The organism is Prevotella rectalis (genome assembly GCF_900607215.1).
Lineage (GTDB): Bacteria > Bacteroidota > Bacteroidia > Bacteroidales > Bacteroidaceae > Prevotella > Prevotella brunnea.
In genome coordinates, this window is record NZ_LR027820.1 from 1,013,998 (window position 1) to 1,071,668 (window position 57,671).

At 46.2% G+C, this 57,671-nt stretch carries 51 protein-coding genes and 1 tRNA gene (1 of these 52 running past the window's edge); 18 read left to right on the forward strand and 34 right to left on the reverse strand.

Annotated elements, in window-relative coordinates:
* On the forward strand, positions 1 to 387 hold a 387-nt coding region (locus E0E16_RS14275), incomplete at its 5' end, for a transposase (protein WP_255418118.1).
* A 149-nt stretch (positions 388 to 536) separates the two neighbouring features.
* Here E0E16_RS14275 and brxL read toward each other — a convergent pair.
* The 9 genes from brxL to E0E16_RS05395 all read right to left on the reverse strand — a co-directional run bounded on the left by brxL (position 537) and on the right by E0E16_RS05395 (position 15,861).
* The gene (gene brxL / locus E0E16_RS05355; RefSeq protein WP_130829415.1) at positions 537 to 2,564 is read right to left on the reverse strand and encodes a protease Lon-related BREX system protein BrxL; all 2,028 of its coding nucleotides are present in this window, start codon (positions 2,562 to 2,564) and stop codon (positions 537 to 539) included.
* Positions 2,565 to 2,567: 3 nt separating this feature from the next.
* Positions 2,568 to 5,063, reverse strand: a complete 2,496-nt coding sequence (gene pglZ / locus E0E16_RS05360) for a BREX-1 system phosphatase PglZ type A (protein ID WP_130829418.1) — start codon at positions 5,061 to 5,063, stop codon at positions 2,568 to 2,570.
* A gap of 88 nt (positions 5,064 to 5,151) precedes the next feature.
* Entirely contained in the window at positions 5,152 to 6,591 is a 1,440-nt protein-coding gene (locus E0E16_RS05365; protein ID WP_130829420.1) for an ATP-binding protein, read from the reverse strand.
* A gap of 1 nt (position 6,592) precedes the next feature.
* The gene (gene pglX / locus E0E16_RS05370) at positions 6,593 to 10,120 is read right to left on the reverse strand and encodes a BREX-1 system adenine-specific DNA-methyltransferase PglX (protein ID WP_130829422.1); all 3,528 of its coding nucleotides are present in this window, start codon (positions 10,118 to 10,120) and stop codon (positions 6,593 to 6,595) included.
* Between the two features lie 13 nt (positions 10,121 to 10,133).
* A complete protein-coding gene (gene brxC / locus E0E16_RS05375) occupies positions 10,134 to 13,595 on the reverse strand; it encodes a BREX system P-loop protein BrxC (RefSeq protein ID WP_130829424.1) in 3,462 nt (1,153 codons plus the stop codon).
* A gap of 11 nt (positions 13,596 to 13,606) precedes the next feature.
* The gene (locus E0E16_RS05380) at positions 13,607 to 14,191 is read right to left on the reverse strand and encodes a DUF1788 domain-containing protein (RefSeq protein WP_130829426.1); all 585 of its coding nucleotides are present in this window, start codon (positions 14,189 to 14,191) and stop codon (positions 13,607 to 13,609) included.
* 1 nt (position 14,192) lies between these two features.
* Entirely contained in the window at positions 14,193 to 14,828 is a 636-nt protein-coding gene (locus tag E0E16_RS05385; RefSeq protein WP_130829428.1) for a DUF1819 family protein, read from the reverse strand.
* A 3-nt stretch (positions 14,829 to 14,831) separates the two neighbouring features.
* Positions 14,832 to 15,038: a helix-turn-helix domain-containing protein gene (locus E0E16_RS05390; RefSeq protein ID WP_130829752.1), complete on the reverse strand. Its 207-nt coding sequence runs from the start codon at positions 15,036 to 15,038 to the stop codon at positions 14,832 to 14,834.
* A 502-nt stretch (positions 15,039 to 15,540) separates the two neighbouring features.
* The gene (locus E0E16_RS05395) at positions 15,541 to 15,861 is read right to left on the reverse strand and encodes a hypothetical protein (protein WP_130829430.1); all 321 of its coding nucleotides are present in this window, start codon (positions 15,859 to 15,861) and stop codon (positions 15,541 to 15,543) included.
* A 126-nt stretch (positions 15,862 to 15,987) separates the two neighbouring features.
* Between E0E16_RS05395 and E0E16_RS05400 the strand changes: the two genes are divergently transcribed.
* Positions 15,988 to 16,206 (forward strand): hypothetical protein, encoded by a 219-nt coding sequence (locus E0E16_RS05400; RefSeq protein ID WP_130829433.1) that lies wholly within the window; start codon positions 15,988 to 15,990, stop codon positions 16,204 to 16,206.
* A 14-nt stretch (positions 16,207 to 16,220) separates the two neighbouring features.
* Here E0E16_RS05400 and E0E16_RS05405 read toward each other — a convergent pair whose 3' ends face one another.
* On the reverse strand, positions 16,221 to 17,273 hold the full coding sequence (locus tag E0E16_RS05405; RefSeq protein WP_130829435.1) for a peptidoglycan DD-metalloendopeptidase family protein: 1,053 nt from the start codon (positions 17,271 to 17,273) through the stop codon (positions 16,221 to 16,223).
* 84 nt (positions 17,274 to 17,357) lie between these two features.
* Here E0E16_RS05405 and E0E16_RS05410 point away from each other — a divergent pair, with 84 nt between their 5' ends.
* From E0E16_RS05410 to E0E16_RS05445, 8 genes are all read left to right on the forward strand, one after another.
* Positions 17,358 to 18,125, forward strand: coding sequence for a DUF4099 domain-containing protein (locus E0E16_RS05410; protein ID WP_130829437.1), 768 nt, complete (start codon positions 17,358 to 17,360; stop codon positions 18,123 to 18,125).
* 160 nt (positions 18,126 to 18,285) lie between these two features.
* Positions 18,286 to 20,073 (forward strand): MutS N-terminal domain-containing protein, encoded by a 1,788-nt coding sequence (locus E0E16_RS05415; RefSeq protein WP_130829439.1) that lies wholly within the window; start codon positions 18,286 to 18,288, stop codon positions 20,071 to 20,073.
* Positions 20,074 to 20,123: 50 nt separating this feature from the next.
* A complete protein-coding gene (locus E0E16_RS05420) occupies positions 20,124 to 20,351 on the forward strand; it encodes a hypothetical protein (RefSeq protein ID WP_130829441.1) in 228 nt (75 codons plus the stop codon).
* Positions 20,332 to 21,651: an ArdC family protein gene (locus E0E16_RS05425; RefSeq protein WP_130829444.1), complete on the forward strand. Its 1,320-nt coding sequence runs from the start codon at positions 20,332 to 20,334 to the stop codon at positions 21,649 to 21,651. Before E0E16_RS05420 ends, E0E16_RS05425 begins: the two co-directional genes overlap by 20 nt.
* Before the next feature lie 22 nt (positions 21,652 to 21,673).
* A complete protein-coding gene (locus E0E16_RS05430) occupies positions 21,674 to 22,873 on the forward strand; it encodes a toprim domain-containing protein (RefSeq protein ID WP_130829446.1) in 1,200 nt (399 codons plus the stop codon).
* Positions 22,870 to 23,592 (forward strand): hypothetical protein, encoded by a 723-nt coding sequence (locus tag E0E16_RS05435; protein WP_130829448.1) that lies wholly within the window; start codon positions 22,870 to 22,872, stop codon positions 23,590 to 23,592. The genes E0E16_RS05430 and E0E16_RS05435 overlap by 4 nt, the downstream gene beginning before the upstream one ends.
* A gap of 121 nt (positions 23,593 to 23,713) precedes the next feature.
* The gene (locus tag E0E16_RS05440; RefSeq protein WP_130829450.1) at positions 23,714 to 24,511 is read left to right on the forward strand and encodes a topoisomerase C-terminal repeat-containing protein; all 798 of its coding nucleotides are present in this window, start codon (positions 23,714 to 23,716) and stop codon (positions 24,509 to 24,511) included.
* Positions 24,512 to 24,524: 13 nt separating this feature from the next.
* Entirely contained in the window at positions 24,525 to 25,028 is a 504-nt protein-coding gene (locus E0E16_RS05445) for a hypothetical protein (RefSeq protein WP_130829452.1), read from the forward strand.
* 98 nt (positions 25,029 to 25,126) lie between these two features.
* Here E0E16_RS05445 and E0E16_RS05450 read toward each other — a convergent pair whose 3' ends face one another.
* The gene (locus tag E0E16_RS05450) at positions 25,127 to 26,380 is read right to left on the reverse strand and encodes an ATP-binding protein (RefSeq protein ID WP_130829454.1); all 1,254 of its coding nucleotides are present in this window, start codon (positions 26,378 to 26,380) and stop codon (positions 25,127 to 25,129) included.
* A gap of 434 nt (positions 26,381 to 26,814) precedes the next feature.
* On the opposite strand from E0E16_RS05450, the gene E0E16_RS05455 reads away from it, so the two are divergent.
* The 3 genes from E0E16_RS05455 (at position 26,815) to E0E16_RS05475 (ending at position 29,010) form a co-directional block, all read left to right on the forward strand.
* Positions 26,815 to 27,294, forward strand: a complete 480-nt coding sequence (locus tag E0E16_RS05455; protein WP_130829455.1) for a hypothetical protein — start codon at positions 26,815 to 26,817, stop codon at positions 27,292 to 27,294.
* 4 nt (positions 27,295 to 27,298) lie between these two features.
* Positions 27,299 to 27,520 (forward strand): NrfD family oxidoreductase membrane subunit, encoded by a 222-nt coding sequence (locus E0E16_RS05460; RefSeq protein WP_130829457.1) that lies wholly within the window; start codon positions 27,299 to 27,301, stop codon positions 27,518 to 27,520.
* A gap of 1,133 nt (positions 27,521 to 28,653) precedes the next feature.
* A complete protein-coding gene (locus E0E16_RS05475; RefSeq protein WP_130829461.1) occupies positions 28,654 to 29,010 on the forward strand; it encodes a hypothetical protein in 357 nt (118 codons plus the stop codon).
* 490 nt (positions 29,011 to 29,500) lie between these two features.
* Here the strand turns inward: E0E16_RS05475 and E0E16_RS13925 are convergent, their stop codons facing one another.
* From E0E16_RS13925 to E0E16_RS05535, 12 genes are all read right to left on the reverse strand, one after another.
* On the reverse strand, positions 29,501 to 29,623 hold the full coding sequence (locus tag E0E16_RS13925; RefSeq protein ID WP_130829464.1) for an XRE family transcriptional regulator: 123 nt from the start codon (positions 29,621 to 29,623) through the stop codon (positions 29,501 to 29,503).
* Positions 29,623 to 29,931 carry a helix-turn-helix domain-containing protein gene (locus E0E16_RS05485; protein ID WP_130829466.1) on the reverse strand — a complete coding sequence of 103 codons (309 nt, stop codon included), beginning with the start codon at positions 29,929 to 29,931 and terminating at the stop codon, positions 29,623 to 29,625. The genes E0E16_RS13925 and E0E16_RS05485 overlap by 1 nt, the downstream gene beginning before the upstream one ends.
* Positions 29,932 to 29,945: 14 nt before the next feature.
* The gene (locus E0E16_RS05490; protein ID WP_130829468.1) at positions 29,946 to 30,494 is read right to left on the reverse strand and encodes a hypothetical protein; all 549 of its coding nucleotides are present in this window, start codon (positions 30,492 to 30,494) and stop codon (positions 29,946 to 29,948) included.
* Positions 30,495 to 30,557: 63 nt separating this feature from the next.
* On the reverse strand, positions 30,558 to 33,671 hold the full coding sequence (gene dnaG / locus E0E16_RS05495; RefSeq protein WP_130829470.1) for a DNA primase: 3,114 nt from the start codon (positions 33,669 to 33,671) through the stop codon (positions 30,558 to 30,560).
* Positions 33,672 to 33,779: 108 nt separating this feature from the next.
* Complete coding sequence (locus tag E0E16_RS05500) at positions 33,780 to 33,983, reverse strand: helix-turn-helix domain-containing protein (RefSeq protein ID WP_007175168.1); 204 nt, start codon at positions 33,981 to 33,983, stop codon at positions 33,780 to 33,782.
* Positions 33,976 to 34,305 (reverse strand): hypothetical protein, encoded by a 330-nt coding sequence (locus tag E0E16_RS05505; RefSeq protein ID WP_116616139.1) that lies wholly within the window; start codon positions 34,303 to 34,305, stop codon positions 33,976 to 33,978. The genes E0E16_RS05500 and E0E16_RS05505 overlap by 8 nt, the downstream gene beginning before the upstream one ends.
* A 538-nt stretch (positions 34,306 to 34,843) precedes the next feature.
* Positions 34,844 to 36,052 (reverse strand): phosphate ABC transporter substrate-binding protein PstS, encoded by a 1,209-nt coding sequence (gene pstS / locus E0E16_RS05510; RefSeq protein ID WP_240048112.1) that lies wholly within the window; start codon positions 36,050 to 36,052, stop codon positions 34,844 to 34,846.
* A gap of 27 nt (positions 36,053 to 36,079) precedes the next feature.
* Positions 36,080 to 36,796 carry a hypothetical protein gene (locus E0E16_RS05515; protein WP_147785436.1) on the reverse strand — a complete coding sequence of 239 codons (717 nt, stop codon included), beginning with the start codon at positions 36,794 to 36,796 and terminating at the stop codon, positions 36,080 to 36,082.
* Between the two features lie 159 nt (positions 36,797 to 36,955).
* Positions 36,956 to 37,864 (reverse strand): DUF6383 domain-containing protein, encoded by a 909-nt coding sequence (locus E0E16_RS05520; protein WP_116616140.1) that lies wholly within the window; start codon positions 37,862 to 37,864, stop codon positions 36,956 to 36,958.
* 80 nt (positions 37,865 to 37,944) lie between these two features.
* Positions 37,945 to 39,285 (reverse strand): beta-helix domain-containing protein, encoded by a 1,341-nt coding sequence (locus E0E16_RS05525; protein ID WP_130829474.1) that lies wholly within the window; start codon positions 39,283 to 39,285, stop codon positions 37,945 to 37,947.
* A gap of 156 nt (positions 39,286 to 39,441) precedes the next feature.
* Positions 39,442 to 42,690 (reverse strand): TonB-dependent receptor, encoded by a 3,249-nt coding sequence (locus E0E16_RS05530; RefSeq protein ID WP_130829476.1) that lies wholly within the window; start codon positions 42,688 to 42,690, stop codon positions 39,442 to 39,444.
* A gap of 154 nt (positions 42,691 to 42,844) precedes the next feature.
* Complete coding sequence (locus tag E0E16_RS05535; protein ID WP_130829478.1) at positions 42,845 to 43,843, reverse strand: FecR family protein; 999 nt, start codon at positions 43,841 to 43,843, stop codon at positions 42,845 to 42,847.
* A gap of 288 nt (positions 43,844 to 44,131) precedes the next feature.
* On the opposite strand from E0E16_RS05535, the gene E0E16_RS05540 reads away from it, so the two are divergent.
* From E0E16_RS05540 to E0E16_RS05550, 3 genes are all read left to right on the forward strand, one after another.
* Positions 44,132 to 44,743, forward strand: a complete 612-nt coding sequence (locus E0E16_RS05540; protein ID WP_158635971.1) for an RNA polymerase sigma factor — start codon at positions 44,132 to 44,134, stop codon at positions 44,741 to 44,743.
* 104 nt (positions 44,744 to 44,847) lie between these two features.
* The gene (locus E0E16_RS05545; RefSeq protein WP_130829482.1) at positions 44,848 to 46,002 is read left to right on the forward strand and encodes an AAA family ATPase; all 1,155 of its coding nucleotides are present in this window, start codon (positions 44,848 to 44,850) and stop codon (positions 46,000 to 46,002) included.
* A 6-nt stretch (positions 46,003 to 46,008) separates the two neighbouring features.
* Entirely contained in the window at positions 46,009 to 46,680 is a 672-nt protein-coding gene (locus tag E0E16_RS05550; protein WP_130829483.1) for a hypothetical protein, read from the forward strand.
* A gap of 49 nt (positions 46,681 to 46,729) precedes the next feature.
* Here the strand turns inward: E0E16_RS05550 and E0E16_RS05555 are convergent, their stop codons facing one another.
* Positions 46,730 to 47,857, reverse strand: a complete 1,128-nt coding sequence (locus tag E0E16_RS05555; protein WP_240048111.1) for a clostripain-related cysteine peptidase — start codon at positions 47,855 to 47,857, stop codon at positions 46,730 to 46,732.
* Positions 47,858 to 48,161: 304 nt separating this feature from the next.
* Here E0E16_RS05555 and E0E16_RS05560 point away from each other — a divergent pair, with 304 nt between their 5' ends.
* Positions 48,162 to 48,428 carry a HipA N-terminal domain-containing protein gene (locus E0E16_RS05560; protein ID WP_305000469.1) on the forward strand — a complete coding sequence of 89 codons (267 nt, stop codon included), beginning with the start codon at positions 48,162 to 48,164 and terminating at the stop codon, positions 48,426 to 48,428.
* Here the strand turns inward: E0E16_RS05560 and E0E16_RS05565 are convergent.
* The 3 genes from E0E16_RS05565 to E0E16_RS05575 all read right to left on the reverse strand — a co-directional run bounded on the left by E0E16_RS05565 (position 48,393) and on the right by E0E16_RS05575 (position 50,446).
* Positions 48,393 to 48,596, reverse strand: a complete 204-nt coding sequence (locus tag E0E16_RS05565) for a hypothetical protein (protein WP_240048110.1) — start codon at positions 48,594 to 48,596, stop codon at positions 48,393 to 48,395. The genes E0E16_RS05560 and E0E16_RS05565 overlap by 36 nt on opposite strands.
* Before the next feature lie 543 nt (positions 48,597 to 49,139).
* Complete coding sequence (locus E0E16_RS05570; protein WP_130829485.1) at positions 49,140 to 49,718, reverse strand: anthranilate synthase component II; 579 nt, start codon at positions 49,716 to 49,718, stop codon at positions 49,140 to 49,142.
* 35 nt (positions 49,719 to 49,753) lie between these two features.
* The gene (locus E0E16_RS05575) at positions 49,754 to 50,446 is read right to left on the reverse strand and encodes a phosphoribosylanthranilate isomerase (RefSeq protein ID WP_130829486.1); all 693 of its coding nucleotides are present in this window, start codon (positions 50,444 to 50,446) and stop codon (positions 49,754 to 49,756) included.
* A gap of 340 nt (positions 50,447 to 50,786) precedes the next feature.
* Here E0E16_RS05575 and rpe point away from each other — a divergent pair, with 340 nt between their 5' ends.
* A complete protein-coding gene (rpe, locus tag E0E16_RS05580; protein WP_130829487.1) occupies positions 50,787 to 51,437 on the forward strand; it encodes a ribulose-phosphate 3-epimerase in 651 nt (216 codons plus the stop codon).
* A gap of 77 nt (positions 51,438 to 51,514) precedes the next feature.
* On the opposite strand, the gene E0E16_RS05585 is transcribed toward rpe, so the two are convergent.
* From E0E16_RS05585 to sppA, 7 genes are all read right to left on the reverse strand, one after another.
* Entirely contained in the window at positions 51,515 to 52,111 is a 597-nt protein-coding gene (locus E0E16_RS05585; protein WP_130829488.1) for a sigma-70 family RNA polymerase sigma factor, read from the reverse strand.
* A 130-nt stretch (positions 52,112 to 52,241) separates the two neighbouring features.
* Complete coding sequence (locus tag E0E16_RS05590) at positions 52,242 to 52,763, reverse strand: DUF6359 domain-containing protein (protein ID WP_130829489.1); 522 nt, start codon at positions 52,761 to 52,763, stop codon at positions 52,242 to 52,244.
* Positions 52,764 to 53,473: 710 nt separating this feature from the next.
* A tRNA-Phe gene (locus E0E16_RS05595) sits at positions 53,474 to 53,546 on the reverse strand.
* 179 nt (positions 53,547 to 53,725) lie between these two features.
* Entirely contained in the window at positions 53,726 to 54,829 is a 1,104-nt protein-coding gene (locus E0E16_RS05600; RefSeq protein WP_130829490.1) for a thiamine-phosphate kinase, read from the reverse strand.
* 143 nt (positions 54,830 to 54,972) lie between these two features.
* A complete protein-coding gene (locus E0E16_RS05605) occupies positions 54,973 to 55,782 on the reverse strand; it encodes a purine-nucleoside phosphorylase (RefSeq protein ID WP_130829491.1) in 810 nt (269 codons plus the stop codon).
* Entirely contained in the window at positions 55,667 to 56,854 is a 1,188-nt protein-coding gene (gene lpxK / locus E0E16_RS05610; protein ID WP_130829492.1) for a tetraacyldisaccharide 4'-kinase, read from the reverse strand. Before lpxK ends, E0E16_RS05605 begins: the two co-directional genes overlap by 116 nt.
* A gap of 63 nt (positions 56,855 to 56,917) precedes the next feature.
* A protein-coding gene (gene sppA, locus E0E16_RS05615; protein WP_130829493.1) for a signal peptide peptidase SppA crosses the window boundary here: on the reverse strand, positions 56,918 to 57,671 show its final stretch. 1,016 nt of this gene lie beyond the right edge of the window; the window shows 754 of its 1,770 coding nt (coding positions 1,017-1,770); its start codon lies beyond the right edge, outside the window; the stop codon is at positions 56,918 to 56,920.

Sequence of the window (57,671 nt, forward strand, 5' to 3'; positions counted from 1 at the left end):
GGAAAGATGCCAAAGTTGGTGTCCTTGCTTACCAACGACTTTGACATGTCCATGGAGACTATCGTAGCCATCTACCGCAGGAGGTGGCAGATAGAGTCTCTTTTCAAGCAGATAAAACAGAACTTCCCGCTTAGATACTTCTATGGGGAGAGTGTCAACGCCATCAAGATACAGATTTGGGTTACACTCATTGCCAATCTATTACTGTCACTGCTGCAAAGCTCATTGCAGAGGCGGTGGAGTTTCTCAGGGCTGGCTACTATGGTGCGCATTGTACTTATGGAATACCTCAACATGAATAATTTCTTCAACATGCCGGATGCCGACATGAAACTCATGCTTGAAGCAGCGGCTGAATCGCCACCCGAGGTAACAGAAAATGAATAAGGGGGCTTGTCACTAACATGCTGTCATCCGAACTATTGTGTCTCAATGAGTTGGAATGAGGATTTCTATGTTTAGCGGACAGTAATAATAGAATAACCCGAAGATAGGTGCTTCTATGTTCGGGTTATCTCTTGAAATCTTATGCGTTCCTATTTTATCCCCAACGCCTTGAACGCAGCATCCACGGGGGCGGAATATACCTCCAAGCTGAATTTGGAGATTAAGTCTGCTGGCACTTTGGAGTATTGCAGCATATCGGCTACTGGGATGAGAATACGCTTAGCACCGGCATCTTGTGCAATCTGCAAAGCTCCGGGCAAATCTGCGGTTGGAATAATTGTTCCACCAATACTCATTGATCCGAGTACGCACATCTGTGATTGAACAGGGCGACTTGTCAAGCCTGACACAAGGGAGATGAAAGCTCCCAGTTCCAACCCTTCCATTGTGCCAAGACCATTGATGTCGGTGGCTTTCAGGTGCATCTCGCTCTCTGAGAATTTTGCATCCTGACTTATCCTGCTAAGGTTTGAACGGCAATAGTTCACTGCTTCCTTCAGTTCGTCGCTGATGGCACTTCCACTACCAAACCCTGTATGAGTGAATTTCCCATTGCCAGGCATTACCTGTAGATCGAGGCGCACCAATCCCATGTTAACCTCACCCGACTGATGAGCTACGCTATATAGAGAGCCTGGCTGCAATTCTCCCTCTGGTATAAGTGCCGATCCGCCATTCTCAGGGGTGGTCACAAATCTCTCTTCGCCATCTTCGAAGTCAATATAGCTAAAGTGAACGTCGTAGAACTCCAGTCCACCAATCTTTTTCAATTGCTCTTTGATTCGACGCCGGCCTACCAAAGCATACTCCAAACACTTGCGGACATCCTCCTTCTCAAATTTTCCATCAGGAAATAATAGCTTCAGCATGCCACTTACCGTTTTCTTCACAGCTATCACATCACGTTGGTTAAGATCCCTGCCAAGTCTGAAATAGCGATGAATGGCATCTGCATAACTTATTTTCCGAAGCTCACGTAGGCACTCAGAAAAATAATCAGAGATAAAGCCAAAAGCATCCGTAAAGTACTCGGGATGCATCTTAGGTATTTCCCAACCAGGCAGATAGAGATGAAAACGGTCAAAGAATGCTGTATCAATCATCTCTTTGGGGAACGGAGCAAGCAGATGACTTACTTTGACCAAGTTCTCTATACTGCCGTTGATGTTGCCCACAAAAACCATAGAGGCGTTGGCATTGATGCTTTCCTTGCCTCGGCTGAATGAGCCGTTGGCCATATAGCCCTTCATAATCTGGATGCCGTCCTTATCCTTCATATTGATACCAGATACCTCGTCGAAGGCCACGACGTCCCATGTGCCCACCAAGCCTACTTGATGCCTACCCATATTATAGAATAGGTTGGCCACGGTGGTCTGACCACCAGAGATTAGGATGGAGTAAGGTGACAGTTCGTCGTAAACGTATGACTTACCCGTCCCTCGCGGTCCCAGTTCGCAGAAATTATAGTTATTCTCAACGAAAGGTATCATGCGTGCTACCAAGTGCCAGCGTGTCTGCTCATCAAGATTATTCGGCTCCATGCCTACACTACGGCAAATCACATTAATCCACTCCTCCAGCGTAAAGTTCCTTTTATACTCCACGAAATCCTCCATATCGGTAGATGGCATCTGTACGGGCTTCAAAGATGCGATATGAAAAGGTGTACCCTTTGTATTCTCATCGTAAATGTACTCCAGATCGAGGATGCACCATATTCCGCCACATAGCAACTTGTCGAACTTCTTAATGTAGCTGTCATCTATATGCACTCCGCTGATGTTGATATTGAAGATTTCGCCGACATAGCTGTCCGTTCGCTCGCTGAGTTTTGCAGATACTTTATCGATGATCTTATAGTGGCCTCGTTCACGTATCTTGGCCTTTATCATTTCTGCTTCATCTGGCCGCACATAGTTTTCGGCAAGGACACGCTTCACCATCTCTACGCCGTTGGCTATATCTTCCTCATCATCGGTGGCACAATACATGCCCAACAGATACTCCAACACATAGCTGGGTACGTTGGCACCTTCCTTGATGCTCTTGGTAAGGTCTTTTCTGACAACCTTGCCACTATAATATTCATTGAGCTTTATATCTAATTCGTCCATCTTCTAAAAATCATCATTAAACATCACACTCACCTTGTAAGCTTCCTGCTTATAGGGCGCAAACTGATCTGTTCCCACTAACTGTTTCTCCATCTTCAAGATTACTTCTTGATGGTTGAGCTTCGACAATTGATTTTTGAATACGAATGCGTGCTTTTGTTCTCGCTGCACGCTATCGGGGTTCTCGCTGTCGAAGGTCAGTGTAACTGTATCAGAGATGAGTTCGTTTTGACTGTCATAAAAACCAATCCTCAAAACCAACGCTTTCTGCTTTTCAGTTACCACATCTGTCTGATAGAAGCTGATAGTCTGCTTGTTGGTAGTAAGGCGAGATCGCTTGTTCAGCACATCCACATCCACATTACCCACATCACTGTCTTTCTTCACATTCACATGAAGCACCGGCACCACTACCTCTTGCGGCATGCTACCACCATGAACGAATCGGCTACCGGAACCTTGCTTGCGTATCCTGTTCAGTCCTTTGCAGGTCTGCATCTGCATCCCTTCTTTCAGCCCCACATTCTCGCTGTTCCATGTCTTGACAGCATCCCCCTCCGTCAGACAAGGACCGATGACAAAGCGGCGATTCTCTATGAAATAATCACCCATTGCCTTAAAGTCGGTAAAATCACTTTCGTCAAGCTCTTCATTCTGGTAGATATAACCATGATCAGCCGTAATCAAGATATTTGAGCCATTGCCGCTGCTAATAAACTTCACTAACTTTACTATCTGGTCAAATTCCGTCTCCGTGGCTTCAAATACCTCATGTTCCGTGGCCTTCTTATCCCCGGTTTGGTCTATATGATTACTATAAATATAGATTAGGTCGTAATCCTTAAAATAGTTTCTCGGCTTTTCTATCAGCAGGAGGTCTTCCGCCGTGATAGCCATACTTTTGGGAACATACTGCAGCAACACCTTCTTTCGGGTATCCGTGCCAGCGGTACTCATTCCATCGGCATACACCGTGTCTTGATTCTTCTCATACGACAACACTTTGTGGGGGAGCAATGCCGCCATACCCAGTTGGGTATAGGAGGGGAGCGTGGAGAGCATAGGGTCTTTGAGATAGGTTACCATACGGTTCGCCTGGGCTATTCGTTGTTCCAACTCTACCATTGTCTCATACCGCAGGGCATCGCTGATGATAACAAACACCCTGACCCCTCGCTCTACAAATGGGCTGACATGATACTGATAAAAATGCCGCTGACTGATAACATTGTTGATGTGCCATTTATCCATGCTATCTACCAATGGTTGCCATTTCTTGGCGAGTTGCATCAGGTAGCTGTTGGTATAGACATTTTGCACCATCGTGGTAACGTCAGGCAGCAGATTCGTACTTTCTGCCTGTCGTGCCTCTCTGATGTAGTGCCTATAATGCAGGTCGATGGAGTAGAGGCTTTGAGCATAGAGTTTGAAGCCTTCTTCTGGCGAGTTGATGATAAGTCCCGTCATCTTCTGGTCAATCTCTTCCATCATCCTCCTTGCCTCCAGCAAGGCATAGATAGTATGCGCCGCCACTGGGAAGAATATCTTGTGTTCCCGCTCATCCACGATGGTCTCCATATCATCCACCGTCATCGTGCTGTCAAGCACATTGCGTTGCAGATATTGAGCAATTATCTTATCTATACAGGGGAAGGTCTCAATGGCCACCAATCTCTCTATGGGTTCCCCCTGAACGATAGTCTTGATACCCAGTTCAGCTTCGAGCTTGTTTGCCCAGTCCTTATATAGTTGGCCATACTGACGGCTGTCTCGCCAGTCGCGCATAAAGATATGTGCCTCATTGGTCAGCGTCGGTGAAGTCAGATACCTGTCCATATCCTCACGGAACAGCACGATGAGAAGTGTCTTGACAGCATGCTCTTGATGGTAACCAAATACCTGTTCCACCTCTGTCCAATACACATCATTCAGATGGTATTTCTCCATTTTATCCGTCATATCGGATCCACCATCCAAAGCCTCTTGTGCCAAAGCCCATGTCAGCTGGTCGCAGGTAGGGTCAGCCTTGCAGACCACTGCCATCATCTGCCGTTTTATAACCTCAACATCCATGCCTTGCCGTAGCCGTGGAGTGATGCGGCGACGGTTGTCTGCCAGTTTGAAGAAATCGTAATGAGCATCTACCACTTTCTCCTTCAGTTCTAGCGGTATGCCACACTCGGCTGCCCACAGTGATGCCATATCTGCCGAGAAGAGCGTGCCCTGTACCTCCAAGTCGAGTAGCCAGTTGTCCTCATCGGTCGGACGCTCATGGGCACTATATATCAGCCATCCTCTTTCGGGCTGCTCTCCCTTCAGAATATGATACTTAACGGTGAAGGCGTTGCTGTCTAATGCGAGAAACTCTACCCCACGGATTGTCAACGCTGTGGCAAAGTCCTTCATCTCTCCGCCCTCGTTATACCAGAATACAAACCTGTTCTTTTCAAACAGACCATTGAGGACTTTTTCTATTTTATCTTTATTGCTCTCTGACATTTCTTAGCCTTGGATTTTACTTTGCAAATAAAAATATACTGATATTCAGTAGATTACATGATATTGGAATTTACTTTGCAAATAAGAATCAACCATAATATGGTATGTATGTGGCATACTTCTTCGATTTGATGTTTTCATCTGAAATCTTTATGAAGCCTGCCTCTACCGTGTCTGCAATAATTCTTGAAGCCACAGATGAATGCTTATCATCTATCTCAAACCTGTCTCTTACAGACTTGTTGTTGATAGGACTGCTGTCTTCATACATCAAGCAAGCATGCTGATAGCAGGCGGCGACCTTTTCTTGCTTGGTCATGTCGGATATAGACTTCCGAGGATAAAGGAATACCCTCGTAAATGACTCGCCTTTTGCAAACTTGGCAGCTGGAAGATACATTTTTTCGATGGCTTCTACGGCTCTATCAATTCCGCTACCTCGACGCTCACAAATCCCCAACATATACATGGTCTGTGCCAGGTCCTCGTTACGTGATTGTGGTGGCAAGTCTAATAGTCTGTTCACATCGTTCAGTGGTGGACCTGGATTGGTAATCGTCAGTCTGTTAGAGAATATCTCGATGGTTACCTGCATACCCTCTACTGAAAAATCTTGATGAATCAGGGCATTGGCCACCAACTCTCTTATAGCTACTCTTGGATATGTAGGCTTCGACTTACGCATCACGTCGATTTCTTCCGTGGAAGTGAGCTTCATGATATAATCCACCAGTCCTTCAAAGCCAACCGCATAACCATACGCCCCAAACTGTTCGGAGATTAACTCTCTGTTATTTGAGCCAACATATTTGCGAACTACTACGGTATGTCCCTTCAGTTTATCAAATGTGCGGATGTCATTGGCAAACAAAATGGCTCCCATATTGGTGATGTCCCAACCTCCTTCATGCTTGTTACACAGTCCAAACTCTTCTAACCGACGGGCAATGATGCTTTTCTCCTTTGGAATCTCACGTTCCAGCAATTCATAGAACTTCTGATAGTTTAATGTCATGAGCAGGTCGCCTAACGAAACATTCTCACGAGCAACTCGCTTTTCAAACGGGTTGCCCTGCGAGTCGGCTATGAGCGACTTGATTTGTGTACGCGACATCTTCACGGTCTCACCAGCCGATCGCGTGTAAGCATCAAATATGTTCTTACCCCGAAGGTGTACAGGCTTGTCAGGGTTTTCAGGTATATGTACAAATAGTAGCGAGTGATCTTTATAGCTCTGCACTGAATGTTCGATAGGAATAGAGACCGACAGATTGTTTTTGGCTATATTACCCAGTGTCTGCACGGTCTTTTCTATCTCTGCTTGCGACAGTGGAGCAAAGGTAGCATCATTGTTTACACCAAAGACTAAAAGGCCGCCTCCTTTGTAGTTGGAGAAAGCGCACAGATGCTGAGCCAGACGCTCGGTTTTGCTTGATAATCCGCTCTTCCAATCCAGTTCATTGAGTTCGGTGGGTATAGGGTACAGACTATCCTCTAAGATTCGTATTGCTTTTTCTTTCCAGTCCATATTATTCTTCTGTTTTATCCAAACCTTTCACTGGTTCTACCAGCGGATAGAACAACGGGTAGTTGGCTTTCACGCCGTCGTCGAGGTCAATGGTCTGACGGTGGGTGGCCATTTCTGCCAGTCGGGTAGCAAACTGCTCCACCTCTCGTATCTGCTCGTGCAGTTCGTTTTCGCGTGCCAAAGCCTTGTTGCGCTGGGCGGTGCTTAGGTCGTCGCGGCCCGATTGTTCCTCGGCCTCTAACAGCTGCTGTTGCACCTTTTCGAGGTAAGGATGCACATACTCTGAATGGAGCTTCGAGAGTGTATCTCCGTCCATGCGGTGCATATACACCAGTGCACGGAAGTAACCCTTCTTCGCCTTCTCGCCCATCTTCGATGAGAACATCCAGTAGATGGGTCGCTTGGCTCCCTTTACGTTGTACATCGCACAGTGGTCGGCATAGAAGCTCTTATAGAGATAGTCGCGCAGTGTGCTACCAAGCGCTTGATTGATATAGCGCATATTCTCGTGGAACTTCTCCTCACCAAAGAGCAACTTTAGTGCCTCCTCAATGCGCTCTGTCATATCGTCGGCAAAGAAATTCTCTTCCTGCACGATGGGGATGATGCCGTCATCGTCTATCGTCAGGGTGTCTTCTGCGCCATTGTCGAGTCCATCAACCTTCAACCCCAACTCGTCAAGGTTCTGGTTTTGGCTGGCAATAATCAGTCCTGGCTTATCTACGGAGTAGCGCCCCATGAAGCAGCCCACAAGATAACTGATAAACTGCTTGATGATTACATCTTCGTGCCAAACTATCTCGTTGTCCTCAATGCTGATTTCGCCTTTCTGTAGGATGGTCACTTCATTGAGCGGCACATCGGGTGTCAGTTCATCTTGCAGACCGTATATCTCAATAAACTGTCGGTTGAGTTCTTCTTCATTCTTGTGCAACTGGAGGAACTTGGCTTCCCATTTCATCTCATACATATCCACGTGCCATTTCAACGATGACGGCTCTGCTGCAGCTGGCTCGATGCAGATATTCTTTACGGCTGCATAGTCGTTGATAACGTCAAGAAAATTAGTCTTGTTGATGGTCAAAAGCTCATTGGACTGGAAGTCCCATGAGGTTTCGTGGGCATCCCAATCGAGCTTGGATATGGTAATGCTTTCATCAACCATATCATCCACATCACTAGACGTTCTCCATATTAATGGTATTCCATCAATAACACCCGTACTTCTATTCATTGTTGGATTGATAGCAGGGATGATAGCTTGTACAACCTTTGAATTTAGGAGAGCTAAAACATAATTGATATTGTTTTTTACAAAGCAAACAGGGCCAGCATCTCCCAGCACACTACCAGTTGGAAGGTATCTAAAAGAATTAAAACCAGAAGCAATTAAACTCCAAGTTATCGCAGCTTTGAAAAAATGTTGAGTATTCTTGCATGTCCTTGAATAGCTACCATATAAAGCTGACGCTAAATCCTTAACTTCTTTACCATTATCTTCCCAATTAATAATTTGAATTAAATTTCCATACCATTTACGTGTTTCGCCACCTTTGCTATAAGGAAACCATTTTTGAACAAAGATCTTTTTGTCGCTATTTTTCCTCTCAAAACATGTATTGCTATAACTTACTTCAAACCAATCGCGTAGAAATCTACCATTATCATTGGTTGACATACCAAGTTTGGTATCTAATTCATCGCCAACTTTATTGTTTTCATAAAAGATATTTATAATCTTTTCAGGAAGCCAATAGCTAGTAAATGTATATCCTGGCAATTTAATAAAATTCTTCTGATGAGATGCATAATGCCATCTGCAGTTTGAATTATTTATTGCCTCTAATGTCTTGTCATTTTTTAATGTGGCATCTTTAAAGTCAATCAATTTAATATAATGACCTTTATGTGTAGGAGCACATTTGGCAATAACAAAAGTAGCATTTTGTACTAATTCTCCACTAATTTCAGGAAAAGTCCTTGGACCTAGGTGCAATAATGACTCTACAAAGTAATTTTCTATTATTTTCTCTCGTAAACGTTTATAACTCGAATTAGACATCCAGCTATGTTGGTTAATCATGGCAGATCGACCATTCGCTGAGTTTAAACTGAAGTTGCGTTCCATAAATGCCGCCATCAAATCATACTTGCTATCTGGATAGTAAACTTCAACAAATTTTTTTAAAACCTTTCCCATACCCTTCCCAAGATACGGTGGATTTGTCACCACACAATCATACTTCTCCGAAAGGAACAACGCCTGTGTTTTGAGCAGATGGCTTTGCGTAGCCCACAAGCCCGTGTTCACTTGGATAGCCGCATAGTCTTCTGCCGACACCTTCAACAATGATCCGATGGTGTCGAGGTTTTCAAACTGCCACATCAGCGAATCTTCCCCCCAGCTGCCTGAAGCATCAATCACGTCGTGGTCTATCGCTTGCAGGGCGATGACTGCTGGTTGCACGGTATGGCGCAGGTAACGGCCATAATAGGCACGGCTCTTCATAGTGAGGGCAAAGCAGGTGAGCTGATAGCAGCGGCGGTCGATGTCCATACCGTAGAGGTTGTGTTGCAGGATAAGAGCAGGGATGTCTTTGCTCATCATTCCCTCCTCCTCGTACATCTTCGCGAAGAGGTCGAAGGCATAGACCAGGATATGACCGCTGCCCATGCAGGGGTCGAGAAACTTGATGTCCTTTGCACTGTGTATATGTTCGGGTATCACATCGGTCTGACCCTCCATAGGCTTGATATAGTAGGGCATGCTGTTGATGAGCCTGCTATCCGGGTGCAGCGTCATCCATATACGACCCAAGCTGTTCTCTACCATGTAGCGCACAATCCAGTGGGGTGTAAACAGCTGGGTGGCAGCGGCCTGCTCGTCACTCTTCAGTCCACCTTTGCGACTCTTGTGAGCCTCGGCATCCTTCTTGCGGTCGGTGATGTAAAACTGGTAGAGCCAGCCCATGATTTCCACATTCTGACAATCCTCATCGGTCATGCCCTGGCGAATGTCGCTCACAAAGCTCTGGGCAGACAGCAGGTCGTCGGGCATCAACAGTTCGGTGTAGTCGGCAATGCGCTCGAAGAGGAACGGCATACTCTCGCCCAACTGGTTGCACACAGCCACTAATAATTTGCGATAAAGCGGCTGTTCGGGTAGCAGCTTATCACCGGCGGAGAGCTTCAGGTCGTCATCTACGATGCCCCCCATGGCCTCCTGTAAGATTTCGGGACGCTGCTGTCCTTGTACGGGTGTTACCACCATAGGAGTATTATAGCCGTTGGCATCCATGAAGCGAAGCGCCATCACACGGTTGAACCAGGTGTAGGCCACCTCCTCGATAACCTGCTGCTCCGATTTTGCAGCAATCTCCTTGCGTAGTCGGTCTATCTGCGCTGCATAGCCACGCAGTTCAGCCGTGTCCTCGTGGAGCACATACCGCATCTTGGTAGAGACAAGCGATACGAGTTTGGCACGGGTCTGCTGTGCAAAAGTTTTCAGTGCCGATGTGTTTGTTGCCATATCGTGTTCTTTTTTAATTCAGCATGATATTCTTGTTGTCATCGATGAAGCTGTCAAGGCGAGCATGAAGTGCATAGATATAACGCTGTACATCCTCTTTTGTTTCCAACAGGGCCTTATCGAAGTTTACATCCATCGCCTCGTACCTCGATACCATCTTTTTGGCATTGGCTTGCTCCATGCAACGGTTGATATAGTCCAAACCATGATTATAGCCGTTGGTTACATCGGTGGTCATGGCTCTTAGATTCCCAATAAACCTCTCCGCATCTGCCTTTGCCGAGAGTTTGTCGAATATCTGGGCGACAATATCCTTCTGCTCATCAGTAAGTTGTGGATAAGCAGGAAGAGACAACAGTGCACTGCGCTTTTCTTCTATCTGCGCCTTGATGCTGCCATGTGCTTCATCTTGCATGGACTTGATCTCGCCGGTCATGGCTTCGAGGGCCTGTTTACCTTCAGCCATCTGTGTCCATGGTGTTGCCGAATGATAGATTTTATCCAGCTTCGCCTGGAGTTCAGGATTTACTAAAGCCACGTTAGCCAGATTGCCCTTTTTCAGCGTGTCGATCTTCTTGAATATCTCAAACTGGGGACTCGCAACAAACTGGCTGATGGTGTCAGCCAACTCCTTGTCGTCCAGAATATCTTCAAGTTGCTTGGTCTTGGCGTAAAGGCTGGGGAAGACACTGCGACTGGCAATCTGCAGTTTTTCGACGACTTGCTCCACTGGCTCCACAAACTTAAATGGCCATTGAGCCTTGACGGAGCGCAGCGTATCAATCTCCTTATTGAGTCGCTCTATGAATCGAGTATGCACATCCTTGGCTGTCTGTGCGGCACAATTCTCATCGTTGAAAAACTCACGATAGAGATTTTTCAGCTTGGTCACCTGACTTTGCGATATAGCCTCTTCAATATCAACGATCAGCGTAGCCTGTGCGCCACTGTTAGTGAGATGGTAGTAAAGGTCACGGTCGGCTACGGGGCCACCACTGCTCTGCATGGAAATCTTATCTGTCTTGTAAAGCTTTGCCAGCAAGCACAATGTGGCCGTTTGATACCAGCCGTAGGGTGCTTGCCTAAAATAATCTACAAGGTCTTTTACCTTCGAGCGGATGCTCAGCTGCTTGTTGCGCTGAATGTGGTTAAATACCTCTTGGGCACAGACATCGACTCCCTCGCTGCAGAGTGCAGTATCTAATGTCGTACTGGAAATGATATTCTTCAACATCGAGTCATCATACTCGATGGTGAGCATCTTCAGGTTACGATAAACCTGATCGACCAGTTCCTTCATCCCGTCAGAGAGGCGCGTTTTAATATCCGTGATCTTGCTGGGGGTGATTTCCTGTCCGGCAATATATAGGCGGGCATTCTTGGTAAGTTCGGAGAGTCGGGCTACGATGTTTTCCCGACGCTGACTGTTGATTCTACGCTTATCGGAAATAATCTGTTGGCGATAGTTGTCGTTATTGCTGGAGAGTAAGCGTAAGAGACACTTGTCGGCCTTCTTATACATGGCGAGGTCTTCTGCCATATACTTGTCTTCGCCCAGCACCACTACCAACTGGTCGGGGTGCTGCATAGAGTAAGCGCACATAGCCTGCTGGTCGGTATGTGCCAACTGCGTAAGCGGTGTGATGAAATGGATGTAGATGTCGGCATCGCGCCCGTCTTGCTGTTCGTCAACAATGCGGCCGTAAGAGAAAATCTTGAAGGTGGACAACTTAATCTTTGAGTCGTCGAAGATGTCGGCACTGAAGATCTTCTTCAATTCATTGTTTAGTGCATCTGCGGAAAGATCCTCATTTTTGATTTCGGTTTCGATGTCCTTCTCCTCATTCGTCTGATAGTGGTATTCATCGTTTGCACCCTTCTCGATGTACGACTTGCGTACCAGCACGTTGAGTGCTTCTTGAATGTCGCTCATGAAGGCAGGGAAATCGGTATCAAGCGTGGGCATCAGAATCTTGGTGATATTCTCCTTGGTAGAGGGGAATCCCTTGACGTACTTGACGAGGAAGAGGGTCTTCAGAACCTTTAATGCCAAATCATCGTTCAGCGTGCGCTCGGCCTGCTGAATATCACTCTGTATCTTGGTCTGAAGAATACCACGGAGCCCCTCATACATATCGCAGAACTGTACGATATGGTCTAAATCCTTGTCCTTATATGTTATAGCGACTTGTTGAGTGATGGTCAGCAAAGAACGCTCACCCACGGAGGTATGTTTTCCGCTGAAGGCATTGTTCTTACTCAGCTCGATGATAGATCGCTGTAGCAGGTCAAACTGATAATCGACAAATGGAAAATCGATGGCGAAATGCGCATCACCCTTATAGTTTGTTCTAAACTGACTGTTGTCGCCGAAGTTGAACATACTCTTGATGAACACCTTCTGCTCGTCATAGACCTTACGGAGTATCTGTCGGGGTTCTGGCTTCTTTTCAAGCAGACGACGCTGTATCACCTCGTCGGCGTTGGCACTGGTAAGATTGACACGAGTGGTAAAGCGACCCTGAATCCGCGAGAAGTCGTTTTCCTGTTGCTGCTCTAGATTTCCGAGAGTGGCATCAATATCCATCTGCGACGTGACCATCAAGATACAACGACCTTCGGTACGGTCAGCAAGGTCTTCGGCGATGGTCTGCAGGCTAAGCATGCGATGCACGTCCTTTCCGACGAACTGGGCCACCTCATCTACGAAAAAGATAAGGCGCAAGCCTGGATTCTTGTCCAGATAAAGCTTCACTAAATCGGCAAAGCCATCAATGTCGAGGCGATAATTATTAAGCTGGGTCTTGATGTTGTTCAATGCCACCTCAAGAGTAGTGCCCTCCATTTCGGCGAAAATCTCAGCGAGGTTCTGCTGACGGAACTGTATGCTCTTACGGGCATCTTCCCAAGACTGTCCGAATCTATTTTGGTATTCTGACTTCAGCCAAGCGTACTTATCATTTCCCTCGAAATAACGCTCTATATTAGCCACTTCATACTGCTTCTCATCGTAGCCCAGCATACGGTTGAACTCCTTCATGAAGATGGCCAGCACAGGGTCGGAAACCTTCGTCTTGCCAAGCCCATCAAAAATTTCCTGAATGTTGAACAAAATGCTCTTAGTGGGTATTCGGCATGCCTTGATGATGTTGCCCTTCAACTCAAAGTCAGCAGAGGCCTTCTCCGCAAACACATCGGCACATTTCTTACCGTCTATCTCAAAGTTGTTTGCCAGTACGTAGGAGAGGATTTTCAGCAAGTGTGATTTACCACTTCCGAAGTCGCCTGAAATCCAAACATAACTCTTAGATGCGGGTTCAACCAGTGTTGAGAAAAGATCTGGCAGCAGTTTCAGCTGTTCGGATGTAACAACAAACTCGTCCACCTCGGTGGTCAAATCAGAGGTGCTGCTTGCCTTAATTACGCCATTGATGGGGCGACTAATATCTTTAGCGTAGATTTCTTCTTGTATCATAGTAATTGTTCTTAGTCTTTTAGATCGTCTAAATTTTGTCCTCGATAGTAGGTCTCATCGGAGATTTTTCCAAAGAGCTTCAAATGTAGTCTGTCGTATTCGCCAGGAAAGAACAGTAACAGATTATTCTTTAACGCCAGTTCGTCAATATTATTGAGAATAGTGTGCGAGCGGACAAAAGGATAAACGCTGCCCACTCCTGTGATGAACACGAAATCGGGATTCGTTTCCTCTATTCTACCCTGAATTAGAGGCAGTACCGCAGTCTGCACATCGAGAACTCCATCGAAAGTTGAGATAATCGCATCGCTGTCGATGTCTTTCTCTCCTTCAAGAATAGGATTGAGTAAATTCTCCTGTCTGAGTATATCCAGACAAATGTCGTATAGATTGATGTTTACACTTGTCTTCCCGACCTTGCTTAACCTGTTCATCAGCCGATTTATCTGGGTTGGGATTTCACCTTGTAGGCCTGGATGGAAAGGTTGGATGAAGATAGGAAGTTCCCCACCAAGATTCTTGCCAAATTCAGGATTCAACAATTTATTATAAACACCCTCGAAAAGCGTATCAATATCTTGTGTGATGTTAGTCATATCAATGGGTTAGCTTACTGATTTCATCATTGGAATAGAGATAGATGGAAAGCCACTTGGGGTTGTCCTTCACAATGAGCTGTTCAACCTTTTCGGTGAGATAAGGGCGATGGAGTATTCCCGTCTTGGCAGATTCCACCAATTCGGTTTGTTCCAGTATTCTGAATGCCGTTTGACGCATCTTACGAATGGTCTGATCGGACAGCCTCTCTAGTTCTGGGTGTAGATACTTCTTTTCGTTAAAGAACTCGTTGAAATTGGCATAGCTCACCTTCTCGTCGAGATTATAGAAATTCTCGCGCACTACTTCTACTATAAAATCGCGGATAAACGAATGTGCCTTGCAGATAGCAAGGAGTACGAGAAGGCGACGCTGTGCAGGAGTTTCATTCGCCAACAAGTATCGCTCATCGTCGTTCAGAGCCTGGAGCCTTTGCTTCACTAGAGAGAAGAGGCGTTTGCTGGTTGAAAGCTTCTCCTTTTGCATCAAATTGTTACTAAGAGTCGACTCACGGGTTCGTTCCCAGTCTTCCGAACAATCATAGAAAGCTTGCACCACAGCAGAAGTCTCATTGAGCAACGCAGCCCCTGCCGTGAACGTTATATTGTATGTGTCTATATTCAAATCAGCCACCATGCACTAAACATTTTTTGAATCAACCAATAAGTCCTTGATATTTATATCCAAGATCTCGGCTATCCTGGTGAGTGTCTGCAAATCAGGCTGGGATGTATTGGTACACCACTTTGAGACTGTAGCAGGATCTTTGCCTAATTGCTCTGCCAACCATTTTCCAGTTCTCCCAACATCAGCGAGGGCTCCTTTGATTCTATTTATTTTTTCCATTTCATAAGAAATTGATGTTAAGCGCAAATATATGAAACTTTCCTCATATTCCTTCATAGTTTTAGCAAAAAATGATGGGTGGTAGTGAAAATTTCTTTCTCACATGCTAAGTTTTGCTTAAAAAGCGATATATATGCCCTTATAACCAGAAAACAAAGTTGATGAAGGGTGCAATTATAGCTGACTTGGCAGCATGGGCATGTGAACATCAAGCGGATGAGTTCTATGCGCATCTTGTTATGCCAGATGCCCAATTATCCGTATGTAGCGATTTGCTTTTGAACTTCATATAAGAGCCTGTTGCAGCTTTACAAAGATATGGTGTAAGTGAGCAAATGCTCAATATTCCTCAGTTGATTGTCCTTTCTGTATCTATGGGTTGGAAAGACCTTTTCGGTGGAGTATCGTTTAAAAAATCGAGGAAAAGCTTTCCAAGGAAGATTATTCTTTGCTTGTTATCGCCAGTGATATTATCTCTCATTTACGCCATGGGGCTTCCAAATCACAAGCTGTCCAAGCAGTAAGGGATGTTGTAAATGGCAAAAGTCTTTTGGTAGCCACTGATTTGGGTGGTTATATCTACCATGGCTAGCAATGCTTCAAGAAGAGTTGGGACTTTACGTCCGCCATTCACAATGCCATGTATGATTACTATGAAGATAAGCATCTTCTCGCTATATTGACAGGAGCTTTTGCGGAAGCAATGTATGGCTGTGAATATGGTATGGTCAAGTAAAAGTATTCTAAGGAATGGTTCTTTGAATTTCAGATACCGCCATCTATTCTCTCTAACAATCCCGCAGAGTTTGAAGTTCTTCGCCATATTGATCAGCAAAGATTTTTCTTTCCAAAAAACAGTGCCCTCACCAATGTTGAGGTGCATTAGTGGACTGATATGAGGAATATTCTTGCAAGAGTTTGTTTCCCACTTGCACACAAGAACAAGATAATGAAATCCCACTATACTGACTGGGACCATCGTTATGGTATCTATCTGGATGATGGCTGGTTTTATGTGTATCGTAGCCATGTATTGCTCAATCATTTCCAAATGAGCAGTGATAAAGGTAAATATTATTTCATCACCCGTACCCAGAAGTCAGAAGCCATGCAAGCAGGTGAGGATTCTCTTTTGGAAGGTTTTATGCAGAGGGATTCCATTTTCTAGATTTAGACATGGAGCTATAGGCTCTTTTCAAGACTCATCACCTTGGTAACATAGTTGCCATCTTCGGCATACCCAATCTTGTTCAAGAAATCGTAGTAGTTGCCGCCTTTGTATTTGTACTGCACATAATCTTTATAGGCTTTGACGCTCTCTTCCCATGAGTTGAAGGTGTAGTAGCTTCCGTTGCTGGGGCGGCGAAGCCCGAAGAGGTTGTTGTTTTCTAAGCATACCCGGGAGGTAAAGTAGCCTGTTTCAAGCAGAGCCTGTGCCGCTACTATCTGTGGGAACTTTACATCAAATTGCCTTAATGTGGCCATCAGATTTTCGATGTTCAGCTCTCTGTTGGGTTTCGTGCCAAATCTAATATACGACATCTTATCCTGTAGCTGCGTGATGTAACCGTTAAGATAGTCCACAAAGACATTAGGATTGACGCTCTTTCCGCCTTTCCTAATTCTGATATGAAGATGCGGACCAGTACTTTTGCCCGTGTTCCCCGATACTCCCACGATAGTTCCTGCCGAAACCGCATAGCCCTCCTTTACGGTAATCTGGTCAAGGTGTCCGTACAGACATTCGAAGATGCCATGCTCTAAGATGATGTAGTTGCCATAGCCTTTATTGCTATAGCGCACTTCCTTGATGATGCCGGGCAACATGGCATACACCCGTGCATGGTTACATTCGAGGTCGATACCATCATGGAAAGCCGCACATCGCTTTACTGGGTCTTTCCTGTAACCGAAAGCAGAGTTGAGTTTCAGGAAGTCGAGCGGCAGACAGACATTCATACGCTGGCTGATCAGGTTGAAAAGCAGGGAGTCCTTCACATTGACAAACAGTGGTACGTCCTTCTCGATGGTGATTTCCAAGCCGAGGCCTGTTTGGAAGGCTACATCAGGTATTTTTGTGTCTATGCTACCTACCTTTTGCTGTGTAACTGTTTGTTTTACAAGTCTTTCCTGTGTGTGAGCTACCTCTGGACGGAGGGTATAAAACTGTGCTGCCATCTTTATACTGATTGCGGTAGCAACAAAAACCAATAGAAATAATCTGTATCGTCTCATCTTATCGTCTTGCTTTTTTGATAATTTTGTTCGGTGAGAAGCGCAAGTCTTCTCTCGACAAATTTACCGATAAAAATTCAACGTATGGAAAATGTGATGACGTTTCAGGCTCAGGGAGCGGTCTTAGAGAAACTGATGCAGCTGGGTATCGACAAGGAGAAACTGGCGTCGATGCCTGATGCTCTGAAAGTTCCGCTGCTTTGTGGAGAGGTGACGCCTGTTTTCATAGCCAACACGGAAACATCAAATGGCAAGGTGATACAGTTACCGATGAAAGCCCAATTCGTACTGGATGATAACGAACAAGTGTTACTGATGACTTACCCACTCCGTAGAGAGATTGCCAATGAATTAGGACTTAACCAAAATGAGCTCCAACGAGTGCTGTCTGGCGAGGTAATACACAAGGAAGTGAACGTGGAGGGAGAAAGGAAAGTAAGATTTGTTCAGCTGGATAAGGAAACGAACTCGCTCATGCACCGTAATGTGGCCAGCATTCCTATCGAGACAGAACTACAAACACGAGATAAAGTGAAGGACATCGAGCTGGGTGCCAATCAAAAGGAGGCTTTGCAGGAAGGTAAACCTGTGGAACTGGCTCTCGGCGACACCAAGGTAACGGTGGGCGTTGACCTACGTGAGCCACAAGGCTTCAAAATTGTCAACGGCGACATGAAAGAGTGGGAACGATTGCAACAGATGCGCTACGATGATGTTCACGAGGATTTTATGGGTTATGTGATGACCGACGAAAACCGCTGGGAATACCAGAAAGTGGTGGAACGCCAGGCCATGACCAACAACCCCTCGGAGTCTATCGAAAAGAAGCAGCGTACAGGCTTGCTCCGATAACACAAGACTAAAAACCATCCTCCCCAAACAAGGGATTCTTTAATATTCTGCTCCCGGCTTGTCACTTTCATAAGAGCCAGCGAGTGCTTTAACATTCTTCTTTGTTGGCGAGTTCTTCTGTTGTAGAACCGTAGCGTTAAAGCATATCACGACAAGCAAGGTGGGTAGAAAGAAATACAAAAATCTTGATTACGACTACATCGTCAGCTCCGTGGCTGGCTATGCCAAGGTTGCTCCTATTGCCCGAAAAGTAAAGGCTGGGGACGATATGGCCATTGCCAAGGCAGCAGCGATGATGACGGCTGCCGTCAGGAATGTCATGCCTAAAGATAAGCAGGTGGTACTGGTACCTATCCCAAACCGCACCGGCAGGGCCGGTTACACCAAGACGCTTGCCGAGAAAATCAGCGAGGCACTGCATCTGCCTGTCATCGACGCGCTGGCAAGCAATACCCACGAGCCGCTTTATCTGGTGAAGAAAGCCAATGGCTCGCTCGATGAAGTGCCGCTCTACTTCTATCGCATCCGCAGGGTGCCTAAGGACAAGATACCCATTCTTATTGATAATGTACTCGACACCGGGCACACGGCAATGGCCGCGTATGAAGCGATGGGCAGACAGGACACACTGATGGCGGTACTCGGTGATACGCATAAGTTCACGCCCAACAAATGGAAGTCGGATATTTACCCTTTAATTGACAATAATATGGCAAGCAAGAAAAAAGAAGAGGTGCAGCAGCAAGCTACCCCAAAGGAAGAGCCGACGGCTCAGACCGAGAAAAAAGCTGCAAAGAAAACGACAAAGCTCCCGAAGTCAAAGACGCTGGCGGAGCTGTACACGAATATGAAGGAGAAGCATCCTGATGCTGTCCTGCTCTTCAGGACGGGAGATTTCTACACGGTCCTGAACGCTGATGCCTCCAAGGTGGCTGACACATTGGGTGTCAAGGCTACCAAGCCAGCCAAGGCTGGAGACGGTTCTCTGCAAGTTACATTTCCCCATCATGCGCTGGACACGAATCTGCCGAAACTCATCAGTGCCGGTCTCCGAGTAGCCATCGTGGACAGTCTGGAGAAGAAACAAAGTGTAGAGAAATCAGTATCGGAGAAAGCGGAAACGAAAGCACAGGAAATAAAAACTGAGGAAAAGAAAGAGGAAGGGAAGGCCATAGAGAAATCGGCAACCGCCAAGCAGGAGCATCAGCCACGCGAGCCGCAGATGGTAACGGTCAATGGCGACAAGGTTTCCCATGCTCATGCCTTCCAGTCCAAGGTGAATCCCGCCGACTGGTTCTATGTGGCTCAGCTCAACGGCAAGCAGCTCAACCCTATGAAGATGGACGCTGCCGACATCGCAGCCTATCAGAAACGGGAGGCGAAGGTGGAGGACATGATGCAAAAGTATTATCCGACAAAGCTGGCTCCCAAGGTGTCTGCCGAGGAATACAAGGCTGCCAACATTCTATCCGACGGCAGGGTAATCGACAAGATGACAGTGTATAAGGAGAAAGATGAGCAGCGTGCCGACTATGGCAAGTACAAGCTCTACGCACAGGTGGGCGACCAGCGCATGTCCGTTCCAATGACCAAGGCGGACCAGAGTGCTTTCTTCGACCGCGTGACGACACCGGCGGCATTGGTGGAAAAAAACTTTGGCGAACGGCTGCACCTGGCATCGGCCTACGCCGTCTATCTGCTCCCTGCCAACATCAAAGTGGAGGATATTCGGGTGGCAAAGGACAACATGGACGGCAAGTGGAAGATTTCAGCTGCCGTGGGCGAGAACGGGCGCACGGACAAGAAGGCGATTTCCTTTGACGACGGCTTTTCTCTCTTCCAAGCCAAGACCGTCACTCGTGAACAGCTGGCAGCCAAATATCTCTCAGAGGACATCAAAGTGCTGTCGGGTCAGAAGCAGGCTATCAGCAATGGACTGAAGATGTAACCTTTGGGCGGATTTCTATAATGAACACAGATAACATAAATTCAAAGAAAATGGCATATAGTTTTGAAGAGCTGGTCCAGCTCAAACAGGACAGACGGATAGGATGGCTGCAGTTCACGCTCGAAGGTGAACATGCGAACGACTTCATGCAGTGGTGCAAGGAACACAACATCCATCCCAGCGAAGATACCGCAGAGTTCTATATGGAGTCGGTGGAACTGAATATGCAAGATAAGCAAATCTTGGCGGAGGACGACTATGACTACAGCTGGAACTGAAACAAAGACGCTCGGTCAGAAAGCCGTGGACAGATTCACGGAGATGATGATTGAGCGTATGGAACAGATGAAGTCCGTTGGCTGGCGCAAGGGGTGGATTGGCGGTGCCACCGCCCCCGGTGCCATGCCGCAGAATGTATCCGGGCGTGGATATTCGGGAAGCAACTCTTTCTTCCTCCAACTGGACACGGCTCTTCGTGGCTACTCCATGCCCGTGTACCTCACCTTCAAGCAGGCCAACGACATGGGAGCACATGTGAAGAGAGGTGAGTCGGCTATGCCAGTACTCTACTGGGATATCATAGCAAGGGACAAGGATGGTAAGAAAGTTTCTAAAGAGGCCTACCGCAAGATGAGCCTTGCAGAGCGGATGCAGGTGCAGACCATTCCTTTCCTAAAAGCCTTCAATGTGTTCAATGTCGATCAGACCAATCTGGCTGAGGTGAAGCCTGACAAGGTGGAAGCTCTCAAAAAGCTGTTTGCCCCACCAGAGCTGCGAGATGCCGAAGGGATGTTTACCAGCAAGGCTCTCGACCGTATGTTTGAAAAGCAGGAGTGGATTTGTCCTATCCAATATGATAAGCAGGTACCCGGTGCATATTTCTCTCCCTCCAAGGACATCATCGTCATTCCAAGGAAAGAGCAGTTCAACATCGGCAAGACACTGGAAGAGGTCTATAAGGACGGTATGGAATACTACTCCACGGCCCTGCACGAGATGGCTCATTCCACCGGTACGGAACCTCGGCTGAACAGGGGCAGCCATGAGAAGTTCGGCGATGCGAAATACGCCAAGGAGGAACTGGTGGCTGAGCTGACGGCAGCGATGGTAGGCAACTCGATGGGCTTTGACAAGTGTATTCTGGACAACAATGCGGCTTACCTCAATAGTTGGATCTCCACTCTCAAGGAAAATCCTAAGTTCATCGTGTCGGTGATGGCCGACGTGAACAAGGCTGCTAACATGGTACTGGAAGAGGTGGACAAGCAGAAAATGGCGTTGGGTGAAGAGCCCTTGCTCGATAAAAACAGAAACCTTTCTAACGACATTCCCAAGGACAAGGTCGTCTTTGAGAACGCCTCCATCATCAAGCAAAATGATGGCGACTATGCGGTGCGAGCCTCATTCCAAGGTCAAGATTTGGGACTCAAACCGATTGACCGAAATGTGGGCATCCTCTATTTCTCTCTCTCGGAAGAAACGGAGAAGGCGCGTCTGCTCTCCCATACGCTGGAAAAAAGTTTTGGAGATGTAGTCATGGCACAGACACAGCAGCATGCTCATCGTATGAAAATATAACCCTTTATACTTGTAGGCAGTTATGAAACAGAGTGTAAACTACAAAGACCTAAAAACAAAGGTAGGCGTAGATGATATTGCCTATTATCTGGGCTATCGTCTCGACCGCTCGGCTGGTGTGGGAAGATACATTGAAATGGTTTTGTCTGACTCCACGGGGCATCAGGACAAGCTCATCATCAAGAACCCGAAGGAGAAGGCGGCGCAAACTTATTTCCGGCGTAACGGGGCGAGAGGCGGTGATGTGGTATCTTTGATACGTGAGAACCTTAGCAGCTTCCACGAGTCTGGAAGAAACGAGTGGGAAATCATCGGCAAGGTGATGGCCCACTTCGCCAATGAGCCGATTCCTGACTATGGGGATAGCCAGTATCTTACGAAAGCTGGGTACACGGGTAATACCGTGTTTGATCCGAAACGCTATGAAACGAAGGATGTTAATGGTGCACCGTCGGAAGTAATGGCGTTCTTTGTCCAGCGTGGCATCAACGAGGAGACGGTGAGTGCCTTCGCACCATTTATCAAGCAAATAAGGGACAACAGCCATACCACCTACAAGCAGTTCAACATCGGCTTCCCTTATACGGAGGCTGGCAAGGACAAGGTGGTGGGCTATGAAATCCGTGGCTTTGGCTCATTCAAGAGTAAGGCAGCTGGTACTAACTCGACGACGGGGGCATGGATTGCTGATCTCTCACAAGGTGGAGAGCCTACAGACATCAGAAATATCTATTTCGCTGAAAGTGCCTACGACATCATGGCGTTCTATCAGCTGAATCACCTTCGCTTAGATGGTACTCATTCGGTATTCGTATCGTTGGGTGGCACGTTCTCCGACAGTCAGATCAAGGGTATCATGGCGCATTACCCGGAAGCCAAGGCGATGGACTGTTTTGATAATGACCTTGCCGGGCGTATCTATGGAATCCGCATGGCTGCCTTGCTGGAGGGCATCCGCTTGAATGTGCATAAGGAAGAGGACAAGGTGAAGATTACTGTTGGCGCGAAGAACTTTGCCATTGCTAATGAACAGCTGTCCATCCGTGAGCTTCGCAAGCATATCCACATCCGCTATAATGTAGGTGAATGGAAGGCTGCTGCGAACTACAAGGACTGGAACGACCAGCTGATGGGTAAACAGATGGAAGTTGTGGCGGTAGAAAACAAGTTTGCAAGAGATCGGAATCTGGCTGACCGCCGAGAGAAAGGGGTGGGCTTATGAAACGAATCTTCATCATATCATTGTTGGGTAGTTTAACTTTCTGCCCTATGATGGCACAACAGACGGACCCGACGCTGACGGGTGCAGTGATAGCGCAGAGCGGAATGCTGAAAAAGATTTTCAAGGACCGCGAGAAGACACAGAAGAAAATCATTGCTGCGGAAACGGCAGTCACTGTGGCGATGGACAGAATGCACAAGGTGGAAGACAAGATGCTGACGTATCTCTCCAATGCACAAGGAGCCATGCAGAACCTTTATCAGATCAAGCGAGCGGCAGAACTGACAACAGTAGAGATTCCACGAAACATGAGCCTGTTGCGCCAGTCGCTGCCCGGTCATCTGAAAGGAACGGCCATTGCTCTCTTGGTGTCTGATGAACTGACGGATGCTGCCACGCAAATGGCTTCGCTCTATCCGTTCATGAAACAACTGGTAACGAGCGGCACATACAACGTGAGTGGCTATGATGTCACCGGCAAGTCTGTGAATGAGAAGCATAAGGTAAACCTACTGTCATCGGCGGAACGGTATTACATTGCCAATGAGGTGGTGACGAAACTGGAGACGATCAACACCGATCTGTGGCTGCTGGCATGGCAGATAAGGACGTACTCGTGGAATGACCTGTGGTTTGGACTTGACCCTGAAGGTTGGGCCACGGTGATGTCAGGAAAGGCGATTGTGGATGGACTAATCTATGAGTGGAAATATATTTGAGAGGTCTGAATATGGGCATTTTTCTGTACTTTTGCATGGCGACACTTTGTTATTTCGAGGAAGAGCAGTGCAAACAACGGATTTGCCTGGTAATCATTAAACTTTAAGAAATAGCAAAGATATGAGTGATACAAATAACTTAATGATTTGCCCCGTTTGTGGCAGAGGTACAATGGTGCACGACGAGCAGGACTGGAAGTGCAGTGAGCAGTCCTGTGGATTCGTTATCCCTAATCGTTTGTTTAATTTGGAGATAACGGAGGAACTGGTGGCGCCACTTGTCAAGCATGGTCATACGGGGGTGCTCTCTCTGCAAAACAAGGACGGACAGTATTTTAAGGCGGCTCTCGTCATCCGTAATGGAAAGGTGGAGGTATCATCAGGTGTACATTATATCGACGGAGTATGTCCTATCTGTGGAGGTAAGATGCGCAAGACTTCAAAGGGCTACCGATGTGAAAATTCCATCGGTGAGCATCCATCGTGTGACTTTATGATTCCGGGTATTATCTGCAACCGTAGGATTATGGAGCAGGATGCCGTGGCGTTCTTGAATGGCAAGCATATCGCCCTGGAGGGCTTTGCCTCAAATGAGTGGAAGATGTTTGCCTCGTCGTTGTCGATAGCCGAAGGCAAGGTGAAGCTGGAATCGCGCATCGCAAAGTGTCCGCATTGCGGCGGCGACCTGCATGTTGGGCTGAAGGCCTACAACTGTGCCAACTATCGCAATGCCGAACATCCATGCAAGTTCTCTATCTGGCGTAACATCAGCGGTCATGCCGTATCGGTGGAGGAGGTGAAGCAAATTTGCGAACAGGGCGTAACCAGGGACTGCATCGAATTTTACAAGGAAGACGGTACAGTGTACTACAAGCGGCTGCAACTGACACCTGAAAAAGACAGAATAATCATGATTTAAGCAGTTATTAGTGATGAAAAGAAAAAGTATTATATATGTAGTGGTGGCATTGTTATGCCTCACTGGTTGTAAAAATAAGCGTCATGCGTTGAAGCAGTTGGCTGTGGAAAATCTGAAAGAATCGATGGAATATCCTAAGCAATTGCAGGTGTTGGCTATATCAGAGCCTGATTCGGCTTTTGGGTTCAGCTACTTCTCGCAACAAGAGAAGGCGGGCATCATCCGTATCATGAAGTCGGTCACGGATAGTATTATGAAACGTACCAATAATATGCAGTCGCTGGACATCAATGACTTCTACGTGATGGATCTCGCCGAAAGGCAGATGCGTGCCAACTCGGACATTCGACAGATGCTCAGTCAGGCTACTGGCAAAAAGGAATGGACGGGATGGAAAGTGAAGATCGACTATCAGGCGATAACGCATCATGGCATGAAATACAATGCTGAACGGTGGTTCTTTATCAGTAAGGACGGCAAGGCGGTGGTGAGGACGTTTGAACTACCGCTGCCATAAAAGTTCTTTCATGAAGATACATGGTAAAAAAATAGCAGGGGAAGTTATCTGTAGCTTCCCCTGTTTCTTCCTTTAGTATTATAGACTTGCTGTTTATACTATTTCCAGATATTCGCTTTTTCCAACAGAAAATCGTAAAGTCCAATTACCAAGATTCCATTCTCATTGTAACCAGTACTGTAATGATCGCCGGCAATGATAATCTTGCGAAAGCCGTCTGACACTTGCAAGAGTGAGGCTTGTTCCTGATCAACTTTCTCCTTTGAAGGTAAAGCATAGGCAGACTGAATGTATAATCGTTCATCATGTCGATTGACGACAAAATCTATTTCGAGGTTTCGTCTTGTTAGTTTGCCGTTATTATCGCGTTTGAAACTTTCAACTAATCCGACATCAACCGAGAAACCATTGCGGCATAAGTCGTTATATACAACATTCTCCATAATATGGGTTGGCTCAAATTGGCGGAATTCAACAACGGCATTCCTTATCCCTAAATCCTCGAAATAATACTTGGTTTCTGTGCCGATATATTTCCTACCCTTGACATCATAGCGTAATGCTTCGCTGATGATGAATGCATCTTGCAGACACGCGATGTATTTGGCTATCGTTGCAGGGGCAACATCTATGCCTGCGGCAGTCTTGAAAGTGTTTGAAATTCGTCGCACGTTGGTACTCGCCCCCATAGTAGAGGCAAGAATACGAACCAGCTCCCGTAAGCCGTCTGCATTCTTTAGATGGTTGCGGTCAATAACGTCTCTTAGATACACCGTCTCAAAAATCTCGCGGAGGTAATTCTGCTTGTCTTTAGCTCGTTTCATTCCTGCCACAGCTGGCAGGCCACCATATTTATAGTATTGATCCAGGGCTTCTGCCTTTTCACCACCTATCACCTCATAATATTCTGCAAAACTAAGTGGGTGGATGCGTACTTCCCATCCTCGTCCACGAAATTCCGTTATAATGTCTCTTGAAAGGAATTTTGCATTTGAGCCGGTAACATACACTTCTGCATTGGGTACGCCAAGGTAAGAGTTAAGAACATCCTCAAACTCACTGACCAACTGCACCTCATCCAACAGAATGTAATACTTCTCTGCATCTGTCATCAATTTATCGATATGTTCAAGAAGTGCATCTGGATTACGTAGCTTCTTATTTCGGCGATCCTCCAAATTGACTTTAATAATGTGATCTTCGTGAATGCCCCTTTCAAGAAGACTCTTTCGGAAGATATTGAAAAGGAGGAATGACTTGCCACAGCGTCGCATCCCGGTGATGATTTTGATCATACCGTTTCCATCAGCATTCTGTAGTTGGCTTAGGTAATACTTCCGTTCAAATAGCATTTTAGAATATATTTTTGTGTCACGACACAGATTTATGCAGCAAATATAACTATTTCATGTCATTTAAGCAAGAAAACAGTAATTATTTTCTTGTTTTCCTTATTATCAGAGAAAGGTACGTCATGATGTGCGGTATTTACTTTCTATCATTTCCATGTTTGCGGTTGCCTCCTTGTTGCAAGTACTCATTTTCTTTGCAAAGTTACGGCATAGGAAAGAGCGGCAAGCACCGCTATGGCTATACGCAGAAAAATAGACGGCAGCCTTCCTCAAATCAAGATTTGGGTATTCCGTCAATTTTTCCGTGCATTGCTTGCCTTGTCTTTCCCGCTTATGCCGTCCTTTCTTGCTCGAAAATCAAGTACCTGCAAGAAGTCTGAAGACTTCACAAAAGGGAAAAGATTAAGATTGATAACCTCTTAAAATGATAAGTTATGCACGCATGGATTTTTCAATTATCGGAAGAACGCATCGAGGGCTATCTTTGTGAAGATACCTTGTTGCAGGGTGATGGCAGCGATTATGACTATTGTGCCGCCATATCAGAAGAAGAACGGAAGAGAGCCGTTTACTCGCTCATGGCTCATATTCTGCCATTGGGTATGTTTCGCCTGAAAGATGAAACGACTTTGGTGTATCAAGGCGGGTTTGAGCAGTGGAAACGTGAGTGGGTTGAGCGTATTCAGACGAAAGCGGCAAAGGTAAACACGGAAAACGTGATGAACTTTTGCGGTGAGGTATACCAGTTGGAGACCGAGCTGCAAAATCCGCTGGACACTGATGCCCAATTCTACCTTTGTAATGACGACTATCAGACTTTTGCGGAAAAGTCGGCGGAGTTGATGCGCATGGTGGAGCATCTGACGGAGGGTGACGAACTTTATATCGGTGGTATCATTGATTTTCATTTCTAAAAGCATGGGGAATATCAGTATTTTTTCGATAGAGGGCGTTGATGCAAGAGAGATTAGCAATGCGCAGTTGGGCGATGCCCTATTTGCACCCTGTAGTGTGTGCGACAAGTGGAAAGAAGATTTTCCATCAGTGGACAATCTATTTTACGGATATGTGGAAGATGACATCTTCTACAGCTATTCAGACGACGAGTTTGAAACCCACGTCAATGCGATGTTTGACTAAGTAGAACCAGGAGTGTGCCGAGTTACAGGCATACTCCTGCAAAAGGAAATACAATGAAGAAGATTTATAGCGTACCGGCTCGATACATATTCGAGGGTACTTTCAAGATAGAAGCAGAGAGCAGCGAGGAAGCCAAGTGTTATGCAAAATCCTAAAACACTGTGGAATGGTCATGGACAGTGGCATACAGACCACTTTGTCATACCGTGAGATTGATTGGGTATTCTGCAACCATCCTTGTAAGCAGGTGGGCAGAATAAGTAGGGAGGAGTGAGCATGGCTGGAGTATATCTGACAAGGTATGACCAGCTTTCAAAATCGGGCAGCTGTCACAGTCCGCTGCCTATTTGGGAGAAAGATGCTTAGCTGAATAATGCTTGGTTAAAATAAAAGTCTTGCTTTTGCATCAAAAACAAGACTTTTATTTGGGAGTACTTAATGTCCCTGAAAGCCGTATTTCGCTATCACGTCATAAATGAGTGTGATGACTCCACACCGCTTTCATCGCTTCGTTGGAACACGGAGCAACAAGGGAGATCGGTTATCCATTATGTGCTGGATGGAGTGCATAGCATGGTACAGGAAAGATAGGCTACCGCTGTTACGCTGATGATGGACTGTCGCCCATGACCGCTCCACGGCTCCGCCATCTTACTTCCTGCTCCGTGCCTATGCACACCATATTGCACATTTTTCCTGTGTAACGTCAGTGCATCTCCAGTGTAACGCAATTCTTGTGTTGCATTGGGGTTACACAGACTACCTATGTGGTTTTACCTATATTTCAGAAGGCTTTTTCCCTGAAAGTCGTATCTCCATTCATTGCGCATAGAGCAGCAACCATTACAATACCGCTTTCATCATTCTTCAGGGACGTAGAATGACAAGGGAGAGAGGTTAGGTCATTTCGTGCGCAACAAGGCCAGTGATGAGTTGAAGATGCCACATTCCATTCCAAACTTGCAACAAGATGCCCAAGCATCCTTGCATGCAGTTCTTCCATTCCATTTCCGGCTCTCTTCAACTCATTACCTGCCATGGCGCTCTCTTTTTGCTGTGAGAAACTAAACAAAGTTAGGTGATGGGGTGCTCACCACTGCTCCACAATAGCATTTAATATAGCAAATCATTTGATGACGGCAAAACTCGCCAAACAGTTGAAAGATTTCCCTCTTTATCCTCAGGACGGGAAGCAGAAGGACGACACTTGCGTCTGTGTGTTTGAATTTGGACTCATCCGCTGGTATGTACTGGAGGGGCAACCAGAAGGCAACGACTTTACTTTGTTCTGTATCGTAGTGGGGATAGCTGAAACGGAGTATGGCTACGCCTCTGTAAAGGAGATGGAAGGCATCAAGGTGGCTGGCTCACGGTATGGACTGGGCATGTTGAGCATTAGGCAAGTACCAGGCTTTAAGCCCTGTCTACTTACCGAGATACAGGATAAGCGACTACAGGACTTCCTCTCAAGGCTATATGATGAGCAGTAACGAAAGGCTTTGCAAGCGAGAGCCATGAAGGCTCGCTTTCAAATGGCCGAGTGCTGCTAAGCGTTATAGAAAAGGCGGAGCTTCCGCCTTTTTATTTTTTTTGTAGGGCACATATATTTGGGCTGTCTTTTCTGTCTTATTTGTCATAAACACATAAAGTGTTGATATACAATAATATAATATTCTTTGTTATTAGACAAGACTTTTATTATTAGACTAAAATAGAAAGATTCTTCACTTCGACCATTTTCTAAGACAAGCGATGACAAGTCAAGACAACATCAGAGACATATAATTTATTGATACTCAACGACAAGACATATAAGACAAGCAAGACAAGCATTTTTGGGGTTTACTGAGAATTTTTTTAGGGCAAAAATGAAGCCGCCATTACCAGGACAAATTACCTGATAATGGCGGGTAGCCTATCATGACTCACCAGCAGTTCTTAGGGTATCCAGAGTGAGTCCCTGTTACTTCTCTTTTTTGCTCAATGAGCGTCTTTTATCTTTTTCAAGAAGCGATTCGTTTTCTGCTCGTAAGCATTACGGGCAGACGTGTTTTTGCTGCCCAACACTCGGTTGAGCATCTCGTCATGTGAGTATAACTTCATCAAACCGTTTCTACCTCGCTGGGGAGTAAGTGGAGTGAGAGGGCATCTTCTATCTTGCAAAGCGTCTCGATGGAGAGATTCTCTTTCCCTCGGAGTATCTTTGACACATACTGCTGCGAGCAGCCCAAGCGCTGGGCAAGTTCTGTCTGGGTAAGATGGAGCTCGTCCATCTTGTCGAGCATAAGCATCGCAATACGCTGCGAGTGGCGAAGCCACGACTTGTTGGCCTGTCGGTATTCGGCAGCCTCACGCCAGCGAGAGGGTGTCTTGCTCTCATGCGCCTCCAGTTTGTTTATAATTTGGTTCATACTTACCTCCTTTTTTATATTGTGGTAACATAATCTATGAAAGAATCATCGTCGATAATATCCTCATTCAGGAGGAAACGGCGGACTTTTTCCAGTTTTGCCAATTCCGCCTTTGTGTGGTTTCGCTCTTCCATTTTGAGCGTAAGTTTAATAGCCCCACCTGTGATGACATATACGCCTTGTGATAACTTTATAGCATAGATGCGAAGCCACGAAGAATGACGAATCGTTCGTTTCAGCCTGGCTTTTTCTTTGCCGAGCACCATCTCCGAGGTGCGGAAGTTTTCCAATGGGTGAAATAGCAATTCTAAGTCTGAATCAGGATTTAAGTCCAGCATCAAACATTGCAGTTGATCGCTGTCCTCAATCGTGTCTTCTATGGCTTGGTTGATGTCTGTCACCTTGAAGTGGGCTATCAGATCATCCCAATTATCACGGAAGAATTGTCTAAGCCATACTACATTGCCCCACTTGTCAAACAGCGTATAGAGTGCATTATCGCTCTCTCCATTGTATCGCACAGCCCATAGACGACCGTCGTCAGTAATTTTATCGAACGTCATGTTCTTTCTTTTATGTTGCAAAGATAAGTTATATATTTGAATTATACAACTCATAGGTTGTATTTAACTATTATTTTCTTCCCTTGTCATCTCCAGATTGATGTCAAACGCCTCGACGAGCTTCTCATAGTCAAAGCAATAGGAACGTTGTTGGACGGACATTTTGGTGGGCTGCCCCTTGGCATCACGGTGATCGAAGTCAAGGACCTGGTTACCCTTTTTGACAACATGATACGTCATGCGCTGCTCGCCAAGATACTCTTTGCTGTTTTCTAAATAGTAACGCAGCGACTCTTCGGGCAGTGAGGTCTCTCCGTTGCGGTGGGCATTGAGCTTATAGAGCATGAAGATGCGGGTCTTCTGAAGATAGAGTATCTTGTGCGGCTCTGCCCATTCCGTTTCATTGATGATACTGGAATGGAACCGGCTGACAGATCTAATTCTAAAATCGGCATCTTCGTAAATTTCACCCTCACTATTGAGAAACTGCACCATGCGCCAGAAGCTACCCAACTCGTCGTTTGTCTTACATTCCATGTTTTGGTGTATAATGCCTTCAACCGTGATATTCAATACTTCTGAATACGAGAGAGGCAAATCCAATTTGCCTTCCAAACATCGGAAGGCTGTAAGTGGGACCACCCAGTTTTGCACAATGCGGTCGATGACATTCCTACTGCCTAACCGTTTGTTTACATCACCCAATATCAAATGATACTGGTCATAAAAGGCTTTGACAAACAGTTCCCTATGGGTCAAAAGCTGTAGGGTTAAGTGCGTCATTCCTTTGGAACGCATCATGAGCAATCTTTGGTAGTTCTTCTTTTCATCATCCGTAAAGTCTGACTTGGGAAACGAGAGGAAGATAAGCCGGCTGAAGAGTGCGATGTCGGTCGTAGGCATCTCTTGTCCGGAGATAATCACGCCTGCATCTACGGCGGTGGTCTCCTTCTTCTTGTCGGTGGCCATGTTCATGCGCGTGCGACCAGTACCGTCCCAAAGGCCCTTGATAAACTCTATCTTGGCGGTGTCGATGCCGTTCTTGTATTCGTCGATGTGCACCAGAGCATTGGCAGCGGCAGCTACCGTGTCGTTGAGCGCAGGAATGGTGGAGTTCTGTATGTTGGGCGGTATGTTGTCAATCACGAAGAACGACATCAAGGTGTGTCCTAACTCACTCTTGCCAGAACCCTTCGGACCGAAGAGATCGAGGATGGGAAATGAGCGTGTGGTGAGGGTGATGATGTCACGGAAAAGGGTGGCGAGATAAAAGCAGAAGCCTATCTTGCCATTGTCGCCAAAGACGAGGAAGAGTTGACGGGTGAAGTCCCGGAGCAAAATCATTGAGAAATTAAAATGCACAAACTGACGCTCGAAACGGAAATAGTCAGTGTTTTCCTTATAAATCTGAGAGAAGGCTGGCAGGTAGTAGTTACCCTTCTCGTCCAGGTGTACGATACCATACTCGTTGACTTCACTGAACTTCCCTCCATAATAGATGCCGTTGCCAAAGGCATAGAAGCCTTTCTTGTTCCAGCCGAGCTGCTTGATTTGGGCTGCTGTCTCGGTCTTTTCGTAGAGGAAGCACTTCAGCTTAATGAGTTCCTTCTCGCCAGCCTTCCAGATGAAGTTGCCGAGAGATTCGAGTTTTTGGCGGAACTTTTGCAGCGAGATAAGGTCTTCCTGCTCCATCTCTATAATTTCCTTGATGCCCAACTCGTTGGTGAGCAAGAAGAGTCGTTTGGCCATAAGCGGGTCCTTGATGTGGAAGAGTGGTGTCAGCGTAAAATTGCTCCATTCAATCACTCCTCCCTTCTCGGTGGTGGAGAAGTATTTGCCGTGGTCTATCCAAAAACCGTACTGACGGTTTAGGTCGATTTCGTCCTCCTTTGGGCTGTCGCGCCTCGTCCTCTCGTTCTCGACGGCTTTCTGCCAGAAGAGTTTTCCTCGGTGATATTTGGTGAGGGCATCAATGAACATGGTGAGCTTGGTGTCGTCATCGATAAAAGACAACAGGTGGGCTATCTGCTTCACGGCATCACTCTTTTGCTCAGTGTTGCCGCTCGTCTCAAATAGTTTGGCGGCCAGCCACAGGATAAAGTCCTCTTCCTCAACAGCCTTGAAGAGCGCTTGATTCTTGAAATAGGTATCGGGATCTTCCTTCTTACCTTCTTCGGAGGTGGGTATTTCCTTGACCGATACGATAAGGTGCTGTTCAGTGGCGAGCTTCCCTGCCTTCATTACGGCTTCGATACCCGTACCATAATCGGCGCCGCCCTTGGGTGGGTCGTTGTCGGGAATGAAGCACACCTTACTGGTTGCCCTCTTGATGAGTTGAAACTGCTCCGCTGTCCATGCCGAACCAAGGTCGGCTACGGCGTTCTGCACACCAATGGCATGCAGACGCATACAGTCGGGGGCTCCCTCCACAAGGTACATCTGCTCGGCCTTTCCTGCCGCCCGCCATGCCACGTCCAAACCAAAGACCGTGTTACGCTTATTGTAAAGAAACGACTCCTTGCTATTGAGATACTTTGGCTGACTGTCGTCCATCACCCTTGCTGTGAAGCCGATGATGTGCTGGTAGCGGTCTTTGATGGGGATGACGATACGGTTTTGGAAGAAGTCGTAGCCCTGCTTGTTAATGAGTCCCAACTCCTGGAGAAATTCCTTTTGCAAGGGCAGACGAGCGAGGGCTTTGCCGTCGATGGGCGCAAAACCGATCTCTATCTCATCGCAATACTTCTGCCCCCAGCGGCGGTAGGCATAGTCCTGGGCAGGCTTGTAGCGCAGAAACACCTCACGGTAATGCTTATGTACGGTGGCATTGACAATCAGTAGCGACTCACGTCTCAGGCGCTGCTGCTTCTCATCGATGGTTTCCTCACGTTCCTCCACCTCTATACCGTACTTCCTGCCCAGCCATTTCACGGCCTCTGGGTAGGTCATGTTCTCATGCTCCATCAGGAAGGTAATCGCATTACCTCCCTTATGGCACCCGAAACAGTAGAACATGCTGCGGTTGGGCGTAACTGTAAACGACGGTGTCTTCTCCTGATGGAAAGGACACAGCGCACGATAGATGATGCCTCGCTTCTGGAGTGACAAGAATTCGCCCACCACCTCTTCTATATGCGCCGCATCAAGTATCTTTTCTATAATGGCCTTGGGTATCATTTCATCCTCTAATCATGTTTGGGGTTACAAAAAAATGCCTCAGCCGACTGGCTTCTCAGCGGGTCGGCCAAGGGCTTCTACTTAGTCACTTGTTATTTAGAGGATTTGCTAAGTATCTCTTAATTCTGCAATGAACTCCGATTTCAGGACATACCAACAACGACCCATCTTATGAGCTGGGATAAGGCCTTTTTCGATGCGCTTCCTGATGGTACACTCCTTGCGTCCGAGCATAAGGGCGATGTCGGGCACGGTATAGACCGTGTCCGAGGTGTTAAGTACTCCATGACTGGCAGCCATGAAATCAGTCATGCTCGCTTTCCGCTTCCCATTCTTTCTTTCCGTAGAAATCAATGGGGAGTTTTTCTTTCCATTTTCCTTCATCTGTTTCCTTGTTTAATTCCTGTTTACGTTCCTCTGATGATACTGCATAGATGGCCAGCCGGCAGCCATAGCTGTTGTAGCTGTAATGGATGAACTTACCAGCGATGGCTCCCCAAGAGCGGTTGTAATCGCTGATCATGTTCACAAAGCTGTGACGCTTGTCCAGTGATACATTGGTGATCTTCAACTGGCCTACATGAATTTCCCTAATCCATGTCGTTGGATGGATAACTCTTTCTACTTTTGGCATAATCTTCTGATTTTAAATGAGGGCAATATTGCACTGAGATCCAAAAGAGAATGAGCATCTATCTTGCTGAGGGAATATCAAAAATGCAAAAAATCCTTCCATGGCTTCCGTTTCATCGAATGTAGAATTTCTGGTTTCCTTTCTTGGGTCAAAATGGTTTGACAGGAAATAGAAATTAAATTTTTGCTACAAAAATATAAGCAAAAATGGTGGAAAACGAAAACCAATCAGTTTAAATCGACCAACCAACCAAGTATTTAACGTTACCCAACGCTTCCTATGAAGAAGGAGTGAGACTGCTTTTGTCAATTATCTGACGGACACGGATGGAATATTCATACTCAACAGGAATTTTTGATAAGGTTCAGGATTTTCTCCGCCATCGAGACTACAAGGCAAACAAAAACGCCTGTGGACGACCGCAGGGGTAAGTTGCGGTGCGCCACAAGCGTTCAAGTTATGAAGAATAAAAAAGTTTTCATGAGGAGTCCTCATGAGGGGATGTTTCTTTTGAGGACGTCAAAGAGGCGGGGGGGAGCTATTTCATCTTCTTGCCCTCATACGTCATGCTGTCCAGCAGACGTGCGGCGGCGGCAGCGGTGCGGGTGGGCAGTGGCGAGTAGAGCAGACGGGTGGTCAGCTCCTGTGCCTCTGGGCTGAGCAGCCAGCGCAGAACGCTCACCGTCTCCTGTGCCTCATGATATGACCGCAAGGCGTAGCTCTGCTCCTGATACACCAACACCCAGGTGTAGCAGCTGATGGGGTATGCCCCGGCATCGGTGGCGTTGGTGATGTCGGTGGCATTGCCCTCCTGTTCGGCAGCAGCCATGATGCTCTCCTGCGTGGGCAGCACAAACGTGCCGGCGGCATTGCGCAGCCATGCCCGTTGCGTGTCGAAGGCGGTGGTGTATTCCGTCGCCACATAGCCGATGCTTCCTGGTATGCGTTCCACCAGGCCTGCCACGCCAGTATTGCCATTGGCAGCCACGCCCACCTTGCAGCCTATCTTCTTGCCCACGCCCATAGCGTTTTTCCATGCGTCGCTCACCTTTGAGAGATACTGGGAGAACACGTAGGTGGTGCCGCTGCCGTCGAGACGGAACACGGGGGTAATCTCCCGGTCGGGCAGTGATAGCTTGGGGTTCACCGCTGCAATGCGGGCATCGTTCCACTTCACGATTTTACCCATGAAGATGTCGGCCAGCAGTTCGCCCGTCAGCCGCAGGTTGTCCGTACCCTTCAGGTTGTAGGCCACGGTCACCGCCCCCATACAGGTGGGCAGTGCCAGCACCTTTCCCGGCAGGCTGTCGCGCTCTGCTTTGGTGGGCAGCACGTCCACGCCCGCAAAGTCGATCTGTCGGCGTTGCAGAGCTTTCAGACCCCGCTCCGAGCCGATACCGGCATAGGTCACGGGTACGTCGTTTTTCTCCCAGTACAACTCGAACGCTTTGTTGTAGAAAGGCAGGGGCAGCGTTGCTCCGGCTGCCGTCACCACCGTCTTGTGCGAGGCAGCCGATGGAGCCTTCACCACGCTCCCGTTCTCCGCATGAGTGGTGATGGAGAACATACAGAGCATCAATAAGATATTTTTTACTTTGAACATTGAACTTTGAACTTTGAACTTTGAGGTTTGAACTTTGAACTTTGAGGTTTGAACTTTGAACTTTGAGGTTTGAACTTTGAACTTTGAGGTTTGATCTTTAAACTTTGAACCGAAGGTCACCGACCAACGGAAAGTAATGAGCATGATGAATTATGAATTGTGCATTGTTCATTAAAACTCATATTCAATATTTCCCGAATGTCCATTCACCTGCAAGGTCTGACGGGCATCGCTGTCAAACTTCATCAGCGTGGGCATAAAGCCGATACGCTTCTCGGGTGTCACGTCGGCATTGTACAGGCGAAAATAAAAATTTCCCTGCACAGCCGTGGTGTCTATCTCCACGAACTGCCCCGGCACGTTCTGTTCCAACAACACGGATAAGAGCTTCTTGCTGGAAAACGGATTTTTGCCACTGAGTATTTGCACACGCATGTGGTGAATGTCGGGATAGGTCTTGTCTGTGTAGAAGAAGCGGGCTTTGACGTGTCCTGGCTCTGTAGGCATCGGCTCGCCACCTTCCGACTCGTCGGGTGTCATGAGTTTCTGCCCCGGCAATTGCACGAAGGTGAAGTCACGCTGCTGGCTCAGGTCCACGTTCATAGAGAAATCGGGCTGGTCGGCTCCTTTGCGAAAGCCCTGCAACACGCCCTTCGCATCTGCGCGGACGCGGTAGGTGCTGTTCGTGAAACCCCTATCCTTAGATAGACTTGCTGTCTTACCAGAAAAACTCTGACCATCCAGCATGAAATAGCAAGAGTCATACGAATAGGGCTCTGCCACCGTCAGATGATAGTAGCCGCCGTCCAAGGGCTCGTCGTTATAGCTGCAACCCGCAAGCAGCACCACGGCTGTTGCCGTGAGAAAGATTTGATTGAGTATTTTCATTCTTTACAATATTTTGGTAGAAACAAGGCGGAGTTGCCAGCAGAGTGTGCGGCACACCACCTTGTTGTTATGATTCCTCCGACCGATAGCATTTTTGTCCAAGTGCATGATAACAGTCCGGATGGAAATAATGATGCATTGTGAATTATGCATTATGAATTATCTCATCATTACTTTCGCTGTCTTGTTTCCAGCTTTCACCACCAACAGTTGGTTCTTGGGCAAGTTACTGATGTGGGTGGTTTCGCTGGTTGCCACAGTGTTGGCCACCGTCCTGCCAATGGCGTCGTACACAGTGATGCGGCTGCCTTTCACGCCGCCCACATACAGCTCGCCACCATCTACCTTCACGGGCAAAGGCTGATTGGCGGTTGTGGTCTCGATGCCGCTCGTGCCGCCTTTCACCGTCAGGGAAAAGTCATCGAGCAAGAGGTCGCCAGAACTAACTTTCACTCCAATTAATAAATATTTCATCTTGCTCTTGTCGTAGGTATAAAATTTGCTTGGAGCATATCTTGCCAAACGGTCTCCAAAATCATAATCGACAGTAGCGAACTTCCAGTCTCCCTCTATAGCCTCTCCATTTGTGACTATGCCTTGTGAATCTATGCCTTGGTCTGCCACAGCATCTACATTACCTATTTCATCGCTGTCGGAGGAGTGCCACATTCCAATGCAATATTTCCATTCTATAGGCCTCCCTTTATAGTTTTTCGCCTTGATTACTTTGTACCAGAAAGAAAACGTATATACCTTATCTAACCCTGTAACAGAGGCATCTATACACTGTATCTCATTACCTCCACTTGGATAACCTTCGGAAGCATACATCATATACAGCGCTGCGTTGCCGGAATGAGCTTCGGAGACAATTGTGCTGAAATGAACATCCCCTTCTTCATAATCAAATGGATTATACCAGCCTGTCGGACGAATGATACCGTTTACCTCATCAATGACGATTGTCTCACCTTCAAACCCTGGATTACTAAGTAGATTCTCCTGCGCATTAACAACAGTTGCGCTGCCAAGTAGCAGCATGGCAAAAAGTAAATTTTTGGTTTTCATTTGTTTTTCTTTTTAATTAAACGTATCAAAGGATGGTAAGCCAACCTTGGCTGGCCTACTATCCTGAGAATATTTTATATTTATCTTACCCAAGCCTGAGCCGTCCAGACTGTTTTTAATCTGGGGTTGAACGCACCTTTATAATTGACAGCCTCTATGCCGGTAAGAGAATAGGCCCCCGTCATGGCAGGATTGCCAAGCGGTATCAAAGCCTTAGTCTTGTAATTGCCCCATGGATTGTTAAGTTTGATGAGGCTATAATCCGTCAGTCCCACATTGGAAGCCGATGGGGTAAAGGTATCATTCGTAGCTTTGTCGGCACTGAAGTTAATACCAGCTACCTGTCCATTTGAAGCAGCACAAATAACATTGTTTTCTAAAACATAGTTAGAGTTCTTGGTTTCTCTCAGAATGCCTCTCGGAAAACCATAGACCACACTGTTGATCAATGTGAACTCACAGTTGCGACGGAAATCAGCGCAAGACTTCAGAGCAGTTCCACTTTCACCAACCTGCGCTACCTGTCCTTTTGTAGTTCCTTTTATCGTCAAATTGCTCAATACGGGATGAGTGAAGGGAGTCTTTGTAGAACCAAGTTTGTCATTGTCACATTCGATACCATTCGGGTCTTTCGAATATTTCATGGTAGGCTCGATGGTGACCAGCGCATACTGGATAGTTCCTGTGTACCCCCAGTCGAAGTCGAGACCATCGTCGTCGGTGGCAGTGGAAACAAGGTACTTGCCGTTGACGCATCCGCCGAAGAACTCGAAGGCATCGTCGGCACCATGAAATGCCTGGCAGTGGTCGAGCCGCGTACCACGACCCACGCCACCGAAGGTGAAGGCGTTCAGCTCATTGTCGGCAGCAATGCTGGCACCGGCATATTCCACGCGTACATAGCTCAACACGCCAGAATTGTCGTTGTCGTTCGTACCGCCGAAATGGATGTCCACGCCTGCGGGTGCTGTGGATGCGTCGATGCCCTCAATGGCACACTCCGTGCCCTGATTGACAACAGCCTTGCCAAGAATGACGAGACCGCCCCATCCGCCTTTCTGTCCATTTTGGGCTGTGAACACGATAGGCTTATCGGCTGTACCCTGAGCCATGATTTTGCACCCACGGGTGATGATTAGAGCAGAAGCCATGGTGTTTTCACTGTTGTAAAGACCCTCAATGCGTGTACCCGGCTGAATGGTGAGCGTGGCACCGTTGGTGACGTAGGTTTTTCCACTGAGCTGATAGGTGACATTGCTGTACAACGTCTTGTCAGCACTGATGATACTCGACAGCGTTTCCGTTGCACGTACATTGTTCACTACAGGGATTGTTTCGTCCTCATTTGAACACGAAGTCATTGTGACTCCCACTGCCATGACTGCTACGAGGAGCATGGCGAACTTTTTAAAATTCTTCATAATAGAATGAATTTAGTTAATAAATGATTATTAATAGATGCCTCGGGACCGTCAAGGATGAAAAGTTCCACTGTTGTTATCTTACTTGGCTGGACTTTCTCGTATCTGGTCCTTTTGCATACTATCTCGAATTGATGTAGTACCCTTACGGGTGAATTAAAGTTGATAACTTACCGTCAGAGAGAGATTCACCCCCTTGTTGATGCGGCTGATGACCCAGTCACCGGGGGTATAGTCCATACCCTTGTCCGTCCAATCGACAATATCCGACCAGTTGCCACTTGTATCGATGTACCCGTGGCAGTTGCGGTAGAGGATGTAGTCTTCGTGAAGCAGGTCACTGGCATTGAACTTCACCTCAAGCCGATTTTTCAGGAACTTGGCGGCAAGTTGTAGGTCAAGCACATTGCGCGGATTCTCGTAGATGTCATACGCGTCATTCTCCGCTGATAGTAGCAGACTGCGTCCTTTACGCCCATAGTTGACTGTAGCGCTAAACTTCTTACCGAAGTAGCCCAACCCCGCGTTCACGGTGTAGGGCGACATTCCCATTAATGGGCGTCTGCGATTCTTATAACTGTTCTGTATGCTCTCATCGTAGTTGAGTTTCACTGTACCATCGATAATCGAGAAGTTGCCCGTGAACCAAAGGTCACGGAGGAAGGAGCCAGGCAGCAGGAATCCTAACGACTTGCGCACGTTCAGCTCGATGCCCTTGGCGGTGGCTTCGGGCAGATTGGCATGAATCTCGTCGTAGTTGTGACCGTCCTGTCTTAGCCAGGTATAGACCTCTGCCGGATCCTTGAACTTCTTGTGGAATAGGCTCAATGAGACCACCTCGCCCAGGGATGGGTACCACTCGAAGCGCAGGTCCCAGTTGGTGATTTTGGACTGCTTGACGTAATCTCCAAATTTTGTATAGGTAATCATGCGGTCTTCCACTCTATAGTATGGGGTGAACGTGAGTTCACGGAACTCAGGGCGGGCAAGGGTCTTGCTGAAGGCCAGGCGGGCGTTGAGCGTGGGCGTGATGTTATAGACCAAGGTGGCAGCGGGCAGCCAGTCGGTGTTTTTAATGGAAATAGTAGTGTCGTTCCAGTTAACACTCGTAGAAGTCAGGATGGCTGTTCTCGTGGTGGTGCTTGTTTGGGCATCCTCCATACGCACGCCAGCGGTGAGGTGGAGACGGTTGAAGAAAGTGAAATCGCCCATCAAATAGGCGGCATGCACGTCCTGGCTGCCCTCGTAATAGTCAGCGTATGAACCCATGATGCCGACCGGCGAATATACCGCAAAGCCCTGTTCGAACCATTTGGGATTGAAGGCATCGTTGAGGGGTAAGCCTTTATCCGGTAATTGGCCGGTAGGGCTTGTTATGTGGGGCTTGATGTACTGCTGGAAAAAGTCGGACCGGCGAAAGGTACCCATGTAACCAGCCTTGACACGCTGCTTGTTGCCTGCCACCTCGAAAGGATGCTCCACGTTGACTCCTACGGTCTTCTTGCTTTCGTTCAGGTCGGAATACATCAGATGACCACTGGTAAGATCAAATTGACTGGCGCTGCCACTGGCAGGTCTCCAGCCAAAGATATTCGTCGTATAGCGGTCACCTACCATATTCGCTTCGACCAATGCAGTGTTGGGGTTGGTGCGGTTCACCTTGTTGTAGGAGGCATTCCAGGTGAGGATGAGCTGATCCTCCCAGAACTTGTGCTCGCCGTCCATCTGTGTCTGGAACATCAACGTGCGCAGCGGGTTGCTGTAGAGCTCTCTGGTCCACCATGCGGTGTAATCGGTGACGATAAATCGGTCGGTGGTGGTGTGGGTGAAGCGGTTATTGAAGAGATTGCGCCACGTAATTTTGTGGTTGCGCGCCTGCCAGCCCATGTTGAGTACGGCACCGGTGGCGGTGACGAAGTTGTAGGCTCGGTTGGTACGGAAGAGGGAGTCGGCGCTGATCATTCGTGCCTCCTTGATGTTGTGGATGGTCTGCTCGTTGCGGTAGGTCAGGGCGAGCACAGCGCCGAGCTTGTGGCCGTTGTGCAGGGTGATGGGAATGCCTGCCGTGAGCGAGTAGGTCTGCAGCGGCAAGGCCTTGTACTTGAAAAACTGGATGGGGTTGCGCTGTGCGGCGTTCTTGCAGTACACGTCAGCTGCCTCGGCGGAATGGTCCTCGGTGGCCCACTTGCGATCCTTGATATTGCCGAAGAGATAGTCGGAGGCGTAGTTGATGCCCGTCTCCATGGTTTTGCCGGTGGAAATGGTATTGATACCCGTGCCGATGCTCACGTTGAGAAACTTCTTGGTGGGCACGGACAGCGTGTTGACCTCCACCAATCCGCCCGTGAACTCGGCGGGCAAGTCGGGGGTGAAGGTTTTTGCGATGGTCACCTTGTCCACCAGTCCGGCGGGGATGACATCGAAAGAGAAGTTGCGCTTGTTGGGCTCAGTGCTGGGCAGGGCAGCCCCGTTGAGCTGCACGTTGTTGTAACGTTCGCTCATGCCGCGCACCACCACATATTTACCCTTGTCAATGGTGACGCCGGAGACGCGGCCCAAGACCTGCGCCACGTTGTTGTCGGGGGTCTTACGAATGAGGTCTGCACTGATGCCATCGCTCATGGCCATGCGGTTCTTCTGCTGGGCGAGCAAGGCGTTGGCCGTGGCATTGTTGTAGGACGCCGTGACGGTGACGCCCTGCAGCTCGCTGGTGGCTTCCTGCAGGATGAAGTCGAGCTTGGTGGTTCTGCCGCCGTGCACCTTGACATCGGAGACACGCATCTTCTGATAGGAGATGCACGAGGCCTCGACGGTGAACGAGCGGCTGGGCAGACCGGTGATGGCGTAGTGGCCCTTGAGGTCGGTGGCGTCGCCCTTGCCGCTCATGCCCACCACCATGACGGTGGCGCCGATGACGGGGAATCCCTCCTTGTCGAGCACCGTTCCCGAAATGGTGCCGTGCGCTGCCGTGGCATTGTCGGGCTTCACGGCAAGGCGTTGGGGCTGCTGGCTATTCGCCGTGGGTTGGGTGGACGGCTGTGCCGTTTTCTTGGCGGCATCCCTGAACACGGTGTAGGTGTTGGTGCCAGGACCTTGGCGGTAGTTGTAGGCGGTGCCGGCGAGACAGGCGCGGATGTCCTGCTCCGCACCGGCGGGCTTGCCGGCTGCAACGGTGATGCCGCCCATCTTGGACGAGTCGAAGTTGATGTCCACCCCGTAGCGATGGCGGATACGGCCGAGACGGCTGCTGAGACTCTCCTTGGGATAGCCGGCGGAGAGCTGGGAGAGAGTGACGGCGGTTGCCGGTGTGCCCGCATGGCACGGGGAGCCGTTGAATCCTCCCGTGAGAAAGAGCAGACCCACGGCAAGGAGGGTCTTTTTAAAGGTGTAGTTCCTTTTTTCCATTTTCTTTTCTATGTTTTGATATTATGATGATAGACATACCTGTGGCTGTCGGCCCCGAAGGGCAAACTCCTGTCCGTGCGGGCTTCCTGCCTGCACATCCGTGTTGCCAAACTTTGTTGAGTTCTCTCTTCCGGCGCTTGGAAGGGAAGGCGTGCTATATGTTGTTTGCCGGATAAATGATGATCCGGCTACCCTGTTGTCGGTAGCTTGCGCCGAAGATGGTGCAGACGGCCTCCATGACGTTGCCCACGGTGGGACGGGTGGTCGTGACCGAGCAGTTGATGCGGGCAGACGGGCTGATGGCTCCCTGTGCCACGGTGACCTCCACGCCGAAATAGCGGCGCATCTTCTCGCGGAACTGCGGGAGCGTGGCATCGGTGAGGTGGAACTCGTGGCTCCGCCATTCCGTCATGTCTCCCACATCGACCTTGCCGACGCTCTCACGGCTGGTGGAGGCATCGTAGGTGATTTGGTCACCGTGGCGATAGCGGCCGAAGGAGTGTCCGCCGTGGGCTTTCTTCACCTCGACGCATCCGCTGCTCACGGTAATCTCGCTGACAGTCTGCCCCGGATGGGCGAGCACATTAAAAGAAGTGCCGTGGACCACGGCGTGGAGCTGCCCGGCCTCGACGGTGAACAGGCGGTCAGAATCGGTGGCCACGTCGAAGAATGCCTGTCCGCTCATGGCGACCACACGGGAAGAGCGCCCGAAGTCGTCGGCGATGGAGAGGGAGCTGCCACCCTGAAGATCCACCCTCGTGCCGTCGGGCAGGGTGACGGTGGTGTCGGCGGCGCAGCGGGCCAGCAGCTGCATGCGGGGAGACGGGGAGGAGAACCGCTGCCCCACGAGCAGAAACCCCACACCGGCAAGGAGAACGAGCATGGCCGCCGCACCCCAGTACCTCCATGCCATACGGACGGTATTGTTCCGGTGGGAGACACCGACCCTGAATCCCAATCGGCGAGACAGCGCACGACGCGTCATGCGCTTGCAAGCCTCAATCTCACGCCGACAGTCGGGAGAGACGGGAAGAGCCGACGACAGCTCCTCCTCTATGTCGGTCTCCAGAACAGGAGCATCGTCGGTATGCCTCATGTGCCGGTTGTAAAAGTCGCAGGCTTCCCTGATCAGTTGATTTCTTAATTCACTCATATATGGGTTGATGTTCTATATTTAAAATGTATGGATGCCCCGTGATGGTGGCCCTCCATATATAATACCGTAGAAAGGGCGGCATCTTTACCGAAAATCACGTTACAATTACATTAAATTTTGCAAAGCCCTTATTTCAAAGGCTTTCCAGAAGAAAGGGCCGCATGAACGCTTCTATTTTTTATAACAAATTATTCATAAAATTGTATTGATATTTTAACAATCCCAAACTACCTTTGCCGCATGTTAGTCTATGAACAGCGATCGATCGTAGGTGAGACAACGGAAATGGATGATCTTGAAGCGCTCCGGATGATTGCATCAAGATGTGAAGGGTGGCAGAAGGCTTTTTCCACTCTTTACACACGGTATGAGGATACTTTAATTACCTATTATTGCAGGACGCACGGCAAGGAGGCCGCCAGCGACATGGCGCAGTCTCTGTGGCTTACCCTCCTGGAAAGAGCAGAAGAATTGACGTACCTCGAATCGTCGGACAGGATTAAGGGATTCCTGATGAACATAGCCCGCTGTCAGGTCATAGATTTGTATCGAAAAGAAAAACTACACAAGAAATACGGACTTGTTTCTTTAGATGAACAGGAAAAGTTTAAAACTGTAGCCTATAACGTCAAGGATAAGTCGGCGGATGCCTCAGGTGGCATAGCCAGTCGGGAGATTGAATCCATCGTCTCGAAAGTATTGAAAAGATACAGGAAAAGGGAACAGATCGTGTTCCGCAAGATGGAAGAGGGCTGCCCTGCCCGTGAGGTGGGCAGGATGGTAGGCTATACGGAAGCCACTGTCTATAAGAAATATAGCCTCATGCGCAGGAATATCCGCCTTGCTCTGATCCAAGGTGGCTACACCCTCTTAGCCCTGCTGATGTTTACGGAGTGAGAAGAAGCCCGTAAAGAGAGTATTATTTATAAAGATAATATTGTTTTCTTATATATATTGCTTATCTTTGCACCAAACAACTCTTGTCATAAAGAAATATCATCATGAATGAATATATAAGAATCCAGCATTTCGGTCCCATCGTGGATGTTGAATTAGATCATATAGCTCAACTGACATTGCTTGTTGGTGAATCAGGAAGCGGAAAAAGTACCGTTATGAAATTGCTGTCTATGTTCCGATGGATTTATAAACGGGTCGTACTTCGCTCGTATGTAAAACAGGCCGACATCAATGATAATGGGATTAGGTTTGATTTTCAAGCTTTGCTTCGCACATCTGGTCTCGAAGAATATAGGGACAAGAAGAATACGAAGACGAAGACGAAGATTATCTATCGGAGAGGTAAATACGAAATTGCTTATCGCAATGGTAAACTGGATGCCACCATAACTATAAGTCCCAAAGATTTGAGTCTGGAGAAAATATGCTTCTTGTCCGACAAGAGAGTGATTTTACCGGATCTGGTTGACAATAAATTTAATAGAAAAAATGCTAATTATTATCTAGAGGATACGATGGAAAATTTTCTGCTGGCGCAGGGAGTCATCGAGGAATTTCCTGTAGATTATCTCGGCGTAAAGTTCAAGGTGGAAAAGAGTGGCAGTGCTGCCAAATATAAAGTAATGGGTGAAAATCAGGACAACCAACCTTATAATGTCAGTCTGAAGAACGCATCTTCTGGAATGCAGAATGTCATTCCGATGAGCTTGATCGTAGAATATTATTCCCGCTATTTCGACCCTAAGAAATCTATGGATACTTCGTTGTTTCAGTATTTGCAGGCAGGAGATCGGTTGAAATACTTTAACACTGCTCAGAATATTGGAGAAATAGAGCAAAAGAATGTTCATATCCTGATAGAGGAACCTGAGCTGAGCCTCTATCCTGACAATCAGGCTTCATTGATGGATTTTCTTGTTGAGCGTTGTTTTAGGACCGACCATCCGTACAATATGACGCTGATGATGGCCACTCATAGTCCATATTTGGTTAACTATCTCAACTTGCTGATGAAGCGGCTTGTCAAAGGCGAGCAAACGAAGGCTTGTATGGATCCGGATAAAGTGGATGTCTATGCTATTATGGATGGAACCGCCGTTTCATTGAAGATGAAGACAGCTCAAGGCGACACGATTATTGATGCCCGTCTGATGTCTGATCCCATTGCAGAAATGTACACGGAATACAATAATTGAACACGGATGGAATTGGAAGATTACCTACGGTCGGATGTCTTGGAGGTTATCAACAAGAAAAGGATAAGACAAGCACCTGAATGGAAGTCTGTACCTGAAGTTCGGATAGAAGATATAAGCGAATATTTGTTTGATGTCCAAGACCCCAAAAACAGCTCCCTCTCTATCAAGAAAGCCTATGGATCCGGGGCAGCTTCTTATATCAATGGAACTCCAGATAATACTTATCCACTTAGATTTGTCTGCTTTGAGGAATATATGAATCAGTTTGTCTTCAATGATGGGCAAGGGAACGCGAAGGTCGCCATGCTCAAGGAAGAACCTCGTCCAGACTTAATAGTTTATAATACAGATGAAGGCAAGAAATATTTTATTATCCAAGAATTATCAGAAGGAAAAATCGCCAAAAAAAAGATAAGAGCTCGTCAACAACTGAATGCGGCACTGGAGTTGCTTTGTAAATCAAGTGTTGTCAAAGACTATATTAGTTCGTTCCACCACCGACTGTGCATTGTTTCGGCAAAGGACGGTAGGGAGGCTGTCCCAACTCCACAAGATGTTGCTAAAGGATTCATGCAGATCTATCAGATTACTCCGGAACCCCTCTTTTTCTCTTTCGGCTCTATGAAACGATATGACTTCCAGGGAATGGAAACCAGCATCGTATGTTTGGAATGAGGAGTCCGCATCCCCTGCTCCTGGGTATGTTCCCATACCCTACTGATGTTCAAGGAGTATTAGCTCCATACACATTGCTCCACTCCATTTCCCTGAAATAATACTTGTATTCTTTCGTGGCGCTCCATTGTTTCAAAGGGACATAGACACTCAGCCCACAGCAATGACTGGGGACGAGCGTAAGCTGGTCAAGGAACTTGTTGGTGGCGGCCCTGTAGAGCACCGCATCGGACAGAGCTTTGTCGAATGCCGAAGTGGCTTGGTCCGCTGACTGATGAACCATGTCAGCCAGGTCGAAAAAGACGTGTGGATCATTGTCGCGGTGGTAGGCTTGCAGGGTGCGGGTGTCCATCGTCTCCACGCAGGACAGCCTATCCTTCAAAAGGACGTTCACATGCTGGTAGAGGGCATCCATCTTGGACGCATCAACCAGTGTAATCGTGGCAGAGCGCATATTGCTGTATTTCTTTCCCTCATAGTGACGATAATAGGTCTTGCAGGCCTGCACCAAAGCATCCTTTCCACCGAACAGAAAAGGCAGCACCTTGGCATAGGGAATGCCCGAAACGTCGTACTGGGCTTCGGCAAGTACTACCGTGGGCGACCCGATGAGGTACTGGCACTTGTGGCGTAGCTGGTAGAACGTCTCGACATTCGCCATTAGACAGGCATCGAACCAAATGTAGTCAGCCACTTGGTCGGGCAGCAACTTGGCCAGGGCGTCTATCTCTATCAATGGAGAGGTGGTTGCCTCGTTGGGCGTGCCGTCAAGGCCCATATATCGGGTGTTGAGATTTTGACGTGAAGGGACGCTGACCTGCATGATGTGGTGCGAATAGCCTCCCGGCAGCCAGCCCGTGGCATGTCCCCACAACACAAGCCCGAAATGGTCGGCAGGAACAAGCTGCTTAGTCTCACCAATGACACGCACCAGCGTTTCCGCCTTGGCCGAGTTCTCCTCTGGATAGTCTTTAAGGGGTATTTCTTCTCCCTGCCTTGAAATGCGGAACAGCCGTGGTGAAGCATCCTGCCGGTCGAGATAAATCACCGTGTTGCCCACGTCCTTGCTTTTCATTCCCTGCTTGAGCTGACCGACCGCATAGTCCACCTGTGAATCCATGGAGTTGTCGGCCATCATATAGACCAGTGTCGTGAAAGAAAGGGGTGTGCCAGGCATTGTACCGTTCTCCTCAGACGAACAGGCGAGGAGGCATGCGGACAAGAGGAGGAGGTAGGCCAGCCGCCGTACCCCATGGACAAGGGAAAGTTTCTTTGAGCTCTTCATGCTTGGATGGTTGATAAATGGCACAAAGATAGTCAGCAGAAGTTACAAAGACTTTAAAAATAGAATAAAATACAAAAACACCTCTGGAAAAATTCAGGACGAGCCCTATAGGGGCGTGAGAGGTTTGATTACGTATTAACGGCTACCAGAGACAATGAGACAAGCTGAGGTATATTGAAAGAGAATCCTTGCTGGCATCCTGACAGAATATGGTGGCGAATACCACTTCTGCTATGACGAATCGTATCTCAACCGTAAAGATGCAATGCCTGTAAGCTTGACGCTCCCATTACAAACAGAAAAAATCGTGAACTCAGTGTTGTTTCCATTTTTTGACGGACTGATACCCAAAGGATGGTTGCTTGATGTGGCACTTCGCAATTTGATTTTTGCTGTTATTCCATTTATATCTCCATCCTTTAGTGTTTCATTGCTGCATCATGCCACGCGCCCCTTCATATGAACACCTCTTAGTACCTACTTTCTGTGCTTCTTTCAGAGCTGTTTCTAAACCTGATTCTAAAAGATTGCATATTCCAAACACTACTTTGTGTTTGAACAAATTATGAATCAAAGCAGCCGCCGTCCAATCGTCCGCACCAACTATGAAAATATTTGTTTCAATTTCCATATTTCAGGTTTCAAGGTTCAAACCTCAGGATTAATATATGAATTATATAGAACCTACCTTAATTGTTGATGCTCTTTATTGTCATTCAATGATTATTTTTGTATTCTTTGATTGAATCTTTTATGAGTTTAGTTGTCATATTCAAGAAAAACAGCTATCTTTGTTTCGTTATTTAGATGGAGTAGGTGTTATGCTAAGTTTTTAATTTTTGATGCACCTTGTCCCTCAAACACTTCGATATAAAATATGGTTGTGTAGCTCCTTGACCAAGTTAAAAACATCCTCAATAGAATCTGTGCTAATGATTCTTGTTGGGTCATATACACAATGTGTTACTGGTGTGTTACCACCACAAAAACAACTGCAAAGTGAAAGTTTAGCAAAACAGTTTAACACATTGTCATATATCCAATTATATCAAAATGCAAGAATATTGGAAATGATTCCAGCCGAATCACAAAAGATTCCAACGGAATCACTCTGAAGAATTGGCTTGATAAAGGTTCTATTGTTACGTAGCTTTCTCATGAATTATACCATAGCTCATAAATTTGAAGTTACTGAAACAAGCCAATTATTTAACATCTCCTTTCCCTTTGGTGTCAGAACGCTCTCCGGGTGGAATTGTATGCCTTGAACATTGAGATGTTTATGTCGTAGAGCCATAATCTTTCCATCCACAGTTTCAGCGGTAATTTCCAAATCAGTGGGGAAATCAATTCGTGAAACCACCCAACTATGGTAACGTCCCACAACAAAAGAAGAACCTAATCCGGAAAATAAAGGAATTTCCATAGTCGTATGTATTTCATCGGATATACCATGAAACACATCAGGTAATTTTTCCAATCTCGCCCCAAAGACTTCCGCAATGGCCTGATGTCCCAAACAAACTCCCAATATTGGCTTTTTATCAGCATAAGTTCTAATCACGTCCATCAAAAGCCCTGCCTCAGATGGCACACCTGGTCCGGGACTTAACAGAATGGCATCATAGTCTTTCAACCGAGAAAGCTCTATCTCATCATTTTTAAGTACACTAACCTCGATTCCCAATTCACGAACAAGATGAACAAGGTTAAATGTAAAAGAATCGTAGTTATCAATGAGTACGCACTTCATAACAAAATTTCTTATTTAGAGCAGAAAGCAATGGCTTATCGTGCCACTGAAACAAATTCGCTTAGTTTATCAATATTCTTTAATGCCGGTTTATCCTCCACTTGTTCATTAAGATTGATTCCTAAAAATTGTGGATGCTGATAAGCTCGCAACTCATTTACACATTTCGGTGTGATATTGCCTCCAATCAGAAATGGAACATTTCCCTCATAACTATCCAGAATATGATAACTATCATATTGCAAGTTTTCCGTAGAGGGATATAGTTCAAAAAGAAAATAATCTACAGTATGCTCATACTCCTTATATTTAAGAACATCTTGTTGAGTACGGATAGAGAGTTTTTTCATCACCTTCAGTCCCGGATGAATATCAGGGTCGATGGTTCTGCGAAGGTTATCAATCATAATGGAGCTTTCCTCTCCATTCAATTGAACGATATCCAAATGAAAATTTACAACTCGCGTAATGATATTCTGTGGCATATCGTTTTTAAAAACTCCACACAACTTTATCGATTCCCCATTTCTCAAAGCTTCGTTAGACTCAACCCTGCCATTTGCGGCATCCATCGTTCCATAATCAGGTATTATCCCCGCTTGAGAAGATACTTGACGAACATATCTTTCACTTTTAGGATTGAAGTCAAAACCTATCCAATCGACTCCCAAATTCATGATCTCGTGAATATTACGAGAACCACGCACTCCACAAACCTTTATAATCATACTATCAAATATAAATCTTAAACTCAAGGCAGGTCATAAGACGCCCCATTACACTCATTGAAATATTTTACAAAGTTAATGAAAAAGGAACATTCTTCTTCATTTTTAAGTTTCTATTTTGAAGAAATATCATAAAAACCGCAATATTTTCACAATAAAAAAGAATGGAATAGCGTTCCTTATTCAGTTATACACTTAAAAAATCAGCCTATGATAGATATTTTTACACATGAAGAAATGAATCCATCAGAAAAGACATTAAATTTTATCCGCCAATTCGCGTACACTTATCGTACGCTAAAAGTAAATGACAAATTAGAATCATACTGTTTAAATTGAAATGAACACCTTAGTTTCCCCCTCACTTCTATCGGCTGATTTTCTCCATTTGGATAAAGCCATTGAAATGATTAATCAAAGTGAAGCCGATTACATCCACATGGATGTAATGGATGGAATATTTGTCCCCAATATCTCATTTGGATTTCCCATACTCAAAGCAGTTGGAAAAGCATGCAAAAAGCCCATGGACGTGCACTTCATGATTGTCCATCCCGAACAATACATTCAACAAACAGCAGACGCAGGTGCTGCGATCATGAGTGTACACTATGAAACTTGTACCCATCTACACCGAACCATACAACAAATTCGAAATTCAGGAATGAAAGCCGGCGTTGTACTCAATCCCTCCAGCCCTGTAGGACTACTGGAAGATATCCTCGATGATGTAGATTTAGTACTTCTCATGAGTGTAAATCCGGGGTTTGGTGGTCAAAAATTCATCGAGAATACTATTAATAAAGTGAAGCGCCTTAAAGAAATGATCGCAAGGTCCGGGAAAAAGATAATTATAGAAATAGACGGCGGAGTTCAATCCGAAACGGCTCCACGTCTTGTGAATGCGGGAGCGGATATGCTGGTTAGCGGAAGCCATGTATTTAAGGCGAATGACCCCATTAGCACCATCCGCTCATTAAAGAATCTGTAATTATTCCATAAGGAAATATAGGAGTAGTGAGAAGAGGAGATTTATTGCATTATAAAATCCCTCTTCTTATTGTTTTCTTACGCCAATTGCAGAATCACGCCATGTTCCTTGGCCATGCGTCTTAAATTAATAATTGCATATCGCATTCTCCCCAAGCTCGTGTTAATACTCACCCCGGTGGTTTCAGCTATTTCCTTGAAGGACATTTCCTGATAGAAACGCATAAAAACAACTTCTCTTTGAGGAGCCGGGAGGTGATTTATCATTTTCCTAATATCCGATAACGTTTGAGCACTTACAAATTCATTTTCGATATTTCCGATTTGAACGTCAAGCCCACCAATATTGGAAAGATCATTTTCCTTGGGAGCTTCCATTATTTTATCAACTTTTTGAGCGCGATACCAATCCATAATGACATTATGCGCTATTCTCATAGCCCATGAGGAAAATTTCCCGGTTGGTAGATATTTTCCTTGCTGTAATCGAACTATGATTTTTACAAATGTCTCTTGAAACACATCATCGGCGATATTGCGATCATGCACAACGAACAAGATATAAGAGAATAATTTTGACTGATTTCGTGATAACAATAAATCAAAAGCCTTATTATCTCCATCAATATAAGACAAGGCCAAATCCTCGTCTGACATATTCTTTAGATTCTTCATTCCTTAAACATTTTACACATAAGTAATGATGTTTCAATAGGCTCTTATTTTTTATTGATGGTAAGATTTATTGTATTTACTTTGCAAATATAATTACTTTTATCTTTTTAGACAAACTTTTAACGAGATTTTACGAACCATCCTCACTTTCATCGACCAATTCATATCCTTCTATATCATCTTTCATTCCCGGGATTCCCAAATACTTTTTTCTGGAACCATAAAAAAATGCTTTCTTCCCAAAGAGTTCCGGATTGCGATGAAGACTAAAAAGTTCACGCATCTCTCCTGCCTTCAGTTGAATAGAAATCACCTTATGGTAATCGGTCTCCCCCGGTTCGTCAGCCAACAATATTGCAGTATCATAGGAAAAAGGCTTTTCCCATTCTGCATTTTTTATATTCTTTGTACAATCACCAACAATGTATCCTACTACTCCTACTTTCATACCTGTAATATCCAAAGCCATAAATTGAGCAACAGAGTATAGATAGTCACCGTCCCCCTCATCATTGGTACTATCATCCGCATCGTCAGTTTTCTCTTCCGGATTTTCTTTCTTATCTTCAAAATCCTCCAAACCTGTTTTAACACATGCCGAAAAAGCACCTAACAGACAACATAATAATAACAGTTTTATGGTTTTCATCATATCCATCATGGCCAACTGATGCAAAGGTATAAAAAGTCGGAGAAACAGGCAAGAAAACAAACCAAAGATTGACAGAAAACTAAATATTAAAGCAAAGAAGATAGAGTTGCATCAAATCATGAAACTTGACGTATTTTGTTACAATGCTGAATAGCGCCAACCTCCTCACATCTCCAATTCGTATTCAGATAATGGTAAACAGATGCTTGATAGCGAACATTCGCCCCCGACTATCACCACGAAATTATATTACAAAAACCACATCACGAACACGCGTCGCAACCTATTGATAATCAATATGATATTAAATGCGACTTAAAAGGTGAGCTTTTACATTCCAATTCATGACCTCTTGCATTGCAAAAGCTTAGCTTTTGGAAAGCAAAAGCTAAGCTTTGGATAAATGAATGAAGAAAATTTAGGACATTATTGATTTTTTCCCATATCGGCGGGAAGGATTTCCGTGTTTTCAAAGACCCTCCAAATAAGGAATATGTTTGTCTTTTGTCTTGCCCGGACAGGCACAGGTGTTGATATAAGTTTAAGAGTATGGGGGGAGGTAGTCAGTAAATTGCTGAATAACAGACATATATAATTGAATATTTCTAATAGTGGTCATTAGAAATATGAACTACATTTGTTTTTAATGGTCGATTTGAGATAAAAAAAGAGCGGACCCTTACGAGAACCGCCCTAATGAAAGGAGGAAGTGGTACCACCAGGAATCGAACCGGGGACACAAGGATTTTCAGTCCTTTGCTCTACCAACTGAGCTATGGCACCAACTGCTTTTCATGTCTAACTTTAGTCATTTCTGAATTGCGAGTGCAAAGATAACCAATTCTTTTTAATGTCGCAAATAATGCTAAGATTATTTTCAACATTAACCTTTCTTTACAAAAAAAATGGTGTGCTGAGCAATGTTACCTCACCCTATCGCTAACTAATCCCTCCCCCTACCGTTATTGTTTATTCCATCCTTGCGCCATGAGTTCAAATTCCTTACCATCTCTCGTTATGATATATTCTCCCAATTTTTCCTCTGTGATATACCCTATCTGGTGAATATTTTCCACTTGTTCTATCTTAGCATGCTCCTCAATTGGAATGGTAAAGAGCAATTCATAATCTTCTCCCCCATTGAGTGCCGCCGTAGTAAGATTCATGTTAAACTCCTCGCATGCAGAAGCTGTTTGATAATCAATGGGAATTTTATTTTCATATATTCTGCAGCCACATCCGCTTTGCTTGCATATATGTTTTAGATCGCTCGCCAATCCGTCAGAGACATCAATCATTGAGGTGGGATGAATGTCGGCCTCACTAAGTTGTTTAAGAACATCGCCAGGAGCCTCCGGCTTCAACTGACGATCGATTAAATACTCTTTTCCCACAAAGTCTGGTTGAAAATGATTAATAGCTTCACGTTCAGCCTTTAAGCCTTCCAACATCGCTTTATTATTCGATGATGTGGCATCTTTGAGTTTTCGATTATATTCTTCAACCTGCTGATAGTAAACAGTTTTCTCCCTCTCAAGAATTTGAAGTCCCATATAGGCTGCTCCCAAATCGCCCGACACGCATATAATATCGGTAGGTTTTGCTCCTTTACGATAGACAATACTTTCTTTCTCCACTTCGCCCACGCATGTCATATTAATGGCAAGCCCGGTGAAAGAAGAAGTGGTATCCCCACCCACAAGATCAACCTTCCATTTATAACAAGCGGTTTTCAGTCCTCTATAGAAGTCCTCCAAGTCTTCCACCTTGAAACGTTTTCCGAGACCGATAGATACTATAATCTGTGTGGGACGACCATTCATGGCAAAGATATTACTCATCGTAATCATCGCACATTTATAAGCGAGATGTTCCATATCGATGTAAGTAAGGTCAAATTGTATGCCCTCCATGAACAGTCGAGAAGTTAAGAGCGTCTCTTTGTCGGAATGATTCACGATGGCCGCATCATCACCTATGCCCAAATGAGTAGACAGATTTGAAATCTTTATATCTTTTGTAAGTCGCTCAATCAGAGCGACTTCACCCAATTCTTTTATTTCCATTTATTTTCCAGCTTACTATCTAAATCTTCATCTTTAAGAAAGAGCGTGTATATTCGGATATTGGCACGAATAAAGACTATCGGGTCTTCTTCATGCGTTCTATCGTTTCTTATACACGCCCTTTCCGGTGATTCGCCTTATCGTCAAGACCGTTTTATCATTTCACGCATAATTTCCGTCATAAGTGGTTGAGCGGCATTGGCAGCTTCTTGTACTTCTTCGTGACTGACCTCTACCGGCACATCAAATCCACCCAAATCAGTGATTACGCTAATACCAAAGACTTTGATACCCGAATGACGTGCCACGATTACTTCGGGAACTGTACTCATCCCCACTGCATCTCCTCCTAAAATTCGATACATCTTGTATTCTGCCGGTGTCTCGAACGTAGGTCCTTGCACTCCGGTATAAACACCATGCAGCACACGGATATTCTTTTCTTTTGCTATATCGTCCGCCATTTTGATAAGCTTATGATCGTAGGGCTCATGCATATCGGGGAAACGTGGTCCTGTGGGAAAATTCTTTCCATGCAGAGGATGTTCTGGGAAAAAGTTTATGTGGTCGGTGATTATCATCAAGTCCCCAACCTTGAATTCCGGATTCATGCCTCCCGACGCGTTCGATACGAAGAGTGTCTCGATGCCAAGTTCATGCATGATGCGAATTGGGAAAGTAACTTCTTTCATTCCATAACCTTCATAATAATGAAAGCGTCCTTTCATCGCCATGATATCTTTACCGCCAAGTTTTCCAAAGATAAGACTGCCCGCATGACCTTCAACGGTAGATACCGGGAAGTTAGGAATATCTTTGTAAGAAAACTCGTAAGTATCAGTAATTTCGGAAGCTAATTGTCCGAGGCCCGTTCCCAGAATGATTGCCGTTTTGGGGCTTGTTTTCATCCTTTCTTTTAGCCAAGATGCTGTTTCTTGAATTTTTTCGTACATAGGATAATATTTTTTCGTTAAATCGCTCTCCTTTTTCAAGCATAAAGTTCACCTTTATAGGCAGAGCATAAATATTCTTTCTTACTTCTTCGTCTAAGCCCTCCAGATTGAGAAGGCGTGCTTTGTCTTTTTCCGTTGTGACAATGATTTTCGGTTGATTCATTTGTGCAAACGAGGCATTAATCATTTTCACGTCTTTCGCCTTGAATGCATGATGATCGGGGAAAGAAAGCACCATGGGAATCTTCTCTCCCATATATTGTTCCAAATCCATTTCCAATTGTTTGGGCAAGGCTATCCCAGAAAGTAACATCACATTGAATTTAGCTAAACTCGTCAAAGGTATCAAGTCTTTGCTTGCCTCTTTTTCAAATACCGGGTTCAATGCTTTGTAATCAATTGTCGTAAAGAATAAATCTTGAAAAGGATATAAATCCATCGCTTTGCTCAATACTCTATAATCAATGGGATTTAGATCTTTCGGGCATTTGGTGATAATGACGATATCCGCACGATGCTTCCCTGACAGTGGTTCGCGCAAACGCCCTGCCGGCAAGAGTTTGTCATAAACTATCAAGCGATGATAATCAACAAGAAGAATATTAATACCCGGTGTTACGTAACGATGTTGGAAAGCATCATCAAGTATCACCACATCGGTATTTTTCGTTGCTTCATCCGTTGTCAGCCTGTCTATCCCCGCACATCTGTTTTTATCCACTGCCACATACACATCAGGATATTTTCTTTTCATCTGAAAAGGCTCATCTCCTATCACCTTCATGGGTGTTTCCGCATCTGCTAACACGTATCCGCGACTTTTTCTTTTATATCCGCGAGAAAGCACGGCAACCTGCATATAGTCTTTTAACAGCTCCACAAGATACTCCACGTGAGGCGTCTTCCCCGAACCTCCCACAGTAAGGTTTCCGACAGATATTACAGGCACATCAAAACTTCTACTCTTTAGTATGCCCAATTCAAAGAGTTCGTTGCGAATGCCTACTCCCAAGCCATATAACCAGCTTAGTGGGAGTAACCATTTATTTGTTTTAATGAAATCGCCTTCCATATATGTCTCTCAAATTCAATTTAGAGAATAAGCCTCAACATACCTTTCAATGAAAATAAGGTTCTATTTTATATTAAGATAGTAAGGCATTCTCGTCTGAATGACCGATTGTGAATTAAGTGAGTTCAAAAGAGTAAACGGTTCATAGAAGACACCAAGCGTTGCGTGAAGTTGCTCATCTAAATAATTGTTATTGTTCGCTTGTTCCATGAGTTGTGTCATCCAATCCGTAGGAAGAGGGTAACTTTTCGTATAATACTCTTTCAACTTTGCCATTTGCGCCGCTTTGCTTATCGCCTTGTCTATGCCTCCAAGCTCATCTATCAATTTTATTTTCAACGCGTCTTCACCGGAATAGACATGTCCCTGAGCAATGGCTTCCACTTGAGTTTCACTTAGTTTTCTACCTTTTGCCACTCGATTTTTAAATAATTTGTAGCCTCGATCAATATAACGTTCAAGATAGCTTATTTCTTCGGGTGTAAAAGCTCTTGTCATTGTTCCGAAACCGGCGTTCTTATTTGTTTTTACTTCATCAAATTTCAATCCTAATTTTTCAGTAAACAACCCTTCAAGGTTGGGAAACATTCCAAAAATTCCTATCGACCCGGTAATGGTTGTAGGTTCGGCAACAATCCAATTTGCCGGAGCGGATATATAATAACCGCCCGATGCAGCCATTCCTCCCATACTTATAACCACCGGTTTCACTTTTTTAAGTTCCGTTATCTGATGCCATATCTGTTCTGAAGCATAAGCTGATCCGCCACCGGAATTAATCCTAATCACCACGGCTTTCACGTCGTCATCATTCATT

Excerpts from the sequence above, each read along its gene's own strand:
- E0E16_RS05475 (WP_130829461.1), top strand. The coding sequence starts at position 28,654 with ATGACGGCAAAACTCGCCAAACAGTTGAAAGATTTCCCTCTTTATCCT.
- E0E16_RS05530 (WP_130829476.1), bottom strand. The coding sequence starts at position 42,690 with ATGGAAAAAAGGAACTACACCTTTAAAAAGACCCTCCTTGCCGTGGGT.
- E0E16_RS05585 (WP_130829488.1), bottom strand. The coding sequence starts at position 52,111 with ATGAAGAATCTAAAGAATATGTCAGACGAGGATTTGGCCTTGTCTTAT.
- E0E16_RS05385 (WP_130829428.1), bottom strand. The coding sequence starts at position 14,828 with ATGGTGGCTGATTTGAATATAGACACATACAATATAACGTTCACGGCA.
- pstS (WP_240048112.1), bottom strand. The coding sequence starts at position 36,052 with ATGCTCATTACTTTCCGTTGGTCGGTGACCTTCGGTTCAAAGTTTAAA.
- E0E16_RS05570 (WP_130829485.1), bottom strand. The coding sequence starts at position 49,718 with ATGAAGTGCGTACTCATTGATAACTACGATTCTTTTACATTTAACCTT.
- E0E16_RS05515 (WP_147785436.1), bottom strand. The coding sequence starts at position 36,796 with ATGAAAATACTCAATCAAATCTTTCTCACGGCAACAGCCGTGGTGCTG.
- E0E16_RS05545 (WP_130829482.1), top strand. The coding sequence starts at position 44,848 with ATGAATGAATATATAAGAATCCAGCATTTCGGTCCCATCGTGGATGTT.
- E0E16_RS05425 (WP_130829444.1), top strand. The coding sequence starts at position 20,332 with ATGACTACAGCTGGAACTGAAACAAAGACGCTCGGTCAGAAAGCCGTG.
- brxC (WP_130829424.1), bottom strand. The coding sequence starts at position 13,595 with ATGATACAAGAAGAAATCTACGCTAAAGATATTAGTCGCCCCATCAAT.
- E0E16_RS05600 (WP_130829490.1), bottom strand. The coding sequence starts at position 54,829 with ATGGAAATAAAAGAATTGGGTGAAGTCGCTCTGATTGAGCGACTTACA.
- E0E16_RS05535 (WP_130829478.1), bottom strand. The coding sequence starts at position 43,843 with ATGAGTGAATTAAGAAATCAACTGATCAGGGAAGCCTGCGACTTTTAC.
- E0E16_RS05445 (WP_130829452.1), top strand. The coding sequence starts at position 24,525 with ATGAAAAGAAAAAGTATTATATATGTAGTGGTGGCATTGTTATGCCTC.
- E0E16_RS05500 (WP_007175168.1), bottom strand. The coding sequence starts at position 33,983 with ATGACTGATTTCATGGCTGCCAGTCATGGAGTACTTAACACCTCGGAC.
- E0E16_RS05575 (WP_130829486.1), bottom strand. The coding sequence starts at position 50,446 with ATGATTATAAAGGTTTGTGGAGTGCGTGGTTCTCGTAATATTCACGAG.
- E0E16_RS05565 (WP_240048110.1), bottom strand. The coding sequence starts at position 48,596 with ATGGAAATTGAAACAAATATTTTCATAGTTGGTGCGGACGATTGGACG.
- E0E16_RS05505 (WP_116616139.1), bottom strand. The coding sequence starts at position 34,305 with ATGCCAAAAGTAGAAAGAGTTATCCATCCAACGACATGGATTAGGGAA.
- E0E16_RS05540 (WP_158635971.1), top strand. The coding sequence starts at position 44,132 with ATGGATGATCTTGAAGCGCTCCGGATGATTGCATCAAGATGTGAAGGG.
- E0E16_RS05550 (WP_130829483.1), top strand. The coding sequence starts at position 46,009 with ATGGAATTGGAAGATTACCTACGGTCGGATGTCTTGGAGGTTATCAAC.
- E0E16_RS05380 (WP_130829426.1), bottom strand. The coding sequence starts at position 14,191 with ATGACTAACATCACACAAGATATTGATACGCTTTTCGAGGGTGTTTAT.
- E0E16_RS05460 (WP_130829457.1), top strand. The coding sequence starts at position 27,299 with ATGGGGAATATCAGTATTTTTTCGATAGAGGGCGTTGATGCAAGAGAG.
- E0E16_RS05400 (WP_130829433.1), top strand. The coding sequence starts at position 15,988 with ATGAAATCCCACTATACTGACTGGGACCATCGTTATGGTATCTATCTG.
- E0E16_RS05590 (WP_130829489.1), bottom strand. The coding sequence starts at position 52,763 with ATGATGAAAACCATAAAACTGTTATTATTATGTTGTCTGTTAGGTGCT.
- E0E16_RS05605 (WP_130829491.1), bottom strand. The coding sequence starts at position 55,782 with ATGTACGAAAAAATTCAAGAAACAGCATCTTGGCTAAAAGAAAGGATG.
- E0E16_RS05405 (WP_130829435.1), bottom strand. The coding sequence starts at position 17,273 with ATGAGACGATACAGATTATTTCTATTGGTTTTTGTTGCTACCGCAATC.
- dnaG (WP_130829470.1), bottom strand. The coding sequence starts at position 33,671 with ATGATACCCAAGGCCATTATAGAAAAGATACTTGATGCGGCGCATATA.
- E0E16_RS05430 (WP_130829446.1), top strand. The coding sequence starts at position 21,674 with ATGAAACAGAGTGTAAACTACAAAGACCTAAAAACAAAGGTAGGCGTA.
- E0E16_RS05365 (WP_130829420.1), bottom strand. The coding sequence starts at position 6,591 with ATGGACTGGAAAGAAAAAGCAATACGAATCTTAGAGGATAGTCTGTAC.
- brxL (WP_130829415.1), bottom strand. The coding sequence starts at position 2,564 with ATGGACGAATTAGATATAAAGCTCAATGAATATTATAGTGGCAAGGTT.
- E0E16_RS05455 (WP_130829455.1), top strand. The coding sequence starts at position 26,815 with ATGCACGCATGGATTTTTCAATTATCGGAAGAACGCATCGAGGGCTAT.
- E0E16_RS05450 (WP_130829454.1), bottom strand. The coding sequence starts at position 26,380 with ATGCTATTTGAACGGAAGTATTACCTAAGCCAACTACAGAATGCTGAT.
- E0E16_RS13925 (WP_130829464.1), bottom strand. The coding sequence starts at position 29,623 with ATGAAGTTATACTCACATGACGAGATGCTCAACCGAGTGTTGGGCAGC.
- rpe (WP_130829487.1), top strand. The coding sequence starts at position 50,787 with ATGAACACCTTAGTTTCCCCCTCACTTCTATCGGCTGATTTTCTCCAT.
- E0E16_RS05525 (WP_130829474.1), bottom strand. The coding sequence starts at position 39,285 with ATGAAGAATTTTAAAAAGTTCGCCATGCTCCTCGTAGCAGTCATGGCA.
- E0E16_RS05485 (WP_130829466.1), bottom strand. The coding sequence starts at position 29,931 with ATGAACCAAATTATAAACAAACTGGAGGCGCATGAGAGCAAGACACCC.
- E0E16_RS05520 (WP_116616140.1), bottom strand. The coding sequence starts at position 37,864 with ATGAAAACCAAAAATTTACTTTTTGCCATGCTGCTACTTGGCAGCGCA.
- E0E16_RS05420 (WP_130829441.1), top strand. The coding sequence starts at position 20,124 with ATGGCATATAGTTTTGAAGAGCTGGTCCAGCTCAAACAGGACAGACGG.
- E0E16_RS05555 (WP_240048111.1), bottom strand. The coding sequence starts at position 47,857 with ATGCCTGGCACACCCCTTTCTTTCACGACACTGGTCTATATGATGGCC.
- pglX (WP_130829422.1), bottom strand. The coding sequence starts at position 10,120 with ATGGCAACAAACACATCGGCACTGAAAACTTTTGCACAGCAGACCCGT.
- pglZ (WP_130829418.1), bottom strand. The coding sequence starts at position 5,063 with ATGTCAGAGAGCAATAAAGATAAAATAGAAAAAGTCCTCAATGGTCTG.
- lpxK (WP_130829492.1), bottom strand. The coding sequence starts at position 56,854 with ATGGAAGGCGATTTCATTAAAACAAATAAATGGTTACTCCCACTAAGC.
- E0E16_RS05395 (WP_130829430.1), bottom strand. The coding sequence starts at position 15,861 with ATGGCGAAGAACTTCAAACTCTGCGGGATTGTTAGAGAGAATAGATGG.
- E0E16_RS05440 (WP_130829450.1), top strand. The coding sequence starts at position 23,714 with ATGAGTGATACAAATAACTTAATGATTTGCCCCGTTTGTGGCAGAGGT.
- E0E16_RS05490 (WP_130829468.1), bottom strand. The coding sequence starts at position 30,494 with ATGACGTTCGATAAAATTACTGACGACGGTCGTCTATGGGCTGTGCGA.
- E0E16_RS05390 (WP_130829752.1), bottom strand. The coding sequence starts at position 15,038 with ATGGAAAAAATAAATAGAATCAAAGGAGCCCTCGCTGATGTTGGGAGA.
- E0E16_RS05435 (WP_130829448.1), top strand. The coding sequence starts at position 22,870 with ATGAAACGAATCTTCATCATATCATTGTTGGGTAGTTTAACTTTCTGC.
- E0E16_RS05410 (WP_130829437.1), top strand. The coding sequence starts at position 17,358 with ATGGAAAATGTGATGACGTTTCAGGCTCAGGGAGCGGTCTTAGAGAAA.